The organism is Undibacterium sp. YM2 (assembly GCF_009937975.1).
Taxonomy (GTDB): Bacteria; Pseudomonadota; Gammaproteobacteria; order Burkholderiales; family Burkholderiaceae_D; genus Undibacterium.
Genome location: NZ_AP018442.1, coordinates 57,672 through 115,342, shown reverse-complemented (window position 1 = coordinate 115,342; position 57,671 = coordinate 57,672). Strand labels below are relative to the sequence as shown.

The window sequence follows — 57,671 nt, the reverse complement described above, 5'->3', positions numbered from 1 at the left end:
ACAATTTCTTGATACCTTGCATGAAACACAGGTAGCCAAGATACTGCAGATGCAATTACCAGAACCTGGTTTCCAAGTAAGGCAAGCGATGAGAGTACATTTGCATGAAGAGCTAAAGAATGTCCGTCGCAATTCTCTGGATTTTTCGGGAAATGCCCACGAGAAAAAATCCTGGAAACAGCGCATGTTAGGAGTTATTGGACTGTGATGGTGATGCAGAAAAAGTATGGTGTCAGACAGACTCGGCTGCTTGAGGCTTCTGCACATCCGTGCTTACTGCAAAAGGCCAGGGTTTGATCATGCAGCACATACTCGACGCAGTCAGGGCGGCTGATTTTGTAAAGAAAATGGGACATGTGCGTCAGCTGGCAGGTTTGAGCATTGAGTCAACAGGCCCTGATGTGCTTGTCGGCGAAATTTGTGAAATCAGTACCCGTTACGCAGACCATAAAATAAAAGCGGAAGTAGTTGGCTTGCGTGATGGCCGAGTGATGCTGATGCCTTATGGTGAAATTCACGGCATTGGTGTTGGAAGTGAGGTTTTGGCCACCGGGCAATTACCCCGCATTGCAGTCGGTGAGCATCTGCTCGGTCGTGTCATTGATGCCTTTGGTGACCCTTTGGATGGAAAACCTTTGATGCAGGCATCAGAATACCGGCCATTGAAGGCGATGCCGCTGAATCCTCTGTCCAGACCACGTATCAAAGAGATACTGGAAACGGGAGTGCGCTGCATTGATGGCCTGCTCACTATAGGCAAAGGACAACGCGTAGGCATATTTGCTGGTAGTGGCGTAGGGAAGAGTACTTTATTAGGCATGATTTCGCGCCATACCGTTGCTGATGTGAATGTGATTGCCTTGATTGGTGAACGTGGTCGTGAAGTACGCGAGTTCATAGAAAAACATTTGGGCGCAGAAGGGATCAAGCGTTCTGTTGTGATCGTTGCTACGTCTGATCAGCCAGCCTTGGCACGTGCCAGGGCAGCCTACGCAGCTACTGCGATTGCTGAGTATTTTCGGGACAATGGCAAGCAAGTCATGCTGACGATGGATTCTGTGACGCGTTTTGCCATGGCAAAGCGCGAGATTGGTTTGTCGGTAGGCGAGCCACCAACGGCTCGCGGTTATACGCCCTCTGTTTTTGCTGAAATTCCGGAGTTGTGTGAGCGCTGCGGTACCGCTTCGTCTGGTGGTGCGATTACTGCCCTGTACACGGTGCTGGTCGAGGGGGACGACTTTAACGAGCCGGTTTCCGACATGTTGAGAGCAACTTTGGATGGGCACATCATGTTGTCCCGTCGCCTGGCACAACAAGGTCATTACCCGGCTATTGATGTTTTGCATAGCGTGAGTCGCTTGTTGGGGGATTTAATCTCTTCTGAAGATCAGGCCTTGGTGCATGAAGCTCTGGAAAATATGGCCAGCTATGAGCGCAACCGACAGTTAATAGACATGGGTGCATATCGCGCTGGCAGCAGTGCCGAGATTGATCAGGCAATTCAACTATGGCCTCATTTGACCAGTTTTTTGCGTCAGCGTGATGAAGATGTACTTGGGCGCGAGCAGGTCGTTGTGCAATTACGCGATATCTTGTGCAATGCAGGGAAGCAAGAAACGCAAAGTGACGGGGTACTGCAATGACCAAGGACCGAAGGGGATTTCAATACGGGTTGGAGCCTGTCTTGAAGTTGAAAGAGTGGGAAGTCAATGACCTCTATCAGGAGCTGGCAGGACATAATGCATCTGTAAAAGAACAACAAGCAAAAGTTGACAGTCTTGCCCAGGCGATAGCTTCTGCCCGTACCGAGTTAATCAAACAAAGGCAGAATAAGGCCCTTATTAATATTGATGTACAGCGCATGGCCCATATGTACATGTTGCAAATGCAGAACCAGCAACAACAAGAGAGTATGCAGTTACAAGAAATGTTGCAGGTGCGCGATGATGCGCAGAGGCGATTGAACGAAGTCAGGAAGTTTGTAGATAACCTGGAAAAAAATAAAGAGGCTATGGCCCATGAATTTGATCTGGAAGCTGCAAAAAAAGAATATCAATTGTCTGATGATAATTGGTTGCAACGTATGCACTGGATAAAGACAACATGACAAAAATTAGTTCATTCATGCAAGTGCATCCTGATGCCGCAACACGTGAAGCGCAGAGTGGGAAGAGTGACATGAGCAGCCAACATGAGAACTGGATTCGGCAAATGGAACTGTCCATGATGAAAGATGCAAATCTGCATGGCAGTTTTAACGCAACTGCAATCCAGACGCAAAAATCTACTTTCAAATCCGCTATACCTTCTCTGGATAATTTACCGGAAAGCGCCACATCACGCGAAAAGCAAGCTACGGCAAAAAGAAGTGTTTATCCAGTTTCTCCTGTGGCAAGAAAAGTCGCCAGTGTCGAAAATCATGTCATCAGCACGGATAATATTGCTGCAGTAGCACAAACAGTTTCAGACAGCGCAAATGCTCCAGAACTCTCGCAAACAAGGGCAGCAGGTGAGCAACAAGCACAGCTTGAAAAACAAAGCGCAGGCATGGAAGCAATTGCGCCTGATGTGAAAGCGAATGCGAGTGCTGGATCGACGCTGCCTTTCACATCGGATGTTATTTTTACTCAGAAAATCACAGGTGAAGTGTCAGTTAATAAAAATAGTTCCATGGAAATTTCCCAGCCGCTGACAGCTTCTCCGCGTGCAGCAGGCTTGTCCCGCAATACCTTGCCAGGCCAAACCCAGGATCAAAACGAAGTTCATGCTGAGAGCCAGGAGCCTGCTGACGAGGCAAAGGCTGCGGTGCGTGAGCAAGAGCTCGATAAGCAGATTTGGCAAAAACGTATGATGCATATTACTACTGAAGATCAGAACGTCAATGTCTGGATCAGGGACCAGGAAATCAATACTGAGCAAACACCTCAACTAATCAGACAATTGACCAGGGAAATGACTGAATCAGGCTTGCGTTTGAATGGTGCTACGATTAACGGAAAGCTTGTTTTTAAATATAAAAACACTGATGGAGATAGTGAAGTAAGGATATTTCAAGGTGACGAAGCCGTAGTGAAGTCAGATGAAGCAAGTGCTCGCAATGTTCCGTTCAGTTATGTAAAGAAAGGCCGTTAATATGGCGCTCAACAGTGTAAGTCCAGTAAGTTCTGCGACCAATGGTCAGGCTCATATTAATCAGCAGGATTTTCTAAAAATTCTGTTGACGCAACTGAATGCACAAGACCCCTTAAAACCCATGGACAATACCGCATTCGTCGCTCAACTTGCTCAATTTTCCCAATTAGCGCAGACGCAGGAATTGACTGCCAGCGTCAACCAGTTATTGGCTGTGCAAACAGCAGTGCAATCAGTCGGTTTGCTTGGTCATGTTGTGAGTGTTGTTACTGGTGGTGCTACAGCAACCGGCACGGTAACTGATATTTCAGTGAGTGGCAATGCACCTGTATTGACCATTCATCCGACGACTGGCCAGGATATTTCTGGCGTGGCCCTCAAACAAGTTTTTGATATTCGCTAACGCGATCCAAGTAAGGAAATACAATGCTGACCTCAATAAAAATTGCGACTACTGGATTGACTGGCTTTTCCAAAGAGTTGCAGACTATCAGTAATAACGTTGCCAATCTGAACACCCCAGGATTCAAAGGCTCGAATGCGAAATTCAGCAGTTTTTTTTCACATGAAGGGAATAGCACCACTGGTGGACATCAGGGCGCTTCATCAGGAGCCGGCCTGGCCACATTGCCAAGTGTCGTTAATTTTGCTCAGGGGCAAATAAATCAGACGGGAAATGATCTGGACGTAGCAGTTGACGGTAACGGTTTTTTTGTCTTGCGCGATAGCAAAGGACAGACATTTTATACACGCGATGGATCGTTTAAATTTGACAGCAAAGGTTTTCTGGTGGATGCCGACGGCAATCACGTGCAGGCATTGTCAAATCAGGGTGTATTGCAAGATATCAGTCTGGATGGATTGAAAACCAATCCAGCTTCCGCATCCAAAACCATACAATTATCAGGCCGTTTATCTACGGCTGACACAGACAAAGCGGTCGGCGGGGTAATCGTCATTGATGCAGTTGGTGGTTCACATACTCTGGCTGTTAATTTTAAAAATAATAATGCGGTGACTCCCGGTAGTTGGCTGGTGACCATCAAGGATGGTACTGATACTGTAACTACGGGTGAAGTCAAATTTGTTAATGGTGCGCTGGACTCCGCACATAATTCACTGTCATTTACCTACTCACCAGCCGGTGTCGCTGCGATGCCACTTACTTTGTCGCTGGACGCGAATACAACTAGTGCAGCAACTGGTGCGTCAACGCTGGCCGTTTCCAACATTGATGGATACGCACAGGGTGATATGTCCAAGACCAGTTTTGATGGAGAAGGTAAGCTGGTTGTCACCTATACCAACGGACAAACATCTAAGAACCAGACACTGGCACTTGCCAATTTCAGTTCAACAGATCATCTGGTGCCCATCAGTGGGAATAAATTCAAGAGTACGCGCCAGCAAGATGTTACCCTCGGCGTCGCGAGTAGCAATCTGAGTACAATAGATGGCGGTGCGCTGGAAGGTTCCAATGTGGATTTGTCCAAAGAATTCAGCGCAATCATTATTACCCAGCGCGGTTATCAGGCATCCTCTGAGCTGATCAGTACTGCCAATCAAATGCTTGACACCTTATTGCATATGAAAGGCTGAGTGAGATAGTGAACGTATCTCCGTATCTGTTGCTGAAAAATAGCGTTGCCAAAGCGATTTCCCAGCTTGCAGGAGACTGCTATGCGAAATGGGCAGTGTCCTGGAAAATTGATTTTAAAGGTGCTCAGGTTTGTGCTTCGGCGACGCCTGCCAAGGCAGATTTTTTCTTGTCTGATTTGTCTGGTAGTAGTAATCAGCGACATTTGCAGAATGGTAGTACGGCGTGGTTCCACATACCTGACGCGCTAAAAAACGAGTTGGAACAATCAATATTTGGATTAAGCAATGCTGATGCAACTACAGAAAATGGGAAGCATTCTGTTCTTGCCGGCAAGGTGCTTGCAGAGTCTTTGGACGAATTGATTAATGCTGTTATTGGTAGTATTTGCCAGCTTGAAGTTTTACCAGAGACGGCAATTTTCCCTCCCCCGGCACACTTGTTCAGGCCTGGTTCCGGCGCGCTTGTTTGTGAACTCAGTGTTGGTCATCATACCTTGCGTATCTTATTACCCGCTGCGGCAATCTCGCATTGGAGAAAATCGCAGCCAGCAAGCCCCAAACCGGGATTAATGTCATTGAAGGCGGCACTAAAAAATACCCCGGTTAGTCTGCATGTTGAAGTCAGTGATGCAGAGCTGACATTGGGGTATCTCGCTACACTGGCAATCGGCGATGTTTTGAAGTTGCCCAATAAGCTGGATCACACTTTAAAAGTCTTGACTGACGATAATGTTGCTGTATGCAATGCACACCTCGGAAGTTCTTCTGGCGCACTCGCGATAGAACTTGTAAAGTCCAATTAAATCTTGCTGAAATTTACGCTATAACAAATGCCGCGTTCAGCAATGTAAGAGTAATTAGGAAATAAAATGAATTCATCCACACATGCCATCGAGCTATCTGAATTAAGTACACATGAGCCTGGTCAATCCTTATTGAATGGCAATCTGGGCGTGGTGCAGGGCGTGAAGGTCAAGCTCTCGATCAGAGTCGGCGAAACAGAAGTCAGTATTGGTGATCTGATGAATATGCGTGAAAATCATATTCTGAAATTGAATACGTCCGTGGATACGCCTGTTGATGTCCTACTGGAGGGTAATGTTGTTGCCCGAGGGATTTTAGTCGCCGTGGATGATAATTTTGGCGTGCAAATCTCTGAGTTACCACAAGTGGAAAAAAAATGATGTTTCACAAGCAGCTACACCGCTGGTGTTTGAAGTTTTGCCTGGGATCTTTGTTTTTTTTAAGTGCTGGTGAAATTTTTGCTCAGGCATCAGCTTCCATGCCTCATGCGCCCATCCCTTTCAAGCAAGACAGGCAAGGGAGTGAGTCCATGGCGTATCAAAGCATCGCAGCATTGCTACTTGCCTCTTGCGCCGCCTATGGCATTGTGCTTATGCTAAAGAGATACCGTGACAAACTTGGCGGTTCCGGCAAAAGCTCTTGCCGCGTCAAAACGGTGGAAGCAACGCGACTGGGCAAAACAAGCATGCTTTACGTCGTTGAATATAATGGTCAAGAATTGCTTATCGCAGAAAGTCCGCAAGGCGTGCAATTGATGATGAGCAGCCCTTTGTTGTTGAAAGAAGAAAGTGCGACAAAAGATGCATAATTTAGGGCGCACAGATTTTTTGAAAGTGTTTTTTCTACTGTTGGCTTGTTTCACAGCATCGCAATGCCTGGCCACCAATGGAGACGTGCTTTCCATGCCAGGGGTAGGCGTGCAGATTACGAATGATGTCGCACAAACGACTCAGGTATCAGCAGCCCTCAAAGTGTTGTTGGGTTTGACTTTATTGAGCCTGGCACCTGCTTTGCTGGTATCTGTCACATCATTCATCCGTATCATTGTCGTCCTTTCCATGCTACGGCACGCTATTGGGATGCCGGAAACGCCGCCAAATACAGTGCTTATCAGTCTGGCTTTATTCCTGACTTTGTTTACGATGTCACCAGTGCTGACACAGGTCAATCAAACTGCTTTTCAACCCTTCATGGATGGAAAAATGGCTGCAGGTCCCGCATTTGAGAATGGATTAAAACCCATACGAGAATTCATGGTACGCCAAACCAGGGAGCAGGATCTTCAGTTGATGGTAGAAATTGCCAAGAGTCCGGAACCAAAAACCATCGATGATATTTCAACCGTTCAATTAATACCGGCATTCATGTTATCTGAATTGCGCTCGGCTTTTCAGATAGGATTTGTGATCTTTCTTCCATTTGTACTGATCGACTTGATCGTCTCAACCATACTCATGTCACTGGGCATGATGATGGTGCCCCCCGTTTCTATTTCCCTGCCTTTGAAGATACTTATGTTTGTATTGATTGACGGCTGGAACATCGTGACACGTGCCTTACTAGGTACTTTCCAATAGTTTGCAAGTAACGTGCCAAAAACAGACGCATTGCTACCGGATGACCTGGCCCTGCAATCAGCTGAATTGAGTTTGTGGAAAAACTTGCGGCTTGGGGATGGGTCGGCACGTCAACAATTAATTGAAAACTATTTGCCATTTGCACGCATGCTGGCAGCCAAGCTGTTCGCAAAACGCATTGACAGCGATCTGGAGTTTGAAGAATACATGCAGTTTGCCAGTTTGGGGCTTATCCAAGCAGTAGATCATTTCGATCATACAAGGCTAATACAGTTTTCCACTTTCGCGGCACATCGCATTAAAGGATCGGTATTAAACGGCCTGGAGCACATGAGCGAAAAGCGCGAGCAGATCTCAATTCGCAGGCAACTCAGGGAAGAACGTAATCTTTCTATAAAAGCGGTTCTGTCAGAACCTGAAATCGATACCTTCCAGCAATTGGCAGAGATTGCCATCAGTTTTGCTTTTGGCTTCATCCTCGAAAACCCCGTTACCTATCATCATGAGGATGCCATTTCAGAGGATAGTGTTTATGCAGGCCTGGAGTTAAAACAATTACGTGAAAAAGTGAGATCCCTGGTTAACCGCCTGCCACACAAGGAAAGGATCATCATAAAATCTCATTACCTTAACCACCTACCTTTCAATACCATTGCAGATACTTTACAGTTGAGTAAAGGCAGGATTGCTCAATTGCATAAAAATGCACTGAGTTTGTTGCATCAGTCTCTTGGCGGATTTGTGTCTTCTGATGCGCTATTCTGATAGGGTAGGCAGCAATAACCCTCAAAACAAAGGACGACCAATGTCAGGGATTAATAGCGTAAGCCAAATAGTGACTCTGTTGCGTACGCAGATGGTAAAAAAAGTAAGACCCGCAAGCAAGCCTGCAGGTACCTTGAAAAGTCCGACAATAAAAAAGGACGGCAAGCAAAAAAAACTTGAGGCGCCAGGAAGAATTGAAGAATTAATCTCCTTGAGAGTCAAGGCAATTAATCCTGATGATCCCAAAAAAGGGAAAAAAGCTTTCAGAATTTTTTTGGAATCTGTGTTGTTAAGTGAGCTGGGAGAAAACTTGGTCAACGATCCGGGATTTTATCAAATGGTCAGTGATATCCAAGATGCGATGGAAGCAGACCCGCAAATTTTGGAAGTGATAAATAAGGCCGTTGCTGATCTGCTGGAGGGGAGAGCAGATACAGAAACATTATCGAAGTAAATTTATGTTTGGAAAATTGCTTATCTTCGCGAAGACAACAGTGTTAAACGCAAATTTTCTAACTGAGTTTCAAGTCTTGCATCAAGATCACCTACCGGGGTTTCAATAATACAGCCACCAAGTTCTATGTCAGTATCTACCTTCCAGCTCACCTGCTCCAAAAATTGATTTGGCTGCTGCGTTTCGAAAACACCACCGCTCTCAAGAATTTTGAAATCAGAAGGGTGAACCCTCACAATGATTTTTTCCTTGGCACTTACTCTTTGAGCAACTTGCCGTACCAAACCTTGCACTCCTTCCAAAGTCACGACAGTATTACCAAGGATTTTGCATATCGATTCGAATGCTATGGCTACTGCCAGATCTTCGATCCCTTTAATCCCAGTTTCAATTGCTATTGGCAACTTGTCAGCAATTGATTTGATACGATTAAATTCAGCAACAAATTCGGCTTTTGCTGCCTCCAGACCTGCCTGATGTCCTTCGCGCATTCCACGTTGACGCCCAAGTTCACGAGCCGCCTCAGCTTCATCTTTGATCTGTGCAAGTATCGAAAGACGCGCCTGCTCAACAAGATCGGCTACGTTATTCGCTGGGTTGGCATTGGTTGACGACTCTGGCTCAGATGAGGGGCTAACCACCTTAGCAGCAGGCAGCATATCACTAATAGCAGTTGCTTTGACCTTGGACGCTCGCGTCGCTAATGTACGCTTATGGCCAGACAGAGTTGCGGAACGAATTATTGATGCCATGGTATTGCCTATTAAATTCTACACTCAAATAATACGCTTGCTGTGCAATTGGCGCAAATTTCAAAACTCATTACGGCCAAGTCGATGAGTCAGCGTTGTGTAGAAAGTGTAAATTTTACAATCCCCATTTAATAGTAATCTAACAATTCATTCTCCGGCGGGTGCCGAGTCAATAAGTCTTTACGGAATCTCTGATTAAGTATACGAACCCCGATTCAGAATCGTTAATATAAGCATCTTCCTCAAGGAATTTGGTATGGCTTGTTCTATGAGCCGCAAAGGAAATTGTTGGGATAATGCGCCCACCGAGAGCTACAATTTCGAATTACTAAGAGGCTGTAACGAAATTAACCTGGCGTTGTTGCGCCTCCTTGTCGTACCGAAGTACTGCCTGCGTCGGCGACGCCTAGCCATCTTAATTTCGCAGCAGCCTCTAAAAAAATGACGGTGTTGCCGTTCAGGTCGGGTACCTCAGGCACGAAATTGTTTTAAAAGTACTTCGGTTAAACGAGAAACGGAATTCCCACCGTCCCGATGTCATTTGACATAATTCCTTCAAGCCTAATATATTCACCTGATTGCTCGATGCACAATTTCACACCAGCTAGGCCAGCATTTTGGAAGTTTGCGTTGATACGCAATATCACCTCAGGATATTTTCGTTGGTTTCGATACTTATGCATGACTGTATCTAGAAGATCCGTTACCTTCAATCTTCTTCTGAGTCTGATTTCTGGCTGAATTATCTTGGATTTCACTAGATGTGATAAGCACTCATTAATGTCTGTGACGGACACACTGTTGTCTGGTCGTTTTCGCTGTGCGCCACGCCAGATTGCGAGCAAAATTCCATGTAGCAATATGGTCTGCTGGTTTGCGTAACTGTAAAAGGCTGCATCTTTCCCAAAATCGGAACTATAGCCCAACGTTCGTCCATCGATACGCAAGACAGGTTTGAATTCGTCGTCATGCTTTTCAGCTCCAAAAATAACCTTATTCTTATCAAGATAGAGATTGAAGGGGAGGTCATTTCCAACAATAACCTGCCCATGCGTAACGAATGAATTCTCCCCGTTTCCTATTCGTGCTCGTTTAATTTTCTCCACCAAGATAGGGTGAATTAGATAGTATGGATTTTGGGGTAATTGCGTCCGCCTCTCGTCGGACGAGAAACGTCCTGGCAGGTTGAAGTCTTGAAAGAGATTGTTGTTCTCATATCGAGTAACACCAATCAAGCCAAGTGCGTAGAGATAGCAGAATGGATGATCGATTCTGCCATCAGATTCACGCTTTACTGCATCGGCGATTGTTTTTACTTCTTCAGCGCTCAACACATTGCAATGAATTTTAGGTAAAACAAATCTGGCAAGCTCTTCATCCCATCGCTCGCCCATGAATCGCAGGTAGTCTCTAAGGATAATTCCAGTAGCATCATTGACTACTTTGGCAGCTTTACCCAAGTCTTTGCGTACATCAGACCCTAGGTCATGCAGACGCGAACCAATTAACATCAGTTCCCGTGGTTCTTCCATTGTGTGGCGCAGGATTGCAGAAAAAATTCCCTCATCAATATTTGACGCGTGGTGTACGTATTTTGTTGCCCCAAAGAATTTATAAATTTCGTCTCCCTCTCGCGAAACCCATGAGCTTGGCTCACACGCATTGATATTAGCGCGAAAAATTTTTTCTAGCTCTGTTTTTGCGTACTTAACTTGCTTAGCAACGCGCTCAAGCTGTTGCTCCCCCTTTGGTTGAGCTCCGTCCGATGAGCACTCCACTTCCCATGCTTCCGTACGCATACTTGCAATCAGTCGTACGACACCACCGGAATTAATGGAGAGATCTAAGGAGGCTGAAAATAGGCTAGTCTGGGCATATACCCACGCTTGCTTGGCAAGCAATCGCCGTGTAGCACTTTCTGACTCATCTGGGCTAGCATGGGTTTTTGCCGTCGCTAACAAAGAGGAATCCCCTCGATATCCTTGAAAAATCTCATCGACGCCATCCACAAAGATGAAAATTGGCTTCGTCTCGACGGGCTTCGGCAATGCCGCCAGCACGGGAAGGACATGAGCGTTAAATGCATCACGCAATGAATTCTTGTTAGCCCTCCTCTCTTCAATCAGATTCTTCAAAATGTCGATTAGCTCGACGTCAGGCGGTTTCGACATGACGTCATGATCCACACCATATTTGCCCCCTAACAAAAATTCCCCAAGGGGCTGTGGTAACAATGCGTGGACCTCGCGGGACTCGCCAAAATTACCTTCCCGGCGAGTTTCAAAGTGGGACGATGCGCGGCGATCGCTTTCTAAAGCTGCAACAACATAGGCACCGAAAATGAGTCTCCATAGTGCAGTCCAAATATCTTTCTGCGCATACAGCTGAATAAGGTCCCAGTCGTTCATCTCGACCTGTTCCGAATTTGGCAACGACATGAAGATAAACGGTTTCTTGGATGGCCATTTACAGGGAATACACATTACAGAGCGCTCTGCCTCAAGATCCTTCAAGAGGATTCGCTTTGCAAGCATGACTGATGTTTTTCCAGTGCCTTTCGGACCGTGAATAATACTCACTGGACATTCCAGTTTGCGTGGATCAAGAAAGTCTGACAAGCCTGCGGGTGGCACCATGATGAGTCCTGGATCATGTTTGGCCATTTCGAAGGATGGATCTGTAGTCCAAGGGGTTGGCCTGCCGATAATAAGCGTAGTCATTTACCTCTTTTCCTCTCAGTAGTTTGATAGTTTTTGTCACCATCAAGGATTCATACCGTAGCAAAACGTAGCAAAACAGACTTCAAACGGCAAATGAGAAACGTTGATGGCGGACTAACTACTTTACGAATCTATAGGTGTCGCCACTGTTGGCGCGTTCATCTAGGGAGCCGAAAATGAGTAATAGTCAAGTCTTTATAGCAACCAATACTATCACGATTAATAGGGAAGAAATCACTCCATCGCTCCTTCATGCTGCCGTGGCCGCTATTGATGCAGGTGATGCGCTGGCAGTCGTGGTAAAAAATTTCTACCCAAGTAGCTGCTGCCAATTGGCCGCAGCTCTGATCGAAGCTTCTTCCAATATGGAGGGCTATGCAGTTGAGCCCTCGTTCTTGAAGTCAGGTGAAACTATCTTCGATACTCAAGGTGACTCTGCACTGGTGGCACGTTACTTAGCGCTTGCACCCAGTCAACGCGCTGCCTTGCAAAATAAAATGTTGCCGTTGGTCGCTCCGGACAAGCTCTTGCAGATGTTCTGGCAAGATCTCTGGCCGCATAGTGCATGTCTGGAAGAATTTAATAACGGTCAATTTGCAAATTTCGGTGTGGCCCGCCAGATCCGCCGCGGTGGCGCAGTGGAGCCACACTGCGACCGTACCGATGCTGATTTGCCGGGTAATGCGGCCGCTATCTCCCACCGTATGCGTTGCCCAGGCAATGTTTATTTGCGTGTTCCTGGTAACGATGGCGGCGGTGTTCTGCAGCTCTGGGATATGCGTCCAGATGCTGAGAGCTATAAGTCGCTGCGCGATTCAAACTCTCCATATGCATTGGACCGCAAAAAACTTGGACCGCCGGCAGTATGTATCCAACCAGAGATTGGCACTTATGTCTTTTTCTCTGGTGCAGTACCTCATGCGGTTACCCCCGTTTCCTCGGGGGATCGGATAGCCGTGAGCGGTTTCGTTGCCTTCACGTCGTTCGACGCTACGGCAAGACTGTATAGCTAATTTGATCAATCAAGGAGAATCCAAATGACTACTTTGCTCTATTTTAGTGAACCGGGACGCCTGACCTATGACGGGAGGGTGACGGCGAAAGGTGTCGATGCAGTTGGCCCTTGGATAGCGACGGCTGCGACGATTTTCTACCCAAAAGGTGGTGGCCAACCAGCCGATAATGGAAGCATTGGCGACATCAACGTGATTGACGTAAAGCAAGACCGCGAATGCGGTTTCGTTAAACACTACCTTGCACATATGCTTTCGATCGACATAGGCGATATGGTGGACATGAGGGTCTGTGCTACTAGCAGAACATTGCATTCGCGTTGGCATAGCGCGGGCCATTTGATTGCAGCGATTATAGAGAGAGAATATTCAGATCTCAAAGCTACAGGGGCACACCAATATCCTGGTGAGGGTCGCGTTGAATTCTCAACCAATGCAGACGCGGCAATCGCCGCTTCCTCAGTTGTTAATGCTTCTTTGGAGGCAGCAATTCTGGCTAGCCTAGCGATCCGGATACACAGGCATCCAGACGGATCGCGTTATGTCCAGATAGATGGGCATGTTCCAGTCGGATGCGGTGGTACCCACGTGACTAACACAAGTGAGTTGACTGGCCTTACCGTGACGAAAATTGGCCAAAAGGGATCTACACTGCGTGTTAGCTACACAATGACCTAAAGAACCTCTGATTAAGTCCGACTCACCATTCATAAGTCATTAATTTTTTCGAATTAATTTTACGACTTTGGACTTAATCAGAGATGCCCAAATCAAATTGCCCGGCCAAATAGCTCGCTTTCGGCATGGGTCGGCAACAAAGGTCTTATGGCGTCAGTTGACGCAAGTAGGTAAGCCAAATGCGCAGATTAAAAGTCGCACATTCGCATGCATCCAAATACCTTCTTAAAAAAATTGATCAAATTTGATCAAAGGACTATAATTTATTCGTAGCCCAACGTGATCCCACTCCCGCCCCTGAAAAACGGGACCTAAGCCGGTGATGCCATATTGGTAATAGAGTCCAAAAGCCACCACTTGGTGGCTTTTGACTTTCTGGAAAGAGATTTTTAACGGCAATTCAAATTGGAGCTAAATTCCTCACAGAAGTACGACTCAATTCAATTTACCACATTTGGCTCAACTGCCGACACCCGGCACCGTTCGAATCTTCTTACTCTATCGAAATCCCAGAAACAAATAGTGCCTCCGGATATTTCATATATAACGCGTGGCTCAGGCATCTTACCTGGCACGATACAATAGCCCCCTACGCACAAGTTCCCACTTTCGACGTAACCATCTTGCCATTCAACACCAAAACGCAGATGTCGCTTGAGCCAAATATTGGCGCGTTCAGCGGCCTCCGGGGTTGGCTTGACTGTGTGATCAATGCTTTGTTTCAGATCGGCTCTGGCGTTCATGTCGCAAGAAATAGGGGGCATTAGCTTCAGGAATGCAGCATTCGTGCGAAGTTTTGGCTCCAACTCCTTTCTCTCCCCCAATCGGTCGATGTGATCAGTCAGCTCGTCTCCAAGATCCCAGGCCAGCCAGAGTAAGAGCACCCGTAACTGAACACCTTCTTCCGTTCCGCCATCCGAGGCCAATTCAATAGAGTCGAACAAACGCATATCTCCTCCAAGCAGGTGAATCAAGGATTCATCGAAGAGCCTTCGCCGATCTCCCTCAGCCACCAGTAGGCAACCTGTTTTCTTCCAACGGGGTGATTTATCCAGATAACGCAATTCACGAACAAGTGCCAGCACGGCAATGAGCTGAAACACCACGGAGCTTCGCCGTTCCGTATCCTTTTTCGCGTGCTTGAGCTGGGCTAACATCGCATTGGTCAATGATTTTGCCCGGCTAGCTACTGCCTGGGCAATTTTCGAGTCATCCAAGCTGGTGGCAGGCAACATAGATACCGGCGGGTTTTCCACATCTTCATCTTCTTGTCCAACGCGTTCTTCTTCGGTGCGCCCAGAAGAATCTGTTTCACTGGTACTGAGCTCTAGTCCTTCTCTGATGCGTCTCAGCAATACATCCAGCAGGTATGCTAGGTCGCCTGATTTAAGAAGTCTGATTTTCTTTTTTTCTTTTGGAAGATCAGAAACACTGATCGCTAAGGTGTCGGGCACGATCTCATCCGCTTGTTTGCTTTCTTTTTCTCTATGGCTGCGCATGGCTGCTGTTACTTCACGATGTGTGTCATCACTGAAAATCACACGCTGGACGGACGCAATCACTTTTGAGATGTCACCTTCAGTTGATCCCAGTCCGTTTAGCGCGCTGCGTATCTGGTATTGCCTGGTAGATTGCGCCCGGGCAGAAATCACGGAAGGATGATGGACCATTACCCTGGCGACTAAACTGGTTCCTGAGTAGAGAGAACAAGCTCGAACTAGAGTCAGTTCGTCCTTCACCGATAGCCTTAATACACCATCGCTCGAAACAGGAGAGTAGACTTCTGAGATTTCCTCCATATCGGCACCCAGCAACACCACGTGGTCGAAAGACATCAGATCAGCACGGAGGGTTATATCGAGATTGCCTGATTCATGATTGGCAATGCCAATCAGCAAAGGGACAGGGTCAACCTCATTAGATGCTCTTTCAATTGCAGTCCTGGTTTTGACATTTTTCAGTACTTCTTCGCCTACCGAATCGAGATCAAATAGGCCGCATATTCCCACTTCGGTGGCAGTATCGATTGCCGATTGTCCAATTCTAAGGAGGACTGCTTCGACATTACCGTTGGACGCCTGGCTTATCCACGCCGGGCGACTAGGGTTGGCGCTACCACTGACAAAGGCACTGTCTTGGCCTGCTTCAAAGTAGATAGCTTTTGCGTGCAAATAGTTCTTGTTGTCCGTCCATAAGTGGCGCGCATCGACGTAGCGAGCTACTCCTGGCGACGGGGAACCAGGCATCTGCACAGACTCAGGATCGATCCCGACCACGATCTCAGCCATGGGCCACCGTTTCTTTAGTTCAGCGATCAGCGCTAATTCAGTATCAAAGAAAGCCCCGATAACTCCAATTCTTTGAACATTCGATGTAACACGCTCAGCGAGCTGATCTATCAACGAGGTTCCGGAAGGGGAGTGCGCCAAAGCGAAAACATTACCAGCAGGGACAGCATTCACAATGAAAGGATTTACGAACTCACCCAGCGCCAATGCTGCATCAAGTAGCGGTTCAGCGGACTTTCCTCTCTGCATCTCTATCCATTGCCTCGCCATTCGCCATGCAGCCGCCAAAATAGCTGCACCATCACCGTCTTTGGTACTGCCAATCTCAATCCAATTGCTGATTTCCCGGTTGTAGCCGAATCCAGACAAGGTCAAATTATGGCTACCGATCAACACAGCCGCTTTCTTTTGACCGACAAGTATGCAAATCTTGGGGTGAAACGCCCCAGGCGCTGCAATTGGCAACAAGGTATATGCGTGACCAGCATGCCGAGGACGTGTTGCCTCGCTGGCCCACGAGATAGCGCACTGCGATTGATCCATCAGCACGACATTGTGCCTGCACCCGGCTGCCACTAGCTTACGGAGGACAATTTCTTCATAAAAGGGAAGGGTGGCGTTGAAGGTAGTGATCAAGGACGCTTCATAACCACCACGCTTGATGACGTCCAGAATTGAAATTGGGTCAGACACAGGCTATTTCCATTAATTGTTGGCCAGCACTAGTCAAGATTGTCGTTCTGGATGGCGATGAGGCATCGCGGGTTAAGGCTCCTATGTCTCGAAGTATTTGCACAGCCTGGCGGAAACGGGGAGTTGTCATCGCCGGTCCGGGGATATCGTCACCAACGACCTCCAACCCTCGTTCCGAAGGCCGCATGCGGAAAGTAGAGCGCCCAGTCTGGTGAAGCTTGCGCAGTGCCACCTTCAGATGGGTATTCAGGCACCAAGCAACGAGATCCTCTACGACCTCAGCGATGGTCATCCTTCGCCAAATTTCTACCCGTGACCGGAAGCTAATCAGATTGATTGGGTAATTGGCCAACATTTCAGATGACATCCCGATGCCGTGGTAGGGTGATTCTGAATTGTTGTCCCTGCAGGCAAGTAGCGCGAGCAAGGTCAGCGACAATTGAAGCAACGTCGCCGTGTCGTCGCCACGCCTCCAGCTTTCCATCATTCTCTGGGCTACTTGAAATTCATGGGACTTGTTTTCCCAAAATTCGATCGCCGGCGCATTCTCGGATAAATGCGCCACCAGGCGATCAAAAGAACCAAAACCAAGGGATTGCTCGACCATTGAAACGGCTTCTCCCTGGGATAGAGCTAGGGCGAAGCTTTCCACCGAACTGTAGGTGATTTTGTCATCGAAGGTCTGAGGTGAAATTACACGTAAAGCCGTACCAAGGACAGTCTGGAATGCAATGGAGAGAAGATCATTGCGCTCGTAAATGGCCCAACAAGCAAGCGTTGCTTTCATGGAGTCGGGTACCTGCCAGATCTGTTCTGAAGGAAGGCCTCCAGAATAGATACATGCTCTAAAGATAGTTTCGTTTAAATCGTGAGCGTCAGGAAGGGACGACGCGAGGTTCAGGATCAAACCGAGGGAGAGTCTTCTTTGAGTCCCCTCCATATCAAATGCGTTGTCTCTATCAAAATAGAGATTAGTCAACGTCTGGCACTCGTCATTGCTTTCCACCAGGCCGCATGGACAAAATGCACTCAAGGCATCCAGATCATCTAGACTGACATTGTCCGCTTCGACGATTTTCCAAAAGAGGTCAGCTGGTACCGCCGCATCCAGTTTCTGCGCCAACGGCTGACCAAATTCAGTGGTGTACTTAATCCATGGCTTTGCAGATGCGTCCAATAACTTCAATTCTGCCAGGGTGCCGGCATAATACTGTGCCAACCCACCCATGGGATTTTTAAAATAGCGAGAACCGGATGTTTCCGACGCATACTCAGAAAGCTGGAGCGGCGAGTCTGATGTCAAATTATCGAGTGCCTTTAGTAGCTGCACTCGGCCAACCATGGCTGTGCCGTGTCGCTCATTGTCCTGATCAGTGATCCTGGCATGCCGCTCGGAAATCAACGTAAAGAGACAGTCAGCTCGTCGGAAGTATTCAATAAACCGCTTGTAATCGTCTAGCGGATATCTCCGATCAAATGACCAGACCAACCAGGGATAGAATGAGTAATAGCGCGCGCGGTCCGTTACGTTGGTGATTCCTGGAAGTAACTGTCCATAAATCAAAACACAGGGAGCCTGCGTACCCAGATGGTCAAGACCACCTATCGATTGCGGCGGCGAAAGCCAGGAAGTCGTTAGCTTCATTTAGGTACTTTCGGTAAACATATATTATTAATATACCAAGACATGTTCTTACGGTAGAGCTGGTAGTCGCGCGCCCAGCTGGTCCAAGGTCATTTCTTCAGAAACAGTAAAGCGGGACTTATTCAGCGCCAGCACTATAACCTCACGAGGCGCACCGGTAACAGTAGTCGTCAGCCACTTTACATATGATTGAAATTCCATCAAGGGCAGGCAATGGGAGGGGGGATGCCCGAAAAATTCTTTTGCAAAGTCTTCTATCGCCAAAGGCGCAGCGCCACAATCGATGTCTACGCACGTGTCTGGGCAAGTTAAACAACATACGCGATTTCGGTACTCTTGAGACATTAGCCGACCACTTTGGGAATCGCGCCAAGCTATTCGATGGCATTTTGCGTGGAAGGCGGCCATCTCAGGGCTTTCAGCAAGGCCCTTACAGAGTAATTTAACGCGCCGAATTTTCGCGTTCTCGTTACGAATTTCAGCTTCGCTCCATTTCATTTCAACAATTGCAAAGTTATTGTAAGTAACCCATAAGTCGTCCCCGAGTAAGTGTCTATCCTGTGGGCCCAAAGGAAACTCGTCAAAGTGACGGCAGGACTGTTCGGCTTCACTTTGAAGTACTCTCTTAAAAATAGAGATCACACCAGATTCATTTTTCCCCATAGGTCCTCTAAGATTATGCGCAGACAATATTCCCAAGTGAAAAGCGCGGGTTTGGAACTATCGCTGCTTAGTCGATAATTTCGCATCTAGACTATAGCGCAACTGAAAGGGGATATGCGGCTATGGCTCATTTATGTACCCCCATATATTATTTAAATCAGAGCACTATAGAAGATTGGTTTGACGCAGATGGCCCCTCAACTGGGGTCGGTGCTGAATACTATTTTGCCCATATTGATGGACGGACAGCCTATGTATGTGTTGATCAGGGGGAAGTAATAACCGTAGAGGTCTATGACCCGAATGATCAATGAAGAGCCCACTTAATTCCGGTTCTTCAACAGTTTATGAGTTGCTAAACCTTCCTTCGGGAAGGTTTTTTTTCGTCCGGCGATTAATGGGAGGAGGGCCGGTAACGGGTTACCCACTTTTCCGAGGACTGCCCGCCAGTGTTTGTGATAAGCTTGAAAAAGAGTCTCCAATAGATTCACTCTGAATAAAACCCCTATCAATCCTATTCAGAGGTACACATGCCACAAGCGACCACACTCAAGCCAGGTCAAATTCGTCACCTTTTACGCGTTACTGAAGCCACGTCAAGACACCCAGAGCGTGATTGCCTTATTCTCTTGCTAGGCTGACCTGTGGCATGCGGGTATCAGAAATAGCCCAAATCGAAATTCAGGACATCATGTTTTCATCAGGCGTTCTTCGGTCTGAAGTCAGTTTGCATCTATTACAAAGGGATGTCGCCAACGGTGCATCTACGTCACGCATCAAAAAACAATTGACGCTCTTGAGCGATACTTAGGGCTGCGCATCGAACGCGGCCTTGGCACGGAGCTAAACAATGAGAAATACCGTGGTCTATCACCCCAAACTACTTTGATACTGACACACAAAGGCAGTAAGTTTTACCTGAACACCAAGAGGCGAACAAACTACGCTGGCGAGCAAGCCGATTACCTGGCCTGCGACAGCCTTCAATCCCATGTGACAAAGGTCTACCGTGACGCAGGCATCAAACATGGTTCCAGCCACAGCGGGAGGCGTAGCTTTGCCAGTAACCTTCTAAAGCAAGGAGCAAGCTTAGAAACGGTACAACAGCTTTTAGGACACGCGGATTTTGATCACGTCTTGCCATATCTTGAGATTGAAAACTCAAAATTAAGGCAAATGTTTTCAGAAGTTTTGTAATCATTTAGTATCCCCAATAGGGATAATTTAGTTTATTATTGGACAACATGAAACAACAAGAATTTCTTCGTGAAGCAATGAGTCAATTGAACATGGATAGAGCATCGTTTGCCCAGCGGCTTGGATGCGCGAAACGTGCTTTAGATAAATGGCTTTTGCCTCACGACTCAAATGATTTTCGTGAAATGGGGGAGCCAATTTGGAACCTGATTCGTGAAATTATTGCGCATGAAAATCTTAAGCAAGAACATGAAAAGTTAGAGAAGAAAGTGGCAAAAATATCTTAATAAATCCCTCAAAGGGGATATATTATTAATCATGTTTGATTCTGGATAACACGATGGCTAAACTCCACCCGATATCAGGTACCGACATTGAAACGCGTATAGCGGATGTGATTTTTGTTCACGGTCTTGGAGGTGACGCCTTTAAAACCTGGCGTCACGGTGAAGATCAGAGCACATCATGGCCGCATTGGGTGGGAGACGAGTTCAAAAATGTCGGTGTATGGTCACTGGAATACGCGGCAAGCCCATCCAGATGGCTTCGTATTCCTAAGATTTTTTCCAATGTGAGATCGGATGCGGGGCACAGTATGGCGCTTCCCACGCGTTCCAGGCAGGTACTTAATCTGCTGTGCCAGCGGTGCATTGGTCTGAGACCCATCATTTTTGTGTGCCACAGCCTCGGAGGCTTGCTGGTCAAGCAAATTTTGCGTGATTCTAGCGACAGCGTACAAGCAATAGATAACAAGATAATCTCCGCTACCAAAGGCGTGCTATTTCTTGCTACACCGCACGCTGGCGCTACCTTAGCGTCCTTGTTAAGCCATTTTTCAACTGTACTGGGCACGACCGTCTCCATCGGTGAGCTAAAGGAACATGATGCGCATTTGGGCAATCTATACAATTGGTACCGCAATCACGCGCCAAAGCACGAAATGGAAACTTTCACATACTTTGAAACACGTGATATCAAAGGGATGAGGATTGTCAATTCCACGTCGGCGCATCCGGGTGTTGGCACTGATCCAGTTGCAACAGATGACGATCATGTATCGATTGCCAAACCATCAGACCGGAGTGCCGCCGTTTGTGAAACGTTACGCGAATTTCTCTCTGGCTTAGGTGCCCCAGCAATAATAAATGAATCCAAAGACTCGAACACTTACATATCGTTCGATCTTGGGAAAACAGCATTATCAGAGTGCCGGTTTGAACCAGCACGAGCTCACTTTACCGAGGCCCTGCGACAATATAAGCGGATTAGCGATATTCCGCACGAGGCCGAAGTGCTTGACTGCCTTGGTATCGTAGAGCACGCAGTGGGACGATTTGAACCGGCACGAGCGCACTTCACAGAGGCGCTGCGACTATACAAGCAGATCGGCAATGATCTGGGTGAGGCGACAGCAGTTCTGGGTTTGGGTTCTGTAGAGCATGCAGTGGGCCGTTTTGAACCAGCGCGATTACACTTTACTGAGGCGCTACGACTCTATAAGCAGATCGGCGATACCCAGGGCGAGGCAAGAGCTATTAATAGTCTGGGCCTTGTAGAACACGTGGTGGGCCGATTTGAACGGGCACGAGCGCACTTTACTGAAGCGCTGCAACTGTACAAGCAGATCGGCGATATTCTGGGTGAGGCTAATTCGCATAGTGGATTGGGTAGAGTTGAAAGCTCGCTAGGCCGTTTTGAACCAGCGCGGGCGCACCTCGCTGAGGTGCTGCGGCTGTACAAGCAGATCGGCAACCTTTTGGGAGAGGCCAATGCGCTTGATGGCCTGGGCAATATAGAAGACGCGCTTGGTCGCTATGATCAGGCAAGGACGGCCTATAATGAGGCGCTACGACTGCACAAACAAATAGGCAATATTTTGGGAGAGGCTAATGCCCTTAGTGGTCTGGGTGAGGTAGAGCGCTCGCTTGACCGTTATGAGCAGGCCTGGAAGTACTTTACTGAGGCTCTATTACTGCACAAACAGATAAGCAATGTATTGGGGGAAGCCAATGTACTTAATGACATCGGTCATGTTGAAAGCGCACTGGGTCGTAACGAATCGGCGCGCAAGTACCATACCGAGGCATTGCGGCTTCACAAGCAGATTGGAAATGCTTTGGGGAAGCCAATGCACTTCAGGGGCTGGGAGGGGTAGAGCGCGAACTGGGTCGTTTCGAACCAGCGCGAACACACTTTGCCGAAGCCTGGCGACTTCACAAGCAGATTAGCAATACTTTGGGGGAAGCCAATGCACTGAATGGACTAGGCGGGGTAGAAAGCGCACTTGGCCGTTTTGAACCGGCGCGGGCGCACTATATAGAAGCGCGCCAACTACACAAGCAGACGGGTGATGTCTTGGGGGAAGCAAATGCGCTCAAGGGGCTGGGTGGGGTTGAACTCATAATGGCCTGTTATGAACCGGCGCTAAAGTATTTTACTGAGGCGTTGAGATTGTACAAGCAGAATGCCAATATTTTGGGAGAGGCAAATGTGCTTGACGAACTTGGTCGTGTTGAGAGAGCGCTTGGCCGTATCGAACAGGCATGGGCGAACTATACCGAGGCGCTTCGACTGCACCAACAGATCAGCAATGTTTTGGGAGAAGCAAATGCGCGCATAGGTCTGGGTGAGGTAGAACGCGCGCTGAGCCGCAACGAAACAGCGCGAGCGCACTTTACTGAGGCGCTTCGGCTCTACAAGCAAATCGGCAATATTCAGGGTACGGCCAATGCGTATAGTAGCCTAGGCGGAATGGAGCGGGAAATGGGGCGCTTTGAACAGGCACGGGCACAACTTATCGAAGCCCAGCTAATGTATAAGCGAATCGGCGATATACTAGGAGAGGCTAATGCGCATAATGGACTTGGTCGTATTGAAATCTCGCTTGGCCGTTTTGAACCAGCACGGATGCACTTTGCAGAGGCTCTGCGACTGCAAAAGCAGATCGGTAATGTATTAGGAGAGGCTAATGCACTTAGAGGTCTGGGTGAGGTAGAACGGACACTGGGCCGTAACGAACCGGCACGGACGCACTTTATTGAGGCGATGCGGCTACACAAACAGATCGGCAATGTTTTGGGAGAGGCCAATGCACTTAGTGGCCTAAGTTTTGTAGAACGAGCACTTGGTCGCATTGAACTGGCACTAGCTTTCCTTACTGAGGCACTGCTACTGCACAAGCAGATCGGCGATATTCTAGGTCAGGCCAACGCGCTTGATGGCCTAGGACATATGGAACACGTGTTAGGTCGTTATGAAACGGCGCACAGCAACTTTACAGAGGCTAGGCGGTTGCATAAACAGATTGGCAATGTTCTGGGTGAAGGAACTGCGCATGCTGGCTTGGGTGGAGTAGAGCGCTCACTGGGTCATGAGGACAAAGCTCGGACCCACTTTACGGAGGCACTTCGACTTAGCAAGCAGATTGGCAATGTGCTGGGTGAGGCCAACGCGATTAGTGGCCTTGGACATATTGAACATGGCCTGAGACGCCAGGACCAAGCTCTGATGCACTTTACAGAGGCGCTCCGACTACATAAACAAATTGGCAATGTGCTGGGTGAGGCCAATGCGCTTCTATGTCTGGGGTACGTAGAACAAGCGCTTGGACGCTTTGAACCCGCAGAAACTCATCTAACGGAAGCGATGCTATTGTACAAGCAGATCGGCAACGTTCTTGCTGAAGCTAACACGCTCTTTGCTCTAGGTGAGTTATCTAGGTGTACGTTATCAGAAAATACAGCACGAGTACAATTTCGTGACGCAGCAGTTCTTTTTGGTATTGCAGGTCAAATTGAAAAGCAAGATTTAGCCAATCGTTTGGCTACAGAAGCATGGTCTACCATCTAAACAGGATAGGAAAACAGCACAAGGAAAAATCTTTTCTTCCCTAGCAGTACCAATCGCCAGCCACGAGCTGGCTTTGTCAATGAAAGGGGTAGGAGCGGTGCCTGTCCAACCAATTTGGAATCTTGTATGGAAAAAGAAGAAGCGCGTGCAGCGGTCGTGCGTCGGATCGAACAGATCAGCTTGGCCAAAGACCCCGATGCTGTACACACTGCGCAATTGCGTCTCATGGGTTACATGGAAGCCCTAGAAGATCAGGGACTGTTAAGTGAGAAAGAAGTATGGGCGTTCGACGAGCAAGCGAATATAGCGGGCGATAAGCGAAATGCTGAATGGCTCGCAAGCCATCGAGAGAATAAGTCGTCATAACCGGAAAACCGTCAGGATCACGATAATGCGGTCCGAGAATTCTTGCGAACTCAGAAGCCCCACTTTGTGGAGCATGCATAAAGTAGTAACTTCCAGTGGAAGCTTGGAAATAATAATAGCGGCATTATTTAAGGATGTCAGATGATAGTTTATGTTTTACTGAATTACTCTATGGGAACGGCTAATGATGTAGCCGTATGCGCCTCAAAGCCTATTGCGGATGGCATTATTGAAAAGCATGCGTCTGTCGGTCGAAATGAAGTTGTGCAACATGATGTCATAGGCGATATCGAGCAACCTGGCAGAGTGTTTACAGCATCTGTTTATGAACCAACGAACGACGTTCACAATTTTGTTGGCGTGCATGGAAACTTTGCCTTAGCTAAACGGATGGCAGGTGAGCGCGGTTTGGTGCTGGGCAGAGATGTTATTTTAGTCTAGGAAAAATTATGTCTCATAGCTACGAACAGAGTACCGAAGTTGTCATTCAAAAGTGAAAGTAATAGAACGCCCTATGGGAGTTCCCGGCGGCAAAGAGAAGGAGCAAGGGTACTGCCCGAAGTGTAACGCTCTCGTTGCAGAGTTCATGACAGACGGCTTCATTAACGTCGAGTTGGTACTGCCAGAAAAGTAGTCTTTCAACCAAAGGAAAAAGGAGGTTCACTTGGATACAATAGAATGTCCCAACTGCAAGCATGAGGGGTTGCCGCACCTATCTCACTACCGTCCATTTTTGCTTGGAAAACTGCGCTATTCCAAAACGCAGCACCTATGCAGAATCTGCGGCGACGTGATGTATGAGACTGGCGGAGAGATCACGGGTTTTGGGTGGATCTGCCTAATAGCGTTAGGGTATTTGCTTGGTGTATTTTTTCTTCAACGCACATTTCCCAGCTTCGGTCTGAGTCTGGACAACGTCATTAACCCTATTATCAATATTTTTATTTTTGGCTTTTTGTTTTTGATCTTGCGAAAATTCATTCGGTATTTCAGGAACAAATCTCGAATGCCACCTACAAAGCAATGAATACTCTCACGTCACTTGCCGCAATTTTTTACATGCACAACTCTGTTCTCCTTGCCACATGGGGAAAATTGAAGTCTTCGGCAGCTATGTGGTTTTTAAGCATGTTCTGCTTCGCAGTCAGATTTTTCCAAGTCGACATTTTTGACAAATTAAAGCTATGTGCTTTATGTTTGCTTGTCATTTTCTGTTACGCAGTTGCTCGCGCAATTGGAACCGCGAAAGTAGTTAATTCCTCAGACCCACTGGCAGTCTCGGATCGCATGCTTGCAACGATGGAAAAAAATATTGCAGAGCAAAAACTTATGCGCTCAAAACGCAATTAATTGCTCCAAATAATGCGGTTTCATAATGATTCAGCCATTTCCTAAGGAAATTCAATTGATTGAAAACAGTCAAGATAGAACATCGACCTACTCTGACATATCTCGAACAAATGCTAGATATCTAGCGGACTTAGTGGGTGGATTTAGGCGATTTGGCGAAAGAGTTGGCCTTGCTGAATCTCAGGTTAGCCAACTACTTGGCAAAAACCCCAGTCGCAACATTGGTGTAAAAGTAGCGCGAAGGATTGAGGAAGCCTTTGAGAAACCTCTTGGCTGGATTGACCAGCGTCATGGAGAAAGCGGATTGGCTGAACTTTCTGAAGTTGCTATGAACGAATTGCTGTCAACCGAACTTAGAATACTTAAAGACCAGGTGGCTAAAGTTTCCGCCTGTTTGCGCGCTACGGAAACGGCAAATGAAATTGACAAAAGAAACTTAATCAGTTTGGCCCTCTCCATTTTAGAAGAATAGTTGGGGGAGACAAATCGTGACAGAGAATATCTACGATCTCGCCTATTTTCAAGTACTCGCTGCTGCTAACGGCGGCACGTGCTTGGGGGGCGATTTTTCAGGTACACGCCCTACACTTAACTTTCGGTGCAGTTTAGGGCATGAATGGATTGCAACCGCGAAACATATTGTCTATAGGAAAAGCTGGTGTCCTCAATGCCGTGGACAGCATTACGACAAACATGATTTGAAAACATTTCAGTTGATAGCTGAAAAAAGGGGCGGGAGATGTTTATCGAGCGAATATGCAGGAATTCGAAAGCACTTACAGTTTATATGCGATCAAGGTCATGAATGGCGAGCCCAACCATGTAACATTTTGCACCGACAATCCTGGTGTCCAATTTGTGCAAATGGGCGAAATGAAACCTCTAAAAATTCGAGCGCACTCGAAAGGCTAAAACAAGTCCAGGATATCGCAATTGAAAGGGGCGGAAGATGTCTCTCAGTAGTGTATTTAGGTGACAAGGTGCATTTAGCTTTTGAATGTGCACTTGGTCATCAATGGAACGCAACGCCAAATACAATAAAACGCCCGCACTGGTGTCCCGTTTGCAAACTTAGAAAAAATTTGAGTAAATTTGAGGAAAGATAATGAGCAGAAATTCGAATGATGACCGCAGTAATAGCATGAATCCAAATAATGATGCCTATCATGCGAGTGAAGCGAATCGTAACAATCAAATTGGCGCCTATGACAATGATGACGTAGAGCTTTCTGATAGCGAAAAGCAACAACGTGCCGTATCCTCTGAAACACAAAGCAATGCTTATAATCGAGGAATTGCTGGAATATGTGATGCTCTGCTCAGTATTTCCCAGCAGACCCAAAATGAAAAAGCAGAAAACACAATTTCAAGTGATGGTCTTCTTGCTCGAACAACGTTGACTGAGTCATCTTGTGGTGAGGTATCCTGACTTTTTCGGACATCCCTGTTAGTTAAAATAAACGATCAGGAGAAATAATGAAACAGAAAAAGACATACCCACCAGAATTGCGTGAAGAAGCCTTAAAGCTTGTTTTGGCACAAGGGACGACGCTGGTAGAGCGGCATCACGCCTCTATCCTTATCTGGGATAGGATCTTATTATGGCTATGACAGTTGCAACAATGGCTTGGCACCAGGAACGGGATTGCCTTTGGAATCAGTCCCAAGCCGTTGAGACTGGAACGCCGCAAAGAATGCCCGCATTTCATTGCCAACCTGCACAAAAAGAGCTCCATCTGTGTAGATGCCGTTGTCTCGCCGATGGTCCGCACCATTGCCTTGATTCATATGGATGTCATGCACGCCTGGGCTTTCGCTTTCGGCAGCAAACAGGCTGCCAACCGCCCATACGGTCACGGCCTGCTTAGGGCGATAGGCTGTTCGGCTTTCCGTGTAGGTCGGTGTGACCACCTTGTACGTGGTTTGGTTTGCTACGTCCTCTTCGGTGGTCAACAGGTCTGCCAAAACGTCGTTCAGGTCGTTTGCTGGCCCATCCTGGCTTGGAGCCATGGGTGTCATGCGATGAACATTCAGCAGTGCAGGGTCACGAAAATAATCCAGACGAACGCCCTGCGGCGTCACGCCTTCAGGCAATGAGGTCAAGGACTGCACAATAGGGTGGTCAAAGTGATAGGTGGCGAGAAATAGCAGATCGCTGTGATCTTGCGACTGTGTATTCACGGCAACGCGGTACTCACGTCCCCCTACAACCATAATGACGTTGTAATGTGGGTCACCTTTATTACCGGGCTCAAATGGCACGCCCACGCGCAAGGCACCTTTGACTACTGAGTAATTGGGAATAGGCACGGATTTTCTCCTTTAGTTGACTTGAAGGACACGTTCAAAGACTCATGGCTTGCGCAAAGAACTTGCGCCGGTAGAAACGCCCCGAAGACTCATTGGGATCGAAGTAGGGAGACTGCCACGCATCGCTGTCTAGTAAATACTGTGGCCGCCAATCGACAGGTTTTCCTCCTTGCTCGGTATGAATCGCAACAGCCTCGCGAAAGGCGTAGTGCGAATGCAATCTCATAAATTCACCCAGGTAGATGTCCGCAACGCGTTTATCCCCGCGGATCACAAGCATGTTCTCGTCGTTGTCAGTGGTGCTCGCGTCACTAAAGTTAGCCGAACCCACGATGACAACAGGCTCATCCCCCAACGGGTCCACCAGCATGTATTTGGTATGAATCCACGGCACATTGACATGGTCAACTATCTGGTGCATCTCGGCCAACCAACGGTCAAACTCATTGGTCACGATGTTATTTCCAATGGCTAAGACTACATTCTTACGTGCTGCAATCGCATGAATGGCTGCCAAGTCGTTGCTTCGGGCCGGTTCACGGGTCTGCGCGGTCCGCTTGTCCATCAACGCAAATCGCAGCACATCATCATCGCGTCCATAGACATTTTGAAACGTCTTGTTCATTCCAAAAGCAAAAGTCGCAAACAGTCCGCTGGACGCGCCTCCCGCCAGTTCACCATACCAGTCGAGTGCATCCTGATTGTTACGGGGTGAGAAAATGCATGCCAAACTCTGAGGCCAATCGGCAACTGGGGCTGGCGTTTGCTCTACGTTGCTGGTTTTGTAGCCAGAAGTTCGGTCAGTTTTAGGGTCTGTGGATAGACGTTCCCAATAGGTAAGGAAGGCTTGGGCCAGTGCTTTGTCTTGCACCACGTGACCCAGATTGGAGTGTCCATAGATGCCATTTTGTGTCCAATTGGTGGAGCCAGTCCATACTACTTGAGCCGTTCCGTTGTAAGTCAGCACGACGAATTTGTTGTGCATGATCTTGCCGTGCGTGCGAGGGATGCATAATGCTTCGATACCGGCCGCTGTAATGGCTTTTTTGTTTTCGTCCATTGGATGATTCTCGCCAGGAATCGCGTCAAACAATGCGTGTACCTCGGCACCCTTTGAACTGGCCTGGGCTAAGGCATCCAGAGCGGGGCCATCCTGAAATTCATAAATAGCTGCATGTACCTTCCAGGCTGGGCTGTCTGCACGACTAATCAAAGTCAGCAATGCCTCGTGCAAACCGCGCGAAAGCCAGTCGTAGGCAGCTTGGCCAACTTCACTGGGACGACGATTCTGAAATCGTCTGGCGTACTCCTGCGTCGCAACGCTTCCACGGTTGAAAAATACTGAATGTGGCTCCCCCCACTCAATCTCAGTCACCACGGTAACTTCGGCGCCATCCCGCACTTCAAGGGCCTCAGGTGTTCCATAAGTTGGGTGAACTTCGTAGGCGTAGCTCTGGCCAGGCTTAACACTGTAGTCCGACCACTGAAATGATTGAAACGGATGCTGTTGCGACGAAAACATCTGACCTAATGCAGCATTCGGTTCAGTTGTCTCAAAAGTTTTCATGCCCCGCATCCAAACAACCTCGCCCGTCTTCAGATCACGACGCTGAATCGCAAAGCCCAGACAGCCAGAACGCTGGGTACTAACCAGGTCAAAGCCAAGTAGAACTACATGAGTTCCCGCAATTGCGTTTACTCTGACCCCATTGGAAAAAGTTGATACCCGCATGCGCCCCCCTGTTTTCGATTGATATTTCCGCTTGTGGAAAAAGAGTGTGACAAGATTACACAATGCTCAATAAGAAGTCGGTTATTTGAATCCATTGTGTTACATAGAAATAGAGGGGACTGCTCCAGGCCCCAAACTTCAACACATATACTGGCGCTACGGCTGATAGCATCAGGTAGTTCCCTGCCAAGTGCCAACCACATTAAGATTAGAAATGGTGATAGTACAATCAGACTGATCGGTGGGACAGGTATTCAGTACAAAGAAATAGCCTGTTTCAGAGCCGGTGGGCCCTGCCAATGTCGCCGTGCCTATGTTACTGTTGACGCTGTTGGAGACGCTGACCGCAATCGTGCCATCGGAATTGGTGGAAAAGTTTGCAGTGATGGAACCTGTCCAAGGTCCAGTTGCGCTGCCAGGATAGATGACGACCTGTTCGCCTTGGCCTGCAAAATTGCTGTTCAACCCATCGCCAGGTCCCCACCGGCTTTCAATGAAATCGACTTCCTGGGTGTTCTGCCAAGCCTTGCAATAAATCCAGAATGCAAGCCAAATGGCGCTGCCGTCCGACTTGGTGTAGTTGACCACCTCGAAATCGAAAGTGATCTGGGTAACTCCACCGGTTCCCAGGAGGAAGTTGCATAAATTATTGGTGCAGATGGTGCGACAGTCGTCGCCCGCGTTGATGGCGATACTATCGGCGTTAATCGTGGTGTATTGCAACCAGTTGGGGTTGCATGTGCCACCTGGCTTTCCGTCTGGAGTCTGTTGCATACACCCGACGGTGCCGTCATCGCCGCACACACTGCCAGTAAACAGTGCTGGCCAATTGGAGGGCCACTGACTTTGCACGCTATCACACGGACAGGCGTTGGTTCCCCACGCTACATTGGTCTGGATGAAGAGGCCTGCCACCACATTTTCTGCGGCAACATCACAAACATTGTAATAATTCGGAGCGCCCTGAATAGAAATTGCGAGACCTGGCGTAACACTGACGGTGCCAATGGTTGGGATGATCGAAGACTGCGCAGCGGATACAGTACCCATTACGGTGCCGTTTTGCGTAATTTGAATTTCGCCCAGTGAACTGTAATTTGCGACAGAAATAGAAACAAGATTGTTTGCCATAAATTGCTCCGAAGTGGTTTGCTGGTCGCTGTGGAGGATATTACCTATGATCATAAATGTGCTCAGACGACTTTTCGTGTTGGCGAAGTAAGCAAACATACTCACGACTTGGAAACCGGAAAAGCTGCGCTGGGCGATTGCTTCTGTTATATAGTGTATAATTTAATAACTAATTATTATTTGAGTTAGCTATTATTACAAGTAAAAAAAGGTTAACTTTTTTACCGGTCCATCAGAGAAAAATTCATTTCATTCCAAGTATCGGAACCAAATTCTAGAAAGCTAGGTTCGGCCCTGGACGTTCATTAAAGGTTGCTATCGGGCGTGGTAAAATCCACATTAATTTCTATCGTCCCAGAATCAGCAGGTGCGTAGGCGCGTCATATGAGCAATGGCATTCAGTGTCACCGCATTTATATTATTTGCGGTGTTAGTGCTTCTTTTACGCGATTGAACCGACACTTTACTTGAGAGTACCGATATGACCGCAAGAGCATACAGCGAAAAAGACCAGGCAAAGACCACACATTTTGGATTCGAAAAAGTCAGAGTCGATGAAAAAGCGAGGAGGATTGCAGAGGTCTTCGATACCGTTTCGCCGAAGTATGACTTCATGAACGACGTAATCTCTTTCGGGACTCATCGCGCCGTCAAATGGTACGCCATCAAGGAGAGCAACATCAAACCGGGGTCGAAGGTGCTCGATATTGCTGCGGGTACCGGTGACTTGACTATTCTTATCAGCAAAAGGGTCGGGGCTCACGGATCTGTCATCCACAGCGATATCAATGATCAGATGTTACAGGCAGGGCGTGCACGGCTTGCAAAGGCTGATATTCCGGACAATGTGCAGTTTATTCAGGCAGATGCTGAGGATTTGAAGTTCGAGGAAAGCACCTTCGACGCTGTAACCATCGGCTACGGCATTCGGAACTTCACGAACAAGATGCAGGCACTGCGGGAGATCTTGCGTGTCCTAAAGCCAGGCGGACAGTTAACGATCGTCGAGTTTTCGAAGCCCACCTCCAAGCCACTACAAATGATGACAGATGCCTATTCCAGCCTGTGGCCGACCTTTGGAAAGATCTTCGTCGGGAATGGGAAGCCGTACAGGTATCTTGTTGACTCGATTAAGATGCACCCGGACCAGGAAACGTTCAAATCCATGATGCAGGATGCAGGGTACTCGCATGTAAACTACGAAAATCTCATGGGGGGTATCGCTGCGCTTCATATCGGTCTGAAGCCGCAAGCCTAACGTAGAAGATTGCAAATCAAGTGAATCAAGTATTGGCGCAAAGCCATGTCATGTACGTGCGCTTAGTTGTGAACAAACTGTCGTGGCCAGACCACTCGTTGGTAGTTCGCTTAAGCTCACAACCTACCGTGTGCAAGTACGGAGCCATCGAATGCTCTAGGGAACGTCAGATTTAGTTCTAAGGAATATCTGATTAAGTTCTAATTTTCTTTGATTTTCAATCATGTGACGAACAGAGAATAAAAGCGTCTTCATAACATGATTATCTTCAGAGATTTGGGGAGGTAACTCGCCAATTTTTTCACTTTTCGTGCGATGTCTCGCACCTTGGGCACACTATGACCCTTGCATGCGCATCAAGCGCCTGCGAACCCTAGACAAGTTCGCCAGTGCACAGGTCACAAACAAGCGATGCGCATTCTTTTGCAAACCACGATATCTGACTTTGGTAAATCCAAAGGTCGCGGTAGGGTTATGATATACACAGGTCAATGAACAAGGCGTCAATTCAATATTGAATTGACGCCTTGTCTGTTTTGGTCATGCGGTTTTTACGAGAACGTCTGGCTTGTTTTTATTTCGCCTGTATATTCCCCAGCAGGAGCAAATCACCTGGTACATCACAACTGCTGAAGCTGATGTAATTGCCTGAAGGGAATAGCAGGTTTTTCAGCGCAAAGACAGAAACCGCTTCAAAATTGATGGACAGTTTTTTCTCTATCTGTGGTGGGATCTGGCTATTGATACGCTGATTGACCTGGCTCTTGAGGTCATCTGATCCGCTGGGTCCGCCGCCTGACATATGGCCTTCCACCTTGACCCCTGTGCTTTGCATGGCGATGTTGATCTTCTGGTTGCGGCCGTCACCGCCCACTGACAAAGGCATGAAGGCTTGTACATTCAGACTGACTTCGGTGCTGAGGTCTCTGTCTGAGGTGCTGGTGCAATTGAAGAAGCAGGGATAGAACGTGGTTGACGAATGCTCTTTATAATTCATGACCTGATTTTGGGTGCCGCCATAAACAAGCTGTCCATTCGACTGGACTTTCAGGGTGGTGCCGTTCAGACTCCAGGCGATGTCATTACCGCCGGGGATGGAGTAGGTATAGCGCGTCGTTGATCCGCCGCCCTGACCGGAAACACTGCTGCTATGGTTGAGCGGGCTCAGGTCGACGGTGGCAGTCACGCTGGCGCTGGTGAAGGTGGCTGTCCAGGCCTTGGCGCTGCTGCCGGGGTTCTGGCCTTGCAGTGTCCAGCCATTATTGCGCAGGCTTTGCGGCAGTATGTCGCGGAACACCAGTTGAGAGCTGACGATCATGCTGGTGTTCTGACCCTGTGGCAGCGGTTCAGGCACGTTGTTGAGTGAAGCCAGCGAGTAATTGAGCAGGTCACGCCCTCCAGTCATAATGTAGAGCTGCAACATCTGGTTGCCGCTGGCGGTCTGCAGGGGCTTGAACAGGAAGTTGCTGGGTTTTAAGGCGGGCAGGGTGGGGATCTCCGTCAGGTCCAGCTGGTTGATCAGGTAGACCACCGGGTTCTGCGTGAAGTAAGCCTGTACCGCCTTATTGAATTCCACCTTGGTAGCGTCACTGAGCCGGATATTGCCTATCGAAAATGCACCTTGCAGCATATTCAGTTCTACCCTGAGTACGTCATGGTTCTGGTTGCCAACCTTGACCTGGCCGTTGACCTTGCCCAAGGGTACGTAGGCCGTCATGGTTTCGCCGGTGATGTTTTGCGGCGGATCACATACCTCCGGGGCAGAACCTATCTTGGTACATACCTTCATCGTACCCTTGAGGATTTCCATGTCCAGCCTGGCGGTATTGTTGCTGTTGACGCTGAATTCCAGTTTGGGGTAACCATACTCGACTTCAAAATAGGTGTTGATGGTGACATTGCCTGGATATTTTTCTGAAGTAGAGACGACGATCCTGTTCTTGTAAGTGGTCGATGTCTTTAACTCTTCATACTGGATGGCAAGGACGCGGTTGATTTCTGACAAGCCCATGTTGAACACGACGTCCCAGCCATTGGTGCAGCTGCCTTGCTGATATAGCGCTGTCAGCAGGTTTTCTTTGGATGGCAGGGCGAATGCCTTGAGGGCGGCATGATCCGCTTCTGGCGCAATTGCCATGCGTGCTACCGGGCCTGCCAGTGCACTGACAGCAGGTGTGACCATGCGCAGCCTGGCCAGCATAGCCGGGTCGACGATACGCGCTTCCAGTACAAAGGATAGACGCAGGGTGACTGTGCCTGAGGTAAAACGCAAGCCGCGATTGGTCTGGGTTGCTGGGAAAGAAATTTCCCAGGTAGAGAACGGTGTCACCCGGCTCACACCTTCTGACCAGGATTCACCATGATCAGAGAAGGTCGGGCTGTTATCTTCACACTGATAGCCATAGATGCGTTCGCGCCATGGTGTGCGGAAGCTCAACCGGTCACGGTTCATGTCGCGGTCATTGAAAGGGTTGCCGTTATAGGCAAGCCGCAGCAGGTATTGCCCGCTGTCGGTACCAGCGACACCTTCGACAGTGGCCAGCACGGCAATGATGCGGGCATTGGCATACTTATAGAAGACAGCATTGTCCAGGAAGATGGTCTGGCTGTAGATATTGCCGTTGGTCAGCTCTTGCGGATTGACGCCCTCGATCACGAATTCTATGGGTTTGGTGCGCACCGGCTGGTAAGGTGCCAGCGCACTCTTTGCCGCCAGGGTGCGGCCGTGTTGCTGCACGATGGCGGCGCTGAACTTGAGCAGACTGAAAGACGTAATTGGTGTAGCTGCCTGCAGGTAGGCATATTGCAATGCCTGGTCCTGCGTCAGGAAAGCCCTGGCCAGTATGGTCAGCATCTGGTTCTGCATATAGGTCAGCTGGCCAGTCAGGCCCATCAGATCGATGGCAGAACGGTCAAGGTCCTTGACATTGGCAGGATTGAGTTTATTTTGCAGCTCGGCCAGTCGGGCTGCCTGACGGGCATTGAGTTCTTGCTGCAATTGATTGGTATAGATGTTGCGCTGTATGGTGTGCAATGAAGATTCTGCACCGGCGACAGCCTTGCCGCGCAATACCATGATCTTGAAGGCGGTCTGCAATGCAGCCTTTTCTGCCTTGACATCGGGGCCGGTTGCCATCACCTGGTCAAAATAAAGCGACATCTCATCCCATGACTGGCTTGAGGGATTGCCAAACTGCCCGGCATCGAGGCCGTCAAGTGCGGCTTGTGCACCATTGAGTCCTGTCAGGCCGGTGCTGATGCCGGTATACAGTTTTTGCGTGGCGTTGAGTACATTCAGGGTTTTCTGTATGCGTTGCGCCATCAGCCCCAGGTCCTTGACAGCAGAAATGGACGAGGCCGGAATCAAGAAGGACGTACCCAGGCTGAACAGGTTGGTCGCCACATCCAGACCAAACTTGATGATCTCCATGGTTTCCCATTTTTCGACCGCGGACTTGTACTGTTGCGTGGCGACATCCACATCCCCTCTGGCATGCAACAGTTGCTTGTTGAGTTCATTGAGTTTTGTCTGCTGTTGTGCAGCTTCAGCCTTGCCCTGGTCTATCATTGACTGGTAAAAGCCCTGCATGTCTTTTTGCTGAGCGATATTGGCATCGACAATGCCACTGACCAGCTTGCCTGATTCGATGATGTTTTCATTGAGGGTCTTGCCGACATCGATGACCAGTTCCTGCAGGCGGCGGTTAGCCATGCGCTGTTCATTCTGCACCAGTTGCAGCTGGATACGGTCAAGGTAGCCGAGAATTTTCTGTACATATTGCTGGTAATCGTCGAATGGCAGAATCGGTACGAAGGCGCCTGATTCCGGGTCGTTGACAAAATTGGCCAAGTCCATGGCGCGCACGCGCAGGGCGATCACTTCGGGGTCGTCGGGCAGGACAGGTATCCAGCTGGCTATCCAGTTCAGGTAACGGCGCATCAGTAATTGCAGGCCATCGTTTGCGCAGGCTGACTGGTCGCTCAGCACGGCTTCGGCAAAGCTCATTGAATATTGCAGACTGTTGATCAGCTTCGGTACAGCTTCCTGATCAGGCGAAAGACGCACATCTCCAGCAATTATGGGTACTGCACCGGCGCCGCTGCCTTGCAGACCAAAGCGCAGGCCGTCCACAATCACGCTATAGCGGTCACCTGCCCGGTTGCGTACTACCAGTGCCCCGAGAAATTCGTCGCAGGCCAGCTTGAGCTGGTCGTAACCGGCGTCACTCAATTCCAGCTGGCGCGGCTGCCCCTTGCTGCGCATGTCAAACACTTGGGCATACAGGCTCAGGTTCTTGCCAGGCACAGCAAAGGCGGCATTGCTCTTCAGGGCCAGCACATTGGCGAACAGGGTGAAGTTGACAACTTCAGTGGCGGCGACGAACTGCATCTCGCCTATGTCAAGGCGGGCCTTGTATACATTGATGTTTGGCGTCGCGATGAAGGATGTTACATCATTGAAATCGGCTGGCAGCATGCGTTCAAAATCGCGGTCGTCATAGACCATGAAGTTGGCTTGCACATTGTCGCGATATTTCTGCACCATCGCCCCCTTGAATACCCGCTGCCAGAGCAAGAGCCGCTTCTGTTCTATCATCACCCCCATGCTGGCGAGCGTTACCTTGCTGACGGTCTGTTCGGTAAACTGTTCTTGCAGGGTAAACAGGCTAAAGCTGGCATTGGGGTTGAACAAGGCAAAGATACTGTTCTTTTGCGACCAGATTTTGTCCAGCCAGGACTGGTTGTGCAGGCTTTTAGTAAATGCCGCGCTATTGCTGAGGCACAAGACCTTGCCATATTCAGCCACAAGGCCAAATACGCCTGTCTTGCTGTCAGTGGTGAACTGCACAAAATCCTGTGAACCCGGGCCGGACAGGATGTTATTGCCATTCGCATATGCTTCTTCGATACGGGCGAATTTTTCTGGCATGTAGGCAAATACCTGCAGGATGGTGTCGCCAAATTCCAGTGCCGACACATAGTGCGTGCCGTATTGCTTGAAGGACGCCAGAACCCGTTCTGCATCGCTCTGCACCAGTTGATCACCATAGTCTTGCTGACGACTGCGGCCTGCATGGGGCAGCTTGGTGATGTCAGACATGAAGCTTTCTGTCAGGTGATAGGCTGCATCGGGCTGACGTGGCCGCGCATGCACCAGAATGCCGCCAGTCTGTGACGCATGAGTGACTTCACTGTCAACACGACGCAATTTCACCAATGCATAGCGATAGTCTGCCTTGGTCAGGTCAACGCCGATTGCGCCGGACAACTGTTGTAGCGAAGCGGTGCTCTGATAGGCGCCGCCAAGCAGGGCGCCGGCGCCGATCTGTACAGCGTCAATGTCAGCAGCCGGGGTCAGTATCTGGTAAGGGATAAGCGCATCAAGCAGGCTCAGTGCATTGTTGTGCAGGCTGATGTCGGGATAAGTCCAGGTACCGCGTTCCATCGATACGACGGGCGCGGCGGGCGTCATGGCTTCGTCCGTGGTCGGGTAGAGAATATTGAGTTTGTTTCGTGCCGGATCCCAGTCTGAATTGAGGCCGATGGTGAGGTTGGTGGAAAATCCCAAGACAAAGCTGGAGGTAGTCATCATGTTTTCCTTGTGTATTGCCGGTCAGTCATGATGCATGGATACAGGTCACGAGTAGGCCACGAATTGTGGTCATGCCTGATCGTACCGGACACCCGCCGGGCAGGCTGCCAGGGAGGGGAGGGCACAAGGACGCAACATGCTTGCCGGGCTGTTTGATCTTGTTGAACAACGATTCATGTGTTGCGCGGCAAAAATTCATACAACGTACTCTTGCTGCCGGCACCGCATGTGCTGCCTGGTTGGATAACGGTGTTCTTTTTAGCAACAACAATTATCTAATAGGCTAGATTAATTATAAATATTAGACCTTGAGGCAGCAAGGAAGATTTCAAATAAATAACTATTATTTGATTTCCTGGTATCACCCGGCGGGCTGGAATTGCCGGTGCAGTCAAGCTGGGGTCGTGCCGAGATAATGGTAAAATTATCCCATAACACTTTCAGTTATATAGAGTGAAAAAAATTCGCAATTATTTGCATAAGGATCTATTTTCCCGACCCAGCATCTTTCAACAGCATTTCCCTTTTCCTGATCACTACGCTAATCTTTGCCAAATTGACCATTTGGAGGCAGGCTGGAATCGATCGAACGTACCGAGTATCCTCGTTTTCTCAATGTCATTCCCAGTCAGGATATTCAATGTTATTACACGCCGTAGGCTAAGGAAATTGATTGGGTTGGCAGTCTTGCCCGCTGCAACGATACACAACTTAGCTGTGACCAAGAACCTTGGCATGTCCGTACCGATGCTGTACCGCTGGGTGCCGGCCTCCGCGCACGCTTAGCGAACTTTAAATCCCGTTTTTGAGACGCCTCTTATTAAATAAAAGGCGTTACGTTACATGCAAACCAAGAGAGGCCCGCCAATTCATTAATACCAAGCATCTTTACTTAACGACATCTTCCATGATGATTTAAGTTCAACAATTTTAAACTCATTATCATATTCCGTTCTAACCAGAAGGTACTGTCGCGTTAGCGAAGGTCGACGTGCCAATTAGGTAAACTGCGGTGCCCGAACCCAGGACGAACCGATATGCTCAACTTCAAAGGGATGCGCTTTCCGATCGATGTGATCTTGGTCTGCATCCGCTGGTATGCGGCCTACCCGCTGAGCTACCGGCACCTCGAGGAGATCATGGAAGAGCGTGGCGTGTCGGTCGACCATTCGTCGATCAACCGTTGGGCGATTCGGTTCCTGCCGCTCATCGAGAAGATGGCCCGGAAACACAAGCGACTGGTCGGGGGCAGCTGGCGCATGGATGAGACGTACATCAAGGTCAAGGGCGTCTGGAAATACCTCTACTGCACTGTCGACAAGCAGGGCAAGACCGTCGACTTACTGCTGACGGCCAGGCGCGACATGGCCGCAGCGAAGCGCTTCTTCGAAAAGGCCATGGGAGCGAACGGCGATCCGGACAATGTTGCGATGGACAAGAGCGGCGCCAACAAGGCGGCGATCGATGCGATCAACGCCGGCCGCGACGTGCCGATCCTAGTGCGCCAAGTTAAATACCTCAACAACATCGTCGAGCAGGACCATCGCGCCATCAAGCGGGTGACCAGGCCGATGCTCAACTTCAAATCGATCCGGTGTGCCGGCTCCGTGCTCGCCGGCATCGAACTGATACACATGATCCGCAAGGGCCAGTTCGCAATCGACGGCGCCGATGCAATGTCGTTCGCTGACCAATTTTATGCGCTGGCAGGAGTGGTCCGTCCCGTTTGAGCGCAGCAGTGCCGTTTCGGGGAAATTCCGCCTTTTGATCAACAATGCGACAGAACCGTTATTACCCATCCAGACAACTACGAACCTTTCCTGCTTTCACAGGCGATCAAATTTGACAGGCTGTTATTCGTTTCCGGTCAGGCAGGTGCCGGAGTCGACGGCAAGATCGTCGCTGGGGGGTTTGAAGCTCAGGGTGAGCAGGCATTTGCCAATCTCAGGCGCGCACTAGAGGCGGGGGGTTCCAGCCTTGAGGATGTTATCAAGGTTACCATTTTCGTTACTGATATGGGCAATTTCAAAGAGGTCGTCGAACTACGCCGTCGTTTTTTTACTGCGCCGTACCCGGCAGACACAATTGCAGAAATCAAGTCACTGTACGATCCTGCGGCCATGATAGAGATAGAAGCAATTGTGGCTATACGCACTGACATAGGGAGCTGATATGAAAGATACCAAAAAACATCATATTCAACAGTTGAAATTCCTGTTCGATCCTCTGCGCGTAGGGCGCATGTGGCTTAAAAATCGGCTAGCGGTGGCACCCATGACACGTGTAAGTGCGACAGACACTGGATGCGCGACGCATCAAATGGCACGCTACTACAGCTCCTTTGCCGAAGGTGGTTTCGTCTTGATAATCACCGAGGGTATTTATACGGACACAGCTTACTCACAAGGTTATTGGAAGCAACCCGGCTTGTCTGACGATATCCAACGCGATTCCTGGGTAAAGGTGGTTGAGGGAGCCCATCAAAATGGCGGGTACATCATTGCACAACTGATGCATGCAGGTGCGCTGGCGCAAGGAAACCCTTACCGGGACGATACAGTTGCCCCGTCTGCGGTAAAACCTAAAGGACAGCAGATGGAATTCTATCGTGGCAAGGGTGACTACCCGTTACCAGGCGCAATGACACACGATGAAATTGCAGAAACAATCCATGGCTTCGCCGCTGCGGCTGTCCGTGCAAAAGATGCTGGTTTCGACGGAGTCGAAATCCACGGCGCAAACGGTTACCTGCTTGATCAATTTCTTAGCGAAGGGACGAACCTGCGCGACGACGAGTATGGCGGGAACATAGAACGCCGCCTACGCCTGATGATTGAGGTCGTACGGGCAGTACGCATGGCAGTCGGAGTCGAGATAACAGTTGGTTTGCGCATATCCCAAGCGAAGGTAAATGACTTCACACACAAATGGCGCAATGCAGAAATTGAGGCTGCACTCATTTTTGGGACACTGGCGAAACTGCCTATCGATTATATCCACACTACCGAGTTTGAAGCATGGAAGAGCGCGTTCGGAGACGGCCTCAGCCTGGCTACTCTTGCCCGGAAATATACGTGTATACCTGTCATTGCGAACGGATCATTGCATGATCCAGTGCGTGCCGCCGATTTACTTGCAAGCGGCCAAGCAGATGCAATATCACTGGGACGTGGCGCCCTGACCCATGCAGACTGGCCGGCACGTGTCTCGCGCGGTAGCGCTCTTGCTGATTTCGACCGAGCTATTTTATTTCCCATCGCTGATCTTGCGAATGAAGAACAGCGACGTTTAGAAGGTGCACGCGGCTGACATTTACAGGACTCACGCAAAACGTATAGATATAGTATGAAGCACTGGGGTACTGGCTCCTTCTATCTGAATGCACGTAACATGCTCAACAGCGCCCATCGATCATCGCCACTTGTTGAAAACAGACTAATCTTTGGTGATGCCATAAATTGGGGAAGTCTTAATAGTTCTCAATAGCTTATCGCACAATCACTTGAATGAATTGCCGACGGAGTGGATTAGAGCAAATTGCGTGACTTGCCGTTCGCGCACAATGGAGCAATTTAATTTTCGCCAGGTTATCGCGCTCTATTTACCCTTTCTTTCATGACCAAGATTTGAAGAAGTATATATGAGTGAAGCAAATTAAATTAACAATTATTATCAAATTATAATTCTTAATTAGCAATTACACATGATAGATTGTTGTCTATTACTTACTCTTTTAATTGAGTAATTAAATCAATAGCACTTGAAATAGCTTCTAAAGCTATTGATCAAACTCAAGGCAAGCAAGAATCTAAGTGTCTTTGTGAGTGCTTTGGGTGTGTAAGTTGATGACAAAGTACCCTGTCTTCTTTGTCCCACCATTTCATGGAGATTGTAGTATGGAAAATAAAAGTCAAAGTGTTGTGACACAAAACAATAAATCTACATTAGCCATGTTGGAAGGTTTCCTCTCCCAACCGCAGGCCGAACCAGGTACAGTCGCACTTGTTGTTGCCGATGGCACTGTTCTCGCCACTGTAACTACTGCGCCAAACGGACGCTTTGAGCTGGAATATCCTACTGTGCCAGCCAATGCTGTCCTCTATGGCTTCCCCAATCTCACCCTTACGCAGTCGCAGATTAGTGAGGGAATCACGCTAGACGTCGACAGGTCCATCTATGAAGCGATACCTCCGGTTGTGCCTCAACCAGGTCAACTGATTTATTTAAATGAAGCATCCACAGCGACGCGTGCAGTGCTGATACACAACAGTGAATTCTCATCCGATCAAGCTGATGCCCATGTAAAAGCTCATCTCTTCGGTGCAACTGCAACTGCGTTTATGCCCGGCTATACAGCTCCGTTTCTGTTGCATATAGCCGCTCCAAATGTACTGAACCGTTCGAAATTAAAGGCGTCGATAAGTGAGGCGGGAGAGATATCGGCATGGAGCAATAAAATCGCGAAAACACCTCCGCCGCGCTTTTCTCTCTTTGCTACACCTGGCTTGCGGCCAACAATTACATCAGAGTTATCAGTGACATCATTGGCGGTAGATAATGCGCCTGTGATAACTGCCTCCGCCACTTGGGCATCTAACGATACTACCTGGATGGACGTACTCAATGCGCAGGACGGCACATTTGCAGACAGCATGGGTGATCTCGCTCAAACTACAGATGGTGTCGCTGCTAGTGTAATGGAAGATGCATTTGAGACGACAGCATCCGACTTACTCAGTTTTGGAGCGAAAAGCTTCGCTGGAGGAATGGCTTCTGCTGTGGGTAGCCAGATAATGTCACTTGTCTGCTCTTGGATATTCGGAGATAAATCAAATCCGATCGCTACCGCGTTGCAAAACATCGAGAACGAACTCACGACTGTTATAAATAACCAATTGAAAATCATTCAGCAACTTTCTGCAGTTCTTACAGATCTACATCAACTCGAATTGAATGTTCTTTCAGCGCAAATGACCACTGCCGTCGCCAACGTCCAAAGTACAGTGCAAACCATAACAGGTTATACGACAACGACAAAAGGTATTGATCCCTCCCAAATATCTGCAATTGCGACAAAGATTCTCGATCCAAACGACGGTGTAACAGATTCTATTCAGATTATTCACGATACGATTATGGGTACGGGCATGGCAACGCCGCTCCCTGTCGCTTTACAGAATGCCATCATCAATGCTGGCGGGGTCTATGGCACAGCGCAGAATTTTCTATCAAATGAGAGCTGCTTTGCTACAGCGCAGTGGCTATTTCATTACTACTCAGTGATTCAAACGCAAGGGGTGCAACTGGTCATTCAGGCACAAAATTATCAGGCTAATGCTAGTGTTGACAGTCCGAACACCAATTTGACGATAAGTACCTCTGCCAAGGCCTTCTATAACGCATGGCTAATTGGCGGAAGTGGCATCGGCAACGCGGTCCCGAATATCACGCAGCAACGCGATCTGTACCGAGCAACCTTCTGGCAGTACTTTAAATCCTTCGCTACTCTGCTTGGTCCACTTCCGGATGACATGGCAGTCGCATACATTCCCGAGGTCGTTGGTCAGCCTGGTAATATTTACTATGAAACTCAAAGTCAGCTTCTCGTTCTTGGTCATCTATCAGGTAAGCTCCGGAACTGGAGCGCAGGCACCGACGTCTTGAGTGTAAATAGTGGACTGATTGGTACTCCATGGAGCTTACCGGCAATGTTAAACACGTGGAGATACCCGATGCAGGCGGAATTTGGCAAAATATTCCAACCAACAACCGGAATTTCACGCTACAACAACATTTTCCAATACCTCTACGATCAGGGCTTCAACGACGATAGAAGCGATTATGGTGCAACATTTTCGTTTTCTTCCTTATTTGCAGCGGACGGTACAGGATATGAGGGTAGCGCTTGGTTTGTGCGCACAAATAGTTGGGTAAAACCTGCACCATTTGCACATCCCCCATTTGACATTGACGGCAATCAGGTTTCCGAAAATATGTGGAAAGATGGTGGCAGCCCCTATAACTCGTGGCACTATGAATTTCAGGGTACTTGGCCTAGCGCCTTGCAATCTAATAACTCGTACACCTACTTCTCTAGCAAGTGCTACAACATATACTCGCCTGGCGATCCATCTCAAGCATGGGCCCACCCATGGTTCGCCGTAAGTGGAGGAATTGTAGTTACCGACCTTCTAGCTAACTACCTTCCTGCAGGATCGTATTTAGACTCCTGTTCGAACATTACCATCATTTTTACCTGCACTGCATTGCTCTCAGATGGTACCTATGGCTCTGTATCTTTCGATCTCACTTCAAGTGGTGATGTTGCACTCTCGATTGTCGATGGCGCCGCGTCCATCGTGAATCCCTACTTGCCGCCACTTGTTAACGGAATACCGGCTTTTACGCCTGGGCCGCGCACGGGGTTTTTACCGCCAGGTAATTATACCGGTTGTACCAATGTCGAGGTACAGTTGCGCTGTAATGCAGACAATGGGAGTGGTCAAAATGTCCCAGCTAGCTTTAACCTCACTCCATACACGTTTAGTGGCGTAGCCATCGCTAATACTAATGGAGTGCTTACTAGCTGAGCCGATTCGCTGAACAACTATGTGCCGGATAAGTCCTTATGGGACGAAATGAGTGCAGCGATAGCGCAGGTACACGGCAAATTGGAACCGGAAGAAATCGAGCGCTTGAAGTTCAGTTCGGTGGCGATTGCCATGGGGCGATATTTTGCCGAAGCGCCCATGGAAACCGATGAGTCGATGGAGCACAAAAAGATTAGCCAGGCGAAAGCGAAACGCATGCGGACTACGTCAACATTTGCGACAATCAGTCTCAAATTATGTGACAGTTTTCTGTTAATCAGAGCGTTCTTTGCCAATTCCAGTCTCATCTTCTGTGGCACTTTACGGCGTTGCGCGGCAACGGCCATGTTGTCGATGACGCGCTGTTGCAGTACCTGTCGCCGTTGAGCTGGGAGCACATCAACCTGACCGGAGATTACCTCTGGCGCAGCAGCGCCAAGATCGGCGCGGGCAAATTCAGGCCGCTACGACCGCTGCAACCGGCTTAGCGTGCTTTATTTTCCGTTTTCTGAGGCGACCCCAAGAAGAACTGGCTGTTCGCCGGCTCAGAACGCGCCGGCCGCCGTGCTGCCGCCATCCAGACCTTGCTGTGCACCGCCAGGCTCAATGGCCTTGATCCGATGCAATGGCTGACCAGCGTCCTGGAACGTCTCCCGACGTGCCCTAACAACCAGATCGATTCGCTGCTGCCATTTCCGAACTCTACACAGCTATAACTTCTTTTTATAGGTGGGGCGGCGGGACGCTTACTCTAAAATAACCAACGACTCTACTTAGCTCGGCCCTGTTATTGCGACAGAACCTATATTTCCGCATTTGACCTTTTGCAGCCAGACGGTTTGATTCCGAATTACAGGCCGGGCGGCATTCTTTTGAGCAGCGCACATTGGTTCAGCATGCCTTGTAAAATAGAATCAGCAAGGTCCATAGGAAACCCTTCTGGAATTTGCGAGTATGTCGAGTTGACCACTTCTTCTGCCTTGTCCAGTAAAGTGGTAATTATCTCCTCGGCAGTAGCGGCGCCTAATCCGACCAACTTGGCGTGATTTGCCCAATGTCTTCGCTGTATCTGGCGAATCAAATAGTAATTTTCTGAGCCTTTTACTGCCATCGCTAATTTTGCTCGGTGTGGTGCAAGTGTATTCGCTTTTGTTCCAATGATCGGGTGAGCGGATAGGATATCGTATAGAGGAGTTGCCTGGAACCTACTTCTAGGTTGGTGGAAAATGCTAAAGTTCTTTGCATGGCCATCGGTCGCGCCAAGTAGCCAAAACACCAGTTGGGTTTTGAAAAAATTAAACCTATCCAGATTGGCTTGATCAGATCCGAGGAGAATTTCCATGATTTTCGTAATTCCGGGTCCCCCATCTGATTGATATTTTTGGATAGGCGGTGTGCCCGTGGCCTGGCAAAAATCCTCCTGGGGCAGGCGGACTATCCAGCTACCATCTTGTGCCAGTCGTCGGTCGAATCGCTCGACAACCAATACCTTCATGTCTTCGAATTGAGCGATGTCGCAGTTGGCAACAGGAAGTTCAAATCCGTGAATGATTTTAGAACAAAGCCACTCGTTTTCCACGGATGTCCGCATATCAGCTCGCATTGCACCGACCAAGCCAAGTGGCAATTTAAAGATATGAGTAGTAGGTGTGCTTCCCTCTGGTCGGTGCCACTGATCTCTATGCCATAAGAGCGCACTTTTTTCCTGGGCGCCGGCAATCGACAAGCGAAGGTCGGAATTATCTTCTACCTGGCCGAGAGGACGATCTGAGATGGCGTTTCGGAGTAGCGCTGCGATTTTTCTCTCATTGAGAGGCTCGCCGCTGATACTGAAAATATCGCTCGGTGTTTCGTCCTCTGGCAACAATTGGATAGCGCCAACGCAGTCGCGGCCGACCGCGGCTAGTAGTTGATATGGCTCAATTCCGCCTGTTTTGAAGTGTAGTGCCAGGCGGCGGCGTATTGCCTCGCTATCCGGCAATAGGTTATCGAAGTAGTTTTGGACGAGAGGGCCGCGGTATGGTTCGTTATTCGGCTTAAATGGCAGCGAAAGTGAGAGCGGGCGGCCTTGTTCATCAGCAAGCCATTCCTCGAAGTACGCCAGGGAGTTTCGACCAGGCTGTGTGTCCCAATGACCAACAGGGATTCCGTTTAGCCAAATATTCAGTCTTTGTGCGTGCGCTCGTCTTCCCACTTTACCAGCTCTCTTTCTTCGTACTTGGTGGGGTTATCTTCTTTGGGGCAGCTGGATTGCGTTTATTAGTTGTTGCTTTATGCTTTAAGGCTGCACTAGAAAGTAATTTCCCCTTTGGGGTAGCAAGTACACCGGAGATGTGTTCACCATTCCTATCCTTCGTTGGAGCAGTAGATCGCAATCTTTTCGTAGCGGTCACAGGCACTGTAGATGTACCACTGTTTTGAGTTTTTTGGGTCAGAACGATCTCACTTCCAAGTAGGCTCAGCACCGTGAACAACCGTTCGACGCTAGTTACCGCCGGGTTCGCTTCTATCTTCGCGTAGCTCTGTTGAGTTACGCCAAGTAGTAGGGCTAGATCTGTTTGAGATAGTCCGGCCTGTTTTCGGAGAGCAACTAGTATCGGCCGAATCTGCTGCAATGTTTTGATTGGGTAGTCCATGGTACTGGTTCTGTATGTAATATCTACAGCATATAGAGTGTAAATGGAAAATACAACTTTAAATGTGTATATTATAAATACAGCCGATAAGTTGTATAAACGCATAACATCTTAAAGGTTGTTAAATGCCGAATTATTCGACTACGGAGACTGGACCTTCTTCTCTGGCGTGCAAATATGTTAATTTGCACTAAAAATCGCCCCCCTACATTTTTTGCTGGATAAATTGCATCTAAAATTGACCCACGTTTAGCACACAATCCTACTTATCTTGATGAGTAGGGAGCAGGAGTGATTGACGTGGCATTACTAGGTATTATTCGACGCTGGCACATTCGTGACCAGATCCCATTACGGGAGATCGCCAGACGACTGGGCATCTCTCGCAACACAGTCCGACGCTATCTGCGTTCTGAAATCACAGAGCCTGCCTATGCGGAGCGACAAACAACCAGTGCGATCGACAAATACGCATTGCAGCTCTCAAGCTGACTTAAAACCGAAGCATGTAAAAATCGGAAGCAACGGCGCAGTTTGAAACAACTTCATCTGGATCTGAAAGAACTGGGATTTGACGGGTCGTATGACCGGGTGGCAGCCTTCGCAAGGAAGTGGAAGGTGGATCAAACTGACCGGGTCAATTCAGCCAGCAAACGAACAGTTAATGACTAGGTGCAGCAGACATCTAATTTGGCGCGAAATTGGCGCGATTTTATTTACGCGCCACTCTTTGACTCACTTGCCATCGATATAGTTTATCTGTACAGCTAAACCAGTGAAAATAGCTAAAGAAAGCCAATTAACTGTTATCTATCTGCACAGATAAGCAAGCAGATTGGATGGATTAATTGATGTGATCCAAATAGTTGAAGCATTGTGATGAAATGAAGTAAAGCGATACTTTTTTATCAACAACGGCTCCGGGAGGCTTTTTGCAATCCTAATGAGAACAGCGCATATTAGAAGCAATCTTGGGAGATCACTATGGCATTGAAACCCCAGGCAGCGCGGGGTTTAGCCACCACGTCAAGTAACTGGAAAAAACTACCGGCACGTCAGGTACCCAAAACACCATTCCGATTGTACTGGGCAGGTACCCGACTTGAAGACAGCGATTGTCAGATCAAATTTAGCCGTTCAATGTGGTGATTTTATCGCGCCACACCTCCTTTCCGTTAATCGGTGTTTGCATAGGTATGCGGCCACAACACATTTTCCCTTGATGCGTGCATTTATCGTTGTAATAGAGTGTCGGCCGGAATTCGTGTAAAAAAAATCAAATCCCATCCGATCCTCTATTAGCGGAATTTGACAGCTTTACGGTCATCAATGCAGAAAGTATGCGAGAACACCTTTCTCTTATGATGATTCTTCAGGTAGTCTCTTCTCACTTTGAAGCACATATTTGGGAAGGCAGACATTTGTCAGATTTTATAGCCGGACGTGGCGGAGCCGTCGATGGCGCCACAATTCTGATGCGTGCCACCTCGTGAATGGTGGAACCGTTCTTTACAATCTCAGGGACATTGGACAAGTAACCTACTTGTTCGGAAGAGCTTGGCAATTAGCACGCGGACTCGCAGTTGTTGAATTTAACTAGAAAACTCAAAAGCTGTCCTTCTTTACGGAGGACAGCTTTTTTTAAGATTAAAAAAGTGATCATCATACGGGACGAATATCAAACTAGCTCAGCTTGAAAAGAACTCACTCTGTGCGCTTCCACTTGGGCCAAAATTCGCGCGCCGGCGTCCAAGGCACTACGGAGCGAGCCTTCGACCCAGCCTAACTGATTTGTGCAGAGGTCGTTACAGTAATACACGCCCTGTCGCAACTGCCACGATGAATCGGGTAGTAGTTTTAAGCCTCGTTTCCAGAACGAAATACCGCGCTGCCAGAACTGGCTCCCCACAAGCGTAGGCCGTGGGATAGGTACTGTCGCGTTAGCGAAGGTCGACGTGCCAATTAGGTAAACTGCGGTGCCCGAACCCAGGACGAACCGATATGCTCAACTTCAAAGGGATGCGCTTTCCGATCGATGTGATCTTGGTCTGCATCCGCTGGTATGCGGCCTACCCGCTGAGCTACCGGCACCTCGAGGAGATCATGGAAGAGCGTGGCGTGTCGGTCGACCATTCGTCGATCAACCGTTGGGCGATTCGGTTCCTGCCGCTCATCGAGAAGATGGCCCGGAAACACAAGCGACTGGTCGGGGGCAGCTGGCGCATGGATGAGACGTACATCAAGGTCAAGGGCGTCTGGAAATACCTCTACTGCACTGTCGACAAGCAGGGCAAGACCGTCGACTTACTGCTGACGGCCAGGCGCGACATGGCCGCAGCGAAGCGCTTCTTCGAAAAGGCCATGGGAGCGAACGGCGATCCGGACAATGTTGCGATGGACAAGAGCGGCGCCAACAAGGCGGCGATCGATGCGATCAACGCCGGCCGCGACGTGCCGATCCTAGTGCGCCAAGTTAAATACCTCAACAACATCGTCGAGCAGGACCATCGCGCCATCAAGCGGGTGACCAGGCCGATGCTCAACTTCAAATCGATCCGGTGTGCCGGCTCCGTGCTCGCCGGCATCGAACTGATACACATGATCCGCAAGGGCCAGTTCGCAATCGACGGCGCCGATGCAATGTCGTTCGCTGACCAATTTTATGCGCTGGCAGGAGTGGTCCGTCCCGTTTGAGCGCAGCAGTGCCGTTTCTGGGAAATTCCGCCGTTTGATCAACAATGCGACAGAACCATTAATTGCGCCTCATAACATCACGCTAATTAAGCATAGAAATAATCAATGGCAAATGGATAACAAAGATCTACTAATTGCAATACTCAGAGAGAAATTGGAAGCTGCAGACGTGATGGCAAAAATTTGCGACGAGTGGGGTCAGAACGAGCAAGTTGACTCTCATCATGAGTTGCTAGTTGCCCGCTCTAAGTATGGGAAACCATTTAAATATGTCTTCACAAATGAGATCAATGAGGAGCAGTCGGTAGAGCAGTTTCAAAATAGTTTTGTCGAAGATATGTCCGATCTAATATCAATTATTTCGGATTTTTTCGGCGATCATGATCCAATACATTTGTCACGTGATTTGATTGCAGATTTTCAACTGGGCGCCCGCATTCACGTAAATAACAGTCTGGTGATTCACAAAGGATGGAAAGACCATAACCAGAATCGAAATTTCGAAATCTCTTATATAAGTTTCAAAGATGGTTTGCCAGAAACTGTTTCCCTACAAAGCGAGTCGTCATTGATAGCTGCTTCTGCAATGCATGAAGAGTATGAAGCAAAGCGAGTCCAAAGACAGCATATTGAAATCAAAAAGAAAGAGGCAAAGCTGTTGCTGTTTGAACAGAATATTTCATTTGATAGGAATACGCTTGAGGACATTCTTTCTACGTTTTCTCGTAGGCAGTCTAGTAAAGCAATGGGCGAGCTAACGGCATACGTAAACCGTATTCCTGGCAGATTTCCTGCTCAAGTCGGCAACTACGTATCAGAAGGTAAGGCGTTTCAAGTTGCTGTCCAGGAAGCGACCGAGTTCTTGATCAAGGCAGCAAAAAACAAGGGGATATACTATTCAATGTTAAGAAGAATCAAAAAGGATTGTGAGAAAAATGAAAATATTGAATAGCACAATCATTCTTGTACTGTTTGTACTTTGCGCGCCATTGGCATTAGCGGCGGACTGACAGAAATTTAGTGAAACCGCAGACCGCAGCGACTTGCTAGACCGAAGTACGCTAGTTCGCAAAGGGGAGCATGTCCGCAGTTGGTCTAAAGTCAGCTTCAGTACTCCTCAGGTTTTCAAGGGAGGCGGTGCCGATGGCGTGCGATACAACTCCGCTTTGCAGTTCGCTTACTTCCACTGTGACTCACGTGAGATCTACATGATTTCGGTGAACTACTTTGGTGGCCATGATGCTGACGGGAAGCTTGTGCATACAGAGAAACCAGTTCCTGGCGAGCGTCCGAGTTTTATGCCCGTCGCGCCTGGCAGCATTGGCGAGAGTTGGATGAAGATGGCATGCAGCTTGGTCAGTTGCCTATGAAAGTCACTCCCTTTGCTTCTTTCGCTGGTTGCATGAATCGCACCAGTCACCCATGTGGATCAAGCGGAAGCATTGTTATCGTGTTCCGCCCTGGCGGCACTGCAGCCCCAGAAGCATCTCGGTACCGTTTTGCGTCCAAAAGAATGAACAATTCTATGGCTCCCGGCGATGACGGGACCAAACCCAGGTGGCTCGCAATACGGTTGACCCATTCCCTAATAACTCAGATAAGGCAATGGCAAACGACACAGTGTCCAATCAATTCAGTGGGCTCAAAGTCCAACCCAGTCCCTGGCTCGCTGGCCGTTGCCAACCTTAGGCAAAGCAACGCTCCACAGAAAATTGCTCGCCAGTTTTTAACATGTGATAGCAAGCTCGTGCCAATTTATGCGCAACCGCTTTGATTGCGACGATACCGTTTCGTTTGGCTTTCTTACGCTGATAAAATTTGCGCGCAGCTTCGCAGAAGCGGATCGCAAAATTGGCAGCCTCAACGAAGGCCCACGCAAGGAAACGATTGCCATTCTTGGTATTGCCTTCACCTTTCTTCTTGCCGTTTGAAACATGGGCACTGCCGACACAGCGGCAATAGGACACGTAGTTGCCAACGTAGGCAAACCGTTCTATGTTGCTCGTTTCAAGAAGAATGACCGTAGCCAGGATCGGTCCGATCCCGGCTACGGAAGTAAGTAGTCGATATTCAGAACTGCCATGGCAATGTGCTGACAGTACTGTTTCGATGCCATCGATCTGCGTTTGCAATGCTTGTATCACAGCAAGGTTGGATTTCATCCCAATCGCCTCAGTTTCACCAACCGCCATCTTATCGATGTCTGCTGTCGTTAATTTCTTCACGTCGTTACCGGGAATATGACTTCCCGTTTGTTGTGCCAGACAGGTCTCAATCGATACAATATTTGAGGTGCGCATCTGAACCAACTGCATGCGCTTGCGTGCCAGATCCCGCAACGCGCGAACGGGCCTTGGCATGATATGTCCTTCTGGCAAGAGTCCCAACCGCAGCAAATGTGCCAGATGGCGAGCATCGGACTCATCACCGCGATGTTAGAGTCCATCGTATTGCTTGATTGCGGTGATATTGGCAAGATGGAGCGTGTAGCCGGCTTCGATGAGGCCATCGACAAGCCAGTACCAGTTGTAGGTTGATTCAACCACAATTCCACACAGCTCTTGTCGGTAGGGGCTGAGCGCCGCGCATACCTCCATTAGATTGTTGGGGAGCCGCTTGGAGAACAACACCTTGTCGTTGTCATCTGAAACGACTACAAAGCTGTTGTTCGAATGGAGGTCTATGCCACAAAATAACATGCCGTTCTCCTTTGATAAAGTAGGTTTGCACCGTAACTTTATCTCTCAGTGCTTGCCGAAGGGGGACGGCTAGATGATTATCAATTCAGCTAGCAAACGAACAACTTCCCCGCAGCTGGCAACCAGCTCCATGATTTCCAGTATTGCTAATACGCCAGGTCAAGGCGTGATGGCCGGGCGATTACTCTGACACGCGAGACAAGGAGAACCAAACTGTACGCTTGTTGCCCCAATAATGCTTGAAGAAGTTACAAATCCGCCGCCGCTTCAAAGTTGAAAAAAATTAGCTGTTCCATGATGTGAATTTATCGACATCGGCCCAATAGCGTTGTACACTAGAAATATTATAAATTTGATATTTTCTCACCATAGGATAGGCAATCTAACTTCGAAAGGGACTTCCCGTTAAATAGTTCAGATGGCGAAGCCAATCGTATGAATCCCGACATAATAGCTCCCTTACCCCATTCGTTGATGGATACTTCCTCAATGACCTCCAACGCTGCAGTCGAGACGTGGTGCGAGGCCATTGGAGTCATGTTCGACATCCGGCCTACGTTATCTGGAAGGACTCCTTTCCGCGCCAAGGTCGATGCCTTCATGCTCGGAGAACTAGGCCTCGGTGTGGTCCAGGCTAGCGCCCAGCAATTTGATCGTGCCCGCAACCGCCTGGCTCGTGACGGAATGGACCACATTCTTCTGCAGTTTTACATGGTAGGTCATTGTGGAAGGCGTGATACCCAACGGGCACGGCAGACCCAGCCTGGGGACTTGTTGATTTGCGACCTGGCTCAGCCATTGGCAACTTCTGCGAGCGACTTTACCAATCTCACTCTGGTAGTGCCGCGCAGATTGTTGGCGCCTTTGTTGCCTTCACTTGATGAAAGACACCTCAATATCTTGAGCGGGAGCCAGCCAATGATTGCTCTACTACGCAAACACATGCAAGCGTTACACGATAGCGCATCTCATCTCAGCACCGGTCAAGCACAGTCCTTGATAGCGCCTACGTTGCAGTTAGCGTCGGCTGCAATCCAGGGCGCCATTACCGAGTCGGTCCAGGCGGGAGTAGTGCAATCGTTGACGGCGGCAATCGCTGAGCATCTCGATGCTCATCTGCATATCCGAAACCTCAACGCTGAACAGATAGCTGCACAGTTTGGCATTTCACTACGCAAACTCCATTATCTATTCGAATCGCGCGGCGGTTTTGCCAATTACGTGCAAAAACGGCGGCTGGAGCGCTGCCGTGAAATGCTGAGCAAAGCAGAATTTGCCCACTTAAGTTTGGCTCGTATTGCTGAGTACTACGGATTTTCCCACATGGAAACGTTCAGCCGCGCATTCCGTCGCCAGTTTGGTTTAACTGCCCGAGCGCTGCGGGCGCTAAGCCTGGAAGGCTCCCATGTCCCTGGGAATCGGCTTGCGCAAGGAAGCGCCTGGTCCAGTTGGATAGCAGGAATGAAATAGCCTCTATGAACGTTCACTCTGGCACAGAAAGTCAATTCATTTGCACAACAGGTTAAATCCACCCCTCACTGATTGACGCCCTATTGCATGTTACATAACATCCGGGACATCTAATACGTCCTCAAGGAGCGAACATGCCACTGATTATCAACGATCAAGCCGATTACAGCTACGTCACAATACCTGGAGATCTTGATACCTACAATAAAATAGACGCACGTTTTGCTGCTGAGGCCCGTTTACGCTTTACTGGAAATAATCCCGAGCAAGGTGGCATATTCATACAGAGACGCGCCTTGCACGATTCCAATCCCACCGCGTTTGATTGGGTATTAGGGTACGAAGGATTCGGCCATCTCTATTTTCTGCGCCAGTTTGCTGGCAATTTACGGATCTGGCGAGTTCTGGCAGAGGCTATGATTTGGGAAGAGCCAGGGTTAAGAGTGGGTGACACCAATATTCGCCACCACGTTAATTTACTCGATGGCTCTTGGCATCAAATTGGTGTCAGTGTGGATCTAGAGGAAGTGAAGCTATACGTGGATGGAAGGGAGATGAAGATTGAACTGGTTAGTAATGTGCCAGCCGCGTATGTGTCTCAACCTGACTATTCCTTGATCATTGGTTTCACTTCACCGGAAGGATCATTACCTGAGCAAACCTTTGATGGCGAAATTGAAGAAGTGAGGCTTTGGAGGCAAGGCCCGGAACGTGAAAAAATGCGGCAATGGGCAAACCGTCGGCTGCAAGGCAATGAAGAAGGGTTGTTAGGATACTGGCCCATGAACGATACCGATGCGCGCGACTTGTGCGGCGGAAATCATGGCACAATTGTGAATGCATCAATCCGGCCGTCGAGTTATTTGCCAGACGTGAATAGTCCCGACGTTTTTCATGAAACCGTACTCGTAGAAGACTACAAACTGGGCCAGGAGGACGATAAGGCGCTAGAAAAAATCACGAGTTACCGTACGGTTGTGTCATTTTACAAACCTGATGGAAGCGCATGGCATGGGGAGATTGCTCTCTCTGCGCCAGAGCATTGTCGGATTGAAGTCGACGGCGATGTGATTGAACTAAGTCCGGCAGCTCCAGTGGTGGTCCGGGTCAATATTACTGGTCAAATGGAGTGGATGAGCGAAGTTAAAGACGAGACTGCGCCGCCGCCCATCATTATCACCGCAAGTAGTTTTATGCATGCCCAGGAACGTCTCATCGTGTATCGAGATGACGTTTTGCATCATAAGATGGCGGCGCTCAATGGTGCAAGTTTGCGCACCGATCAGCCTGGGCGTCCCGCCTTGCTAGATCCAACTCACTACACCCTCGAGTGCGCAAATGATTTTGCCCGATCCATACGGGATGTGATGGGTAGATATGCCAGTCCGCGTATCCAAGCCCATGCTCAAACGACAAACCCGAACTTTGTGGCTTTTCATCATACCGACATGGGATTGCCTTTAGGGGTGGCCTATGCAGTCAGACATCAATTGTCCGGGCAATCAGACTCGCTTGGGAAAGCGGTGACCGCTCCTGAGCGGCAGCTAAGGTACGCCGCCCCCTTGGGAATGCTCGCCGCCGCAAACCACGACTTAGTACGGGAAAGCCATTTTATGCTTCTCGCTACGCCGCATGGTGTGCAGCGCATAGAACTCGATGAGCATGGCTATGCGACGGAAAGCGCTAACATGGTATCAAACATGCGGATCGAGGCGCAAAGCCTGTCGAGTTTGTGGGATCGCTTTGTCAATGGCGCGACTAAGGCCACAAAAGTGCTTGTTAAGGTGACTGAAAGGCTAGTGCATGACGTCGTGACTAAGGCGACCCAATACATACGCACTATCAAGGCCACGATAGAAACAGCTATTGATAAGGCAAAAGAATTCATCATTGATACGATAGAAAGGGCCGCGAAACTAGTACAAGGTCTATTTAATTGGATAGAGAAACAGTATCATCGTTTCGTTGAGTGGGTGAGCGACAAGACGGGTTGGAGTGATGTGTTGTTGACGAGAGACGTCATTAAGCTTCAGATCAATGACGTGTTGGACGGTTCTGTCGCCATGCTTGGCACCCTAAAGCAACGAGCGGCGCGCTATTTCGGTGAATTGCAAAATCAATTGGACGAGCAATTTGACATGATGCGCAACCAGCTCATCAAGACTGGAAATTCGTCCGAATTCGTAGGTGCGAATCGTAGACAAGTCTTAGATGCGAAAGGTGGATGGCTTTTAAGAAAGCTGTACAAACACGGGCCTAAAGCAACTGTGCCTGAGTTCCACTCGCCGAATACTTTCTCAGATCAAGGAGAATTGGATAGGTTGATCCAACGTTTCATAAATGTCGTTGAAGATCCCAAAATCGGAGATGCATTGCTTGATGCGGTTGAGGGAATTCGCACCGCACTTAAGCGACCACAACAGGCACCACTAGCATTAATGGTGGCGGGGCTCGATAGTCTCAAGGCCTTATCACGCTTAGTGTTGGGCTTGACCGATGTGTTGCTTGATATCGCGCTTACGCTATTTCAGCAGGTGATAATCGCGATGCGTGAAGCGCTCAATGAGGAAATTAAGATCCCCTTTATCTCAAAGCTGTATCGCGACATAAGTGGTGGTCAGACTTTGACGATGCTTGATCTTGCCACACTAATCGTAGCACTGCCAGTCACTGTGGTTTACAGGCGACACAATAATGACCAGGCACCATTCAATAATGATGAATTGTCGCAATTGCGGCAACATAAACCGGTGCCCCTAGGAGCTTTGTCTAGTCCGCAAAGTTCCGCAAGATGGGATGAAATAAAATTCACTGTTGCAATTGAGAAAGACCTGGTCGATAAAGTATTAGTAATTACCGGTTTGACTTGTGCCATCACCTTATGTATTAACGCTGTAATCGAAACGGTAGCAGATATCATTGCGTTGGCACCAAATCTTCCCGACGCTAAGAAATCACTTGGCTCCGATTCGATGAGCCAGCTTCCCATAGAGGCTAGCGAGGGCTGTCTGCAACAAGGCTTGAATTTTTTATTGAAGATAGGCCTACAAATCCCATCACTTATCGCCAGCGTAACTTGTTTTTCGATACGCGGGACTGATAGCAAAGATGAGGGGCAAAAGACCACGCTGACGCTGTATGGAGCAGACATCGCGTATTGGTCTATCGGCATATTGCGCGAAGCAGCGGATTTTGTAGTTTCATTTTTCGATAAATTTTTCCCGGCCAAAATGGCCACGACAGTGAAAGTGAAGGGACTATCCAATGTCGGTGATGTTGTAACCGTTCTGACGAGTATGTTGGGGGCATTGCATTGTCTTTCAGCGGTGGCAGTCACTGTGTGCGATATCGTCAGAGCAAACGATAAAAACGTTAAGAATCCAGATTCCCCTCTTAAAATTGGTTTGATCGCAACGTCCAATCTGTGTAGCACTTTGCCAGGAACATGCAAATTTTTAGGTTTGCGCCCCTTGATAAATGCCAGTGAGGGGGTAACTTTCTTAGCTTTAGTGGCAGTAGATTTGTTTGCTAACATGGGCAGTGGCACGACAACTTTGTGCCTAGCTCTGGGTATAGGCTCGACTGCAACCACCGAAGCGGAGGTATGATGAGAACGCATTCTCCAATTTCGATGACACCAGATGGTGAATTTAGTTGTACGTGCGAACCTGGTGGCGGTATCCGTCTCTGGCTGCGCGATGGACATTTCGTTCGTGATGATAGAGTTTTGTTGCCAGGCATAGGCATCAGGGCGCTTGCTATGGGACTTGATGCTTGTTATAGCGAGGGGATGGACCCTGTCTACGTACTATGTCATACCGAGCATCCTAACACCATACAATTACATCGCCTGACGGACGAAGGATGGGTGCAACAAGGCTTGCCGAGCAGCATAGACTACTTGCTCCATAACGCTCAGGCGATAAAAAGCTTGGCGTTCAGCTCACAAGTATTTGGCGCAATGCTGATGACACTGAGTAATGAGGTGATTCACTTGCGCACTCAAGGGTATA

At 48.7% G+C, this 57,671-nt stretch carries 48 protein-coding genes and 6 pseudogenes (2 of these 54 cut by a window edge); 39 read left to right on the top strand and 15 right to left on the bottom strand.

What is annotated here, in order from left to right; translation table 11 throughout:
• The 12 genes from UNDYM_RS30110 to UNDYM_RS30055 form a co-directional block, all read left to right on the top strand.
• Nucleotides 1-208 carry the end of a hypothetical protein gene (locus UNDYM_RS30110; RefSeq protein WP_162044915.1) on the top strand. 302 nt of this gene lie to the left of the window's left edge, so 208 of the gene's 510 nt are visible here — the last part of the coding sequence; the start codon falls outside the window, past its left edge; its stop codon occupies nt 206-208.
• 91 nt (nt 209-299) lie between these two features.
• Complete coding sequence (locus UNDYM_RS30105) at nt 300-1,643, top strand: FliI/YscN family ATPase (RefSeq protein ID WP_174245008.1); 1,344 nt, start codon at nt 300-302, stop codon at nt 1,641-1,643.
• Between the two features lie 41 nt (nt 1,644-1,684).
• Nucleotides 1,685-2,107, top strand: coding sequence for a hypothetical protein (locus tag UNDYM_RS30100; protein WP_162044914.1), 423 nt, complete (start codon nt 1,685-1,687; stop codon nt 2,105-2,107).
• Nucleotides 2,104-3,132, top strand: coding sequence for a hypothetical protein (locus UNDYM_RS30095; protein ID WP_162044913.1), 1,029 nt, complete (start codon nt 2,104-2,106; stop codon nt 3,130-3,132). The genes UNDYM_RS30100 and UNDYM_RS30095 overlap by 4 nt, the downstream gene beginning before the upstream one ends.
• 1 nt (nt 3,133) lies before the next feature.
• The gene (locus UNDYM_RS30090; RefSeq protein WP_162044912.1) at nt 3,134-3,535 is read left to right on the top strand and encodes a flagellar hook assembly protein FlgD; all 402 of its coding nucleotides are present in this window, start codon (nt 3,134-3,136) and stop codon (nt 3,533-3,535) included.
• A gap of 23 nt (nt 3,536-3,558) precedes the next feature.
• Complete coding sequence (flgF, locus tag UNDYM_RS30085) at nt 3,559-4,731, top strand: flagellar basal-body rod protein FlgF (protein ID WP_162044911.1); 1,173 nt, start codon at nt 3,559-3,561, stop codon at nt 4,729-4,731.
• A gap of 8 nt (nt 4,732-4,739) precedes the next feature.
• Entirely contained in the window at nt 4,740-5,534 is a 795-nt protein-coding gene (locus tag UNDYM_RS30080) for a FliM/FliN family flagellar motor switch protein (protein WP_162044910.1), read from the top strand.
• 66 nt (nt 5,535-5,600) lie between these two features.
• Nucleotides 5,601-5,915, top strand: a complete 315-nt coding sequence (locus UNDYM_RS30075; protein ID WP_162044909.1) for a FliM/FliN family flagellar motor switch protein — start codon at nt 5,601-5,603, stop codon at nt 5,913-5,915.
• Between the two features lie 149 nt (nt 5,916-6,064).
• Nucleotides 6,065-6,343 (top strand): flagellar biosynthetic protein FliO, encoded by a 279-nt coding sequence (locus tag UNDYM_RS30070; protein ID WP_162044908.1) that lies wholly within the window; start codon nt 6,065-6,067, stop codon nt 6,341-6,343.
• A complete protein-coding gene (gene fliP, locus UNDYM_RS30065; protein WP_232064396.1) occupies nt 6,324-7,112 on the top strand; it encodes a flagellar type III secretion system pore protein FliP in 789 nt (262 codons plus the stop codon). Before UNDYM_RS30070 ends, fliP begins: the two co-directional genes overlap by 20 nt.
• A gap of 12 nt (nt 7,113-7,124) precedes the next feature.
• Nucleotides 7,125-7,877, top strand: coding sequence for a sigma-70 family RNA polymerase sigma factor (locus UNDYM_RS30060; protein WP_162044907.1), 753 nt, complete (start codon nt 7,125-7,127; stop codon nt 7,875-7,877).
• Between the two features lie 40 nt (nt 7,878-7,917).
• A complete protein-coding gene (locus UNDYM_RS30055; protein ID WP_162044906.1) occupies nt 7,918-8,331 on the top strand; it encodes a hypothetical protein in 414 nt (137 codons plus the stop codon).
• A 20-nt stretch (nt 8,332-8,351) separates the two neighbouring features.
• Here the strand turns inward: UNDYM_RS30055 and UNDYM_RS30050 are convergent, their stop codons facing one another.
• Together UNDYM_RS30050 and UNDYM_RS30045 are read right to left on the bottom strand one after the other, a co-directional pair.
• Nucleotides 8,352-9,083, bottom strand: a complete 732-nt coding sequence (locus UNDYM_RS30050) for a FliH/SctL family protein (protein WP_162044905.1) — start codon at nt 9,081-9,083, stop codon at nt 8,352-8,354.
• A 503-nt stretch (nt 9,084-9,586) separates the two neighbouring features.
• Entirely contained in the window at nt 9,587-11,803 is a 2,217-nt protein-coding gene (locus UNDYM_RS30045) for a hypothetical protein (RefSeq protein ID WP_162044904.1), read from the bottom strand.
• A 176-nt stretch (nt 11,804-11,979) separates the two neighbouring features.
• On the opposite strand from UNDYM_RS30045, the gene UNDYM_RS30040 reads away from it, so the two are divergent.
• Nucleotides 11,980-12,816, top strand: a complete 837-nt coding sequence (locus UNDYM_RS30040) for a 2OG-Fe(II) oxygenase (protein WP_162044903.1) — start codon at nt 11,980-11,982, stop codon at nt 12,814-12,816.
• 24 nt (nt 12,817-12,840) lie between these two features.
• Complete coding sequence (locus UNDYM_RS30035) at nt 12,841-13,494, top strand: hypothetical protein (RefSeq protein ID WP_162044902.1); 654 nt, start codon at nt 12,841-12,843, stop codon at nt 13,492-13,494.
• A gap of 440 nt (nt 13,495-13,934) precedes the next feature.
• Here UNDYM_RS30035 and UNDYM_RS30030 read toward each other — a convergent pair whose 3' ends face one another.
• Genes UNDYM_RS30030 through UNDYM_RS30020 form a run of 3 tightly spaced genes read right to left on the bottom strand, consistent with a single transcriptional unit; the run spans nt 13,935 to nt 18,783 of the window.
• On the bottom strand, nt 13,935-16,475 hold the full coding sequence (locus UNDYM_RS30030) for a hypothetical protein (RefSeq protein ID WP_162044901.1): 2,541 nt from the start codon (nt 16,473-16,475) through the stop codon (nt 13,935-13,937).
• A complete protein-coding gene (locus tag UNDYM_RS30025; RefSeq protein ID WP_162044900.1) occupies nt 16,468-18,120 on the bottom strand; it encodes a hypothetical protein in 1,653 nt (550 codons plus the stop codon). Before UNDYM_RS30025 ends, UNDYM_RS30030 begins: the two co-directional genes overlap by 8 nt.
• 48 nt (nt 18,121-18,168) lie before the next feature.
• Nucleotides 18,169-18,783 (bottom strand): hypothetical protein, encoded by a 615-nt coding sequence (locus tag UNDYM_RS30020; protein WP_162044899.1) that lies wholly within the window; start codon nt 18,781-18,783, stop codon nt 18,169-18,171.
• 993 nt (nt 18,784-19,776) lie between these two features.
• On the opposite strand from UNDYM_RS30020, the gene UNDYM_RS31450 reads away from it, so the two are divergent.
• From UNDYM_RS31450 to UNDYM_RS31200, 10 genes are all read left to right on the top strand, one after another.
• Complete coding sequence (locus UNDYM_RS31450) at nt 19,777-19,980, top strand: tyrosine-type recombinase/integrase (RefSeq protein WP_370529502.1); 204 nt, start codon at nt 19,777-19,779, stop codon at nt 19,978-19,980.
• A gap of 47 nt (nt 19,981-20,027) precedes the next feature.
• Complete coding sequence (locus UNDYM_RS30010; protein ID WP_162044898.1) at nt 20,028-20,267, top strand: hypothetical protein; 240 nt, start codon at nt 20,028-20,030, stop codon at nt 20,265-20,267.
• A 53-nt stretch (nt 20,268-20,320) separates the two neighbouring features.
• Nucleotides 20,321-22,135: a tetratricopeptide repeat protein gene (locus UNDYM_RS30005; protein ID WP_162044897.1), complete on the top strand. Its 1,815-nt coding sequence runs from the start codon at nt 20,321-20,323 to the stop codon at nt 22,133-22,135.
• 80 nt (nt 22,136-22,215) lie between these two features.
• Entirely contained in the window at nt 22,216-23,829 is a 1,614-nt protein-coding gene (locus UNDYM_RS30000; RefSeq protein WP_162044896.1) for a tetratricopeptide repeat protein, read from the top strand.
• Nucleotides 23,830-23,955: 126 nt separating this feature from the next.
• Complete coding sequence (locus UNDYM_RS29995; protein ID WP_162044895.1) at nt 23,956-24,195, top strand: hypothetical protein; 240 nt, start codon at nt 23,956-23,958, stop codon at nt 24,193-24,195.
• A 141-nt stretch (nt 24,196-24,336) separates the two neighbouring features.
• The gene (locus UNDYM_RS29990) at nt 24,337-24,636 is read left to right on the top strand and encodes a hypothetical protein (RefSeq protein WP_162044894.1); all 300 of its coding nucleotides are present in this window, start codon (nt 24,337-24,339) and stop codon (nt 24,634-24,636) included.
• 582 nt (nt 24,637-25,218) lie between these two features.
• Entirely contained in the window at nt 25,219-25,545 is a 327-nt protein-coding gene (locus UNDYM_RS29985) for a hypothetical protein (RefSeq protein ID WP_162044893.1), read from the top strand.
• A gap of 25 nt (nt 25,546-25,570) precedes the next feature.
• Nucleotides 25,571-26,017, top strand: coding sequence for a hypothetical protein (locus UNDYM_RS29980; protein ID WP_162044892.1), 447 nt, complete (start codon nt 25,571-25,573; stop codon nt 26,015-26,017).
• A gap of 633 nt (nt 26,018-26,650) precedes the next feature.
• Nucleotides 26,651-26,974, top strand: a complete 324-nt coding sequence (locus UNDYM_RS29975; protein ID WP_162044846.1) for a hypothetical protein — start codon at nt 26,651-26,653, stop codon at nt 26,972-26,974.
• A gap of 47 nt (nt 26,975-27,021) precedes the next feature.
• Nucleotides 27,022-27,156 (top strand): hypothetical protein, encoded by a 135-nt coding sequence (locus tag UNDYM_RS31200; RefSeq protein WP_255456560.1) that lies wholly within the window; start codon nt 27,022-27,024, stop codon nt 27,154-27,156.
• Here UNDYM_RS31200 and UNDYM_RS29970 read toward each other — a convergent pair.
• From UNDYM_RS29970 to UNDYM_RS29960, 3 genes are all read right to left on the bottom strand, one after another.
• On the bottom strand, nt 27,151-27,855 hold the full coding sequence (locus UNDYM_RS29970) for a DUF2278 family protein (RefSeq protein WP_162044891.1): 705 nt from the start codon (nt 27,853-27,855) through the stop codon (nt 27,151-27,153). The genes UNDYM_RS31200 and UNDYM_RS29970 overlap by 6 nt on opposite strands.
• Nucleotides 27,856-27,889: 34 nt before the next feature.
• Nucleotides 27,890-29,587 carry a phospholipase D-like domain-containing protein gene (locus UNDYM_RS29965; protein ID WP_162044890.1) on the bottom strand — a complete coding sequence of 566 codons (1,698 nt, stop codon included), beginning with the start codon at nt 29,585-29,587 and terminating at the stop codon, nt 27,890-27,892.
• A 171-nt stretch (nt 29,588-29,758) separates the two neighbouring features.
• Nucleotides 29,759-30,718, bottom strand: a complete 960-nt coding sequence (locus UNDYM_RS29960; RefSeq protein WP_162044889.1) for a hypothetical protein — start codon at nt 30,716-30,718, stop codon at nt 29,759-29,761.
• A gap of 481 nt (nt 30,719-31,199) precedes the next feature.
• On the opposite strand from UNDYM_RS29960, the gene ubiE reads away from it, so the two are divergent.
• Nucleotides 31,200-31,976 carry a bifunctional demethylmenaquinone methyltransferase/2-methoxy-6-polyprenyl-1,4-benzoquinol methylase UbiE gene (gene ubiE, locus UNDYM_RS29955; protein WP_162044888.1) on the top strand — a complete coding sequence of 259 codons (777 nt, stop codon included), beginning with the start codon at nt 31,200-31,202 and terminating at the stop codon, nt 31,974-31,976.
• A 336-nt stretch (nt 31,977-32,312) separates the two neighbouring features.
• Here ubiE and UNDYM_RS29950 read toward each other — a convergent pair.
• Together UNDYM_RS29950 and UNDYM_RS29945 are read right to left on the bottom strand one after the other, a co-directional pair.
• Nucleotides 32,313-32,435, bottom strand: a pseudogene (locus tag UNDYM_RS29950) (IS5/IS1182 family transposase); the annotation flags it as partial.
• Between the two features lie 115 nt (nt 32,436-32,550).
• The gene (locus UNDYM_RS29945) at nt 32,551-37,566 is read right to left on the bottom strand and encodes a FliJ family protein (protein WP_162044887.1); all 5,016 of its coding nucleotides are present in this window, start codon (nt 37,564-37,566) and stop codon (nt 32,551-32,553) included.
• A 1,040-nt stretch (nt 37,567-38,606) separates the two neighbouring features.
• Here UNDYM_RS29945 and UNDYM_RS29940 point away from each other — a divergent pair.
• The 7 genes and pseudogenes from UNDYM_RS29940 to UNDYM_RS29910 form a co-directional block, all read left to right on the top strand.
• The gene (locus UNDYM_RS29940) at nt 38,607-39,299 is read left to right on the top strand and encodes an IS6 family transposase (RefSeq protein ID WP_162044881.1); all 693 of its coding nucleotides are present in this window, start codon (nt 38,607-38,609) and stop codon (nt 39,297-39,299) included.
• Nucleotides 39,300-39,323: 24 nt separating this feature from the next.
• Nucleotides 39,324-39,740: a RidA family protein gene (locus tag UNDYM_RS29935; protein ID WP_162044938.1), complete on the top strand. Its 417-nt coding sequence runs from the start codon at nt 39,324-39,326 to the stop codon at nt 39,738-39,740.
• A gap of 1 nt (nt 39,741) precedes the next feature.
• On the top strand, nt 39,742-40,878 hold the full coding sequence (locus UNDYM_RS29930) for an NADH:flavin oxidoreductase (RefSeq protein ID WP_162044886.1): 1,137 nt from the start codon (nt 39,742-39,744) through the stop codon (nt 40,876-40,878).
• 587 nt (nt 40,879-41,465) lie between these two features.
• Nucleotides 41,466-44,159, top strand: a complete 2,694-nt coding sequence (locus tag UNDYM_RS29925; protein WP_162044885.1) for a hypothetical protein — start codon at nt 41,466-41,468, stop codon at nt 44,157-44,159.
• Nucleotides 44,160-44,207: 48 nt separating this feature from the next.
• Nucleotides 44,208-44,546, top strand: coding sequence for a hypothetical protein (locus UNDYM_RS29920; protein WP_162044884.1), 339 nt, complete (start codon nt 44,208-44,210; stop codon nt 44,544-44,546).
• Nucleotides 44,486-44,647 (top strand): annotated as a pseudogene (locus tag UNDYM_RS29915) (Tn3 family transposase); the annotation flags it as partial. The gene UNDYM_RS29920 and the pseudogene UNDYM_RS29915, both read left to right, overlap by 61 nt.
• A 33-nt stretch (nt 44,648-44,680) precedes the next feature.
• Nucleotides 44,681-44,875 (top strand): annotated as a pseudogene (locus UNDYM_RS29910) (transposase domain-containing protein); the annotation flags it as partial.
• A 134-nt stretch (nt 44,876-45,009) separates the two neighbouring features.
• Here UNDYM_RS29910 and UNDYM_RS29905 read toward each other — a convergent pair.
• Nucleotides 45,010-46,353: a type II toxin-antitoxin system HipA family toxin gene (locus tag UNDYM_RS29905; protein WP_162044883.1), complete on the bottom strand. Its 1,344-nt coding sequence runs from the start codon at nt 46,351-46,353 to the stop codon at nt 45,010-45,012.
• A gap of 1 nt (nt 46,354) precedes the next feature.
• The gene (locus tag UNDYM_RS29900) at nt 46,355-46,795 is read right to left on the bottom strand and encodes a helix-turn-helix transcriptional regulator (RefSeq protein WP_162044882.1); all 441 of its coding nucleotides are present in this window, start codon (nt 46,793-46,795) and stop codon (nt 46,355-46,357) included.
• Between the two features lie 300 nt (nt 46,796-47,095).
• Between UNDYM_RS29900 and UNDYM_RS29895 the strand changes: the two are divergent.
• Nucleotides 47,096-47,422 (top strand): annotated as a pseudogene (locus tag UNDYM_RS29895) (helix-turn-helix domain-containing protein); the annotation flags it as partial.
• A 502-nt stretch (nt 47,423-47,924) separates the two neighbouring features.
• Here UNDYM_RS29895 and UNDYM_RS30990 read toward each other — a convergent pair.
• Nucleotides 47,925-48,041, bottom strand: a pseudogene (locus tag UNDYM_RS30990) (IS481 family transposase); the annotation flags it as partial.
• Between the two features lie 755 nt (nt 48,042-48,796).
• On the opposite strand from UNDYM_RS30990, the gene UNDYM_RS29890 reads away from it, so the two are divergent.
• From UNDYM_RS29890 to UNDYM_RS31445, 3 genes and pseudogenes are all read left to right on the top strand, one after another.
• Nucleotides 48,797-49,489 (top strand): IS6 family transposase, encoded by a 693-nt coding sequence (locus UNDYM_RS29890; protein ID WP_162044881.1) that lies wholly within the window; start codon nt 48,797-48,799, stop codon nt 49,487-49,489.
• Nucleotides 49,458-50,441, top strand: a complete 984-nt coding sequence (locus UNDYM_RS29885) for a hypothetical protein (RefSeq protein ID WP_162044880.1) — start codon at nt 49,458-49,460, stop codon at nt 50,439-50,441. Before UNDYM_RS29890 ends, UNDYM_RS29885 begins: the two co-directional genes overlap by 32 nt.
• Before the next feature lie 79 nt (nt 50,442-50,520).
• Nucleotides 50,521-50,859, top strand: a pseudogene (locus tag UNDYM_RS31445) (surface-adhesin E family protein); the annotation flags it as partial.
• A 315-nt stretch (nt 50,860-51,174) separates the two neighbouring features.
• On the opposite strand, the gene UNDYM_RS29880 reads toward UNDYM_RS31445, so the two are convergent.
• Complete coding sequence (locus UNDYM_RS29880) at nt 51,175-51,849, bottom strand: transposase (RefSeq protein WP_370529501.1); 675 nt, start codon at nt 51,847-51,849, stop codon at nt 51,175-51,177.
• Between the two features lie 75 nt (nt 51,850-51,924).
• Nucleotides 51,925-52,188 carry a transposase gene (locus UNDYM_RS31440; RefSeq protein WP_370529500.1) on the bottom strand — a complete coding sequence of 88 codons (264 nt, stop codon included), beginning with the start codon at nt 52,186-52,188 and terminating at the stop codon, nt 51,925-51,927.
• Between the two features lie 435 nt (nt 52,189-52,623).
• Between UNDYM_RS31440 and UNDYM_RS29875 the strand changes: the two genes are divergently transcribed.
• The 3 genes from UNDYM_RS29875 to UNDYM_RS29865 form a co-directional block, all read left to right on the top strand.
• On the top strand, nt 52,624-53,658 hold the full coding sequence (locus UNDYM_RS29875) for a helix-turn-helix domain-containing protein (protein ID WP_162044879.1): 1,035 nt from the start codon (nt 52,624-52,626) through the stop codon (nt 53,656-53,658).
• 134 nt (nt 53,659-53,792) lie between these two features.
• The gene (locus tag UNDYM_RS29870) at nt 53,793-57,266 is read left to right on the top strand and encodes a LamG domain-containing protein (RefSeq protein ID WP_162044878.1); all 3,474 of its coding nucleotides are present in this window, start codon (nt 53,793-53,795) and stop codon (nt 57,264-57,266) included.
• Nucleotides 57,266-57,671, top strand: partial view of a hypothetical protein gene (locus UNDYM_RS29865; RefSeq protein ID WP_162044877.1) — the 5' portion only. It continues 539 nt past the right edge of the window; the window shows 406 of its 945 coding nt (coding positions 1-406); its start codon is at nt 57,266-57,268; the stop codon falls past the right edge of the window. Before UNDYM_RS29870 ends, UNDYM_RS29865 begins: the two co-directional genes overlap by 1 nt.

What these genes read in the sequence shown, in the direction of transcription:
- UNDYM_RS30105 (WP_174245008.1), top strand. Translation starts at nt 300, where the DNA reads ATGCAGCACATACTCGACGCAGTCAGGGCGGCTGATTTTGTAAAGAAA.
- UNDYM_RS30095 (WP_162044913.1), top strand. Translation starts at nt 2,104, where the DNA reads ATGACAAAAATTAGTTCATTCATGCAAGTGCATCCTGATGCCGCAACA.
- UNDYM_RS30090 (WP_162044912.1), top strand. Translation starts at nt 3,134, where the DNA reads ATGGCGCTCAACAGTGTAAGTCCAGTAAGTTCTGCGACCAATGGTCAG.
- flgF (WP_162044911.1), top strand. Translation starts at nt 3,559, where the DNA reads ATGCTGACCTCAATAAAAATTGCGACTACTGGATTGACTGGCTTTTCC.
- UNDYM_RS30075 (WP_162044909.1), top strand. Translation starts at nt 5,601, where the DNA reads ATGAATTCATCCACACATGCCATCGAGCTATCTGAATTAAGTACACAT.
- UNDYM_RS30070 (WP_162044908.1), top strand. Translation starts at nt 6,065, where the DNA reads ATGGCGTATCAAAGCATCGCAGCATTGCTACTTGCCTCTTGCGCCGCC.
- UNDYM_RS30055 (WP_162044906.1), top strand. Translation starts at nt 7,918, where the DNA reads ATGTCAGGGATTAATAGCGTAAGCCAAATAGTGACTCTGTTGCGTACG.
- UNDYM_RS30050 (WP_162044905.1), bottom strand. Translation starts at nt 9,083, where the DNA reads ATGGCATCAATAATTCGTTCCGCAACTCTGTCTGGCCATAAGCGTACA.
- UNDYM_RS30045 (WP_162044904.1), bottom strand. Translation starts at nt 11,803, where the DNA reads ATGACTACGCTTATTATCGGCAGGCCAACCCCTTGGACTACAGATCCA.
- UNDYM_RS30040 (WP_162044903.1), top strand. Translation starts at nt 11,980, where the DNA reads ATGAGTAATAGTCAAGTCTTTATAGCAACCAATACTATCACGATTAAT.
- UNDYM_RS30035 (WP_162044902.1), top strand. Translation starts at nt 12,841, where the DNA reads ATGACTACTTTGCTCTATTTTAGTGAACCGGGACGCCTGACCTATGAC.
- UNDYM_RS30025 (WP_162044900.1), bottom strand. Translation starts at nt 18,120, where the DNA reads ATGAAGCTAACGACTTCCTGGCTTTCGCCGCCGCAATCGATAGGTGGT.
- UNDYM_RS30020 (WP_162044899.1), bottom strand. Translation starts at nt 18,783, where the DNA reads ATGGGGAAAAATGAATCTGGTGTGATCTCTATTTTTAAGAGAGTACTT.
- UNDYM_RS30010 (WP_162044898.1), top strand. Translation starts at nt 20,028, where the DNA reads ATGAAACAACAAGAATTTCTTCGTGAAGCAATGAGTCAATTGAACATG.
- UNDYM_RS30005 (WP_162044897.1), top strand. Translation starts at nt 20,321, where the DNA reads ATGGCTAAACTCCACCCGATATCAGGTACCGACATTGAAACGCGTATA.
- UNDYM_RS29995 (WP_162044895.1), top strand. Translation starts at nt 23,956, where the DNA reads ATGGAAAAAGAAGAAGCGCGTGCAGCGGTCGTGCGTCGGATCGAACAG.
- UNDYM_RS29990 (WP_162044894.1), top strand. Translation starts at nt 24,337, where the DNA reads ATGATAGTTTATGTTTTACTGAATTACTCTATGGGAACGGCTAATGAT.
- UNDYM_RS29985 (WP_162044893.1), top strand. Translation starts at nt 25,219, where the DNA reads ATGAATACTCTCACGTCACTTGCCGCAATTTTTTACATGCACAACTCT.
- UNDYM_RS29980 (WP_162044892.1), top strand. Translation starts at nt 25,571, where the DNA reads ATGATTCAGCCATTTCCTAAGGAAATTCAATTGATTGAAAACAGTCAA.
- UNDYM_RS29975 (WP_162044846.1), top strand. Translation starts at nt 26,651, where the DNA reads ATGAGCAGAAATTCGAATGATGACCGCAGTAATAGCATGAATCCAAAT.
- UNDYM_RS31200 (WP_255456560.1), top strand. Translation starts at nt 27,022, where the DNA reads ATGAAACAGAAAAAGACATACCCACCAGAATTGCGTGAAGAAGCCTTA.
- UNDYM_RS29965 (WP_162044890.1), bottom strand. Translation starts at nt 29,587, where the DNA reads ATGCGGGTATCAACTTTTTCCAATGGGGTCAGAGTAAACGCAATTGCG.
- UNDYM_RS29960 (WP_162044889.1), bottom strand. Translation starts at nt 30,718, where the DNA reads ATGGCAAACAATCTTGTTTCTATTTCTGTCGCAAATTACAGTTCACTG.
- ubiE (WP_162044888.1), top strand. Translation starts at nt 31,200, where the DNA reads ATGACCGCAAGAGCATACAGCGAAAAAGACCAGGCAAAGACCACACAT.
- UNDYM_RS29945 (WP_162044887.1), bottom strand. Translation starts at nt 37,566, where the DNA reads ATGACTACCTCCAGCTTTGTCTTGGGATTTTCCACCAACCTCACCATC.
- UNDYM_RS29940 (WP_162044881.1), top strand. Translation starts at nt 38,607, where the DNA reads ATGCTCAACTTCAAAGGGATGCGCTTTCCGATCGATGTGATCTTGGTC.
- UNDYM_RS29930 (WP_162044886.1), top strand. Translation starts at nt 39,742, where the DNA reads ATGAAAGATACCAAAAAACATCATATTCAACAGTTGAAATTCCTGTTC.
- UNDYM_RS29925 (WP_162044885.1), top strand. Translation starts at nt 41,466, where the DNA reads ATGGAAAATAAAAGTCAAAGTGTTGTGACACAAAACAATAAATCTACA.
- UNDYM_RS29920 (WP_162044884.1), top strand. Translation starts at nt 44,208, where the DNA reads ATGAGTGCAGCGATAGCGCAGGTACACGGCAAATTGGAACCGGAAGAA.
- UNDYM_RS29900 (WP_162044882.1), bottom strand. Translation starts at nt 46,795, where the DNA reads ATGGACTACCCAATCAAAACATTGCAGCAGATTCGGCCGATACTAGTT.
- UNDYM_RS29890 (WP_162044881.1), top strand. Translation starts at nt 48,797, where the DNA reads ATGCTCAACTTCAAAGGGATGCGCTTTCCGATCGATGTGATCTTGGTC.
- UNDYM_RS29885 (WP_162044880.1), top strand. Translation starts at nt 49,458, where the DNA reads ATGCGCTGGCAGGAGTGGTCCGTCCCGTTTGAGCGCAGCAGTGCCGTT.
- UNDYM_RS29880 (WP_370529501.1), bottom strand. Translation starts at nt 51,849, where the DNA reads ATGCCAAGGCCCGTTCGCGCGTTGCGGGATCTGGCACGCAAGCGCATG.
- UNDYM_RS31440 (WP_370529500.1), bottom strand. Translation starts at nt 52,188, where the DNA reads ATGTTATTTTGTGGCATAGACCTCCATTCGAACAACAGCTTTGTAGTC.
- UNDYM_RS29875 (WP_162044879.1), top strand. Translation starts at nt 52,624, where the DNA reads ATGAATCCCGACATAATAGCTCCCTTACCCCATTCGTTGATGGATACT.
- UNDYM_RS29870 (WP_162044878.1), top strand. Translation starts at nt 53,793, where the DNA reads ATGCCACTGATTATCAACGATCAAGCCGATTACAGCTACGTCACAATA.